This window comes from Pseudomonas sp. JL3 (genome assembly GCF_031570575.1).
In the GTDB taxonomy this organism is placed as follows: Bacteria; Pseudomonadota; Gammaproteobacteria; order Pseudomonadales; family Pseudomonadaceae; genus Aquipseudomonas; species Aquipseudomonas cucumis.
In genome coordinates this window covers 1-42,269 of record NZ_JAKWJK010000027.1, presented here as the reverse complement: position 1 = coordinate 42,269, position 42,269 = coordinate 1, and the positions used below count along the sequence as shown (strand labels likewise).

44 protein-coding genes, 2 tRNA genes and 5 pseudogenes are annotated in these 42,269 nt (G+C 57.7%); 20 read left to right on the top strand and 31 right to left on the bottom strand.

Going from position 1 to position 42,269, the window contains the following annotated elements:
- Window positions 1–145: 145 nt before the first annotated feature.
- The 7 genes and pseudogenes from MMG91_RS27535 to MMG91_RS27500 form a co-directional block, all read right to left on the bottom strand.
- Window positions 146–1,072, bottom strand: a complete 927-nt coding sequence (locus MMG91_RS27535) for a bifunctional methylenetetrahydrofolate dehydrogenase/methenyltetrahydrofolate cyclohydrolase FolD (RefSeq protein ID WP_310661310.1) — start codon at window positions 1,070–1,072, stop codon at window positions 146–148.
- Window positions 1,073–1,216: 144 nt separating this feature from the next.
- Window positions 1,217–2,188, bottom strand: a complete 972-nt coding sequence (locus MMG91_RS27530; protein WP_310661309.1) for a TerC family protein — start codon at window positions 2,186–2,188, stop codon at window positions 1,217–1,219.
- Between the two features lie 175 nt (window positions 2,189–2,363).
- Complete coding sequence (locus MMG91_RS27525; RefSeq protein ID WP_310661308.1) at window positions 2,364–2,837, bottom strand: copper chaperone PCu(A)C; 474 nt, start codon at window positions 2,835–2,837, stop codon at window positions 2,364–2,366.
- Complete coding sequence (locus tag MMG91_RS27520; RefSeq protein ID WP_305445619.1) at window positions 2,837–3,442, bottom strand: SCO family protein; 606 nt, start codon at window positions 3,440–3,442, stop codon at window positions 2,837–2,839. Before MMG91_RS27520 ends, MMG91_RS27525 begins: the two co-directional genes overlap by 1 nt.
- A 670-nt stretch (window positions 3,443–4,112) precedes the next feature.
- Complete coding sequence (locus MMG91_RS27515) at window positions 4,113–4,592, bottom strand: hypothetical protein (protein ID WP_310661307.1); 480 nt, start codon at window positions 4,590–4,592, stop codon at window positions 4,113–4,115.
- A gap of 442 nt (window positions 4,593–5,034) precedes the next feature.
- Window positions 5,035–5,457: pseudogene (locus MMG91_RS27505) on the bottom strand (TOBE domain-containing protein); the annotation flags it as partial.
- Window positions 5,431–5,738, bottom strand: a pseudogene (locus MMG91_RS27500) (ABC transporter permease); the annotation flags it as partial. The pseudogenes MMG91_RS27500 and MMG91_RS27505, both read right to left, overlap by 27 nt.
- A gap of 402 nt (window positions 5,739–6,140) precedes the next feature.
- On the opposite strand from MMG91_RS27500, the gene nirB reads away from it, so the two are divergent.
- The 4 genes and pseudogenes from nirB to MMG91_RS27480 form a co-directional block, all read left to right on the top strand.
- Entirely contained in the window at window positions 6,141–8,702 is a 2,562-nt protein-coding gene (gene nirB / locus MMG91_RS27495; protein ID WP_310661306.1) for a nitrite reductase large subunit NirB, read from the top strand.
- A complete protein-coding gene (gene nirD, locus MMG91_RS27490) occupies window positions 8,702–9,088 on the top strand; it encodes a nitrite reductase small subunit NirD (protein WP_310661305.1) in 387 nt (128 codons plus the stop codon). The genes nirB and nirD overlap by 1 nt, the downstream gene beginning before the upstream one ends.
- A gap of 31 nt (window positions 9,089–9,119) precedes the next feature.
- Window positions 9,120–9,560, top strand: a complete 441-nt coding sequence (locus tag MMG91_RS27485) for a CBS domain-containing protein (RefSeq protein ID WP_305445616.1) — start codon at window positions 9,120–9,122, stop codon at window positions 9,558–9,560.
- Window positions 9,561–9,624: 64 nt separating this feature from the next.
- Window positions 9,625–9,807, top strand: a pseudogene (locus MMG91_RS27480) (methyl-accepting chemotaxis protein); the annotation flags it as partial.
- A 31-nt stretch (window positions 9,808–9,838) separates the two neighbouring features.
- Here the strand turns inward: MMG91_RS27480 and MMG91_RS27475 are convergent.
- The gene (locus MMG91_RS27475) at window positions 9,839–10,612 is read right to left on the bottom strand and encodes an L-iditol 2-dehydrogenase (protein ID WP_310661304.1); all 774 of its coding nucleotides are present in this window, start codon (window positions 10,610–10,612) and stop codon (window positions 9,839–9,841) included.
- Window positions 10,613–10,699: 87 nt separating this feature from the next.
- Complete coding sequence (locus MMG91_RS27470) at window positions 10,700–12,010, bottom strand: sugar ABC transporter substrate-binding protein (protein ID WP_310661303.1); 1,311 nt, start codon at window positions 12,008–12,010, stop codon at window positions 10,700–10,702.
- Window positions 12,011–12,333: 323 nt separating this feature from the next.
- Here MMG91_RS27470 and MMG91_RS27465 point away from each other — a divergent pair, with 323 nt between their 5' ends.
- From MMG91_RS27465 to MMG91_RS27455, 3 genes are all read left to right on the top strand, one after another.
- Window positions 12,334–13,239, top strand: a complete 906-nt coding sequence (locus MMG91_RS27465; protein WP_310661302.1) for an AraC family transcriptional regulator — start codon at window positions 12,334–12,336, stop codon at window positions 13,237–13,239.
- A 293-nt stretch (window positions 13,240–13,532) separates the two neighbouring features.
- Window positions 13,533–13,606, top strand: a tRNA-Cys gene (locus tag MMG91_RS27460).
- Between the two features lie 196 nt (window positions 13,607–13,802).
- Window positions 13,803–13,889 (top strand) — tRNA-Leu (locus tag MMG91_RS27455).
- Window positions 13,890–14,030: 141 nt separating this feature from the next.
- Here MMG91_RS27455 and MMG91_RS27450 read toward each other — a convergent pair.
- From MMG91_RS27450 to MMG91_RS27410, 9 genes are all read right to left on the bottom strand, one after another.
- Complete coding sequence (locus MMG91_RS27450; protein WP_305445540.1) at window positions 14,031–14,456, bottom strand: hypothetical protein; 426 nt, start codon at window positions 14,454–14,456, stop codon at window positions 14,031–14,033.
- A gap of 46 nt (window positions 14,457–14,502) precedes the next feature.
- Window positions 14,503–14,787, bottom strand: coding sequence for a hypothetical protein (locus MMG91_RS27445; protein ID WP_310661301.1), 285 nt, complete (start codon window positions 14,785–14,787; stop codon window positions 14,503–14,505).
- 302 nt (window positions 14,788–15,089) lie between these two features.
- Entirely contained in the window at window positions 15,090–15,320 is a 231-nt protein-coding gene (locus MMG91_RS27440; protein ID WP_008012835.1) for a hypothetical protein, read from the bottom strand.
- Between the two features lie 129 nt (window positions 15,321–15,449).
- Window positions 15,450–15,707 carry a hypothetical protein gene (locus tag MMG91_RS27435; RefSeq protein ID WP_305445536.1) on the bottom strand — a complete coding sequence of 86 codons (258 nt, stop codon included), beginning with the start codon at window positions 15,705–15,707 and terminating at the stop codon, window positions 15,450–15,452.
- A gap of 69 nt (window positions 15,708–15,776) precedes the next feature.
- Window positions 15,777–16,814: a DNA topoisomerase IB gene (locus MMG91_RS27430; RefSeq protein WP_310661300.1), complete on the bottom strand. Its 1,038-nt coding sequence runs from the start codon at window positions 16,812–16,814 to the stop codon at window positions 15,777–15,779.
- A gap of 98 nt (window positions 16,815–16,912) precedes the next feature.
- Entirely contained in the window at window positions 16,913–17,992 is a 1,080-nt protein-coding gene (gene modC / locus MMG91_RS27425) for a molybdenum ABC transporter ATP-binding protein (RefSeq protein WP_310661299.1), read from the bottom strand.
- 3 nt (window positions 17,993–17,995) lie between these two features.
- Window positions 17,996–18,676, bottom strand: coding sequence for a molybdate ABC transporter permease subunit (gene modB, locus MMG91_RS27420; RefSeq protein ID WP_305501858.1), 681 nt, complete (start codon window positions 18,674–18,676; stop codon window positions 17,996–17,998).
- Window positions 18,677–19,444: a molybdate ABC transporter substrate-binding protein gene (gene modA / locus MMG91_RS27415; protein WP_310661298.1), complete on the bottom strand. Its 768-nt coding sequence runs from the start codon at window positions 19,442–19,444 to the stop codon at window positions 18,677–18,679.
- A gap of 145 nt (window positions 19,445–19,589) precedes the next feature.
- Window positions 19,590–20,654: a nitronate monooxygenase gene (locus MMG91_RS27410; protein WP_310661297.1), complete on the bottom strand. Its 1,065-nt coding sequence runs from the start codon at window positions 20,652–20,654 to the stop codon at window positions 19,590–19,592.
- Window positions 20,655–20,814: 160 nt separating this feature from the next.
- On the opposite strand from MMG91_RS27410, the gene MMG91_RS27405 reads away from it, so the two are divergent.
- A complete protein-coding gene (locus MMG91_RS27405; protein WP_310661296.1) occupies window positions 20,815–21,798 on the top strand; it encodes an MDR family oxidoreductase in 984 nt (327 codons plus the stop codon).
- A gap of 53 nt (window positions 21,799–21,851) precedes the next feature.
- Complete coding sequence (locus MMG91_RS27400; RefSeq protein WP_310661295.1) at window positions 21,852–22,340, top strand: GyrI-like domain-containing protein; 489 nt, start codon at window positions 21,852–21,854, stop codon at window positions 22,338–22,340.
- Here the strand turns inward: MMG91_RS27400 and ada are convergent.
- From ada to MMG91_RS27375, 5 genes are all read right to left on the bottom strand, one after another.
- Window positions 22,304–23,377 (bottom strand): bifunctional DNA-binding transcriptional regulator/O6-methylguanine-DNA methyltransferase Ada, encoded by a 1,074-nt coding sequence (gene ada, locus MMG91_RS27395; protein ID WP_063343970.1) that lies wholly within the window; start codon window positions 23,375–23,377, stop codon window positions 22,304–22,306. The genes MMG91_RS27400 and ada overlap by 37 nt on opposite strands.
- 88 nt (window positions 23,378–23,465) lie before the next feature.
- Window positions 23,466–24,146: a DNA oxidative demethylase AlkB gene (gene alkB, locus MMG91_RS27390; protein ID WP_305445522.1), complete on the bottom strand. Its 681-nt coding sequence runs from the start codon at window positions 24,144–24,146 to the stop codon at window positions 23,466–23,468.
- Entirely contained in the window at window positions 24,136–24,846 is a 711-nt protein-coding gene (locus tag MMG91_RS27385; protein WP_310661294.1) for a 2OG-Fe(II) oxygenase, read from the bottom strand. The genes alkB and MMG91_RS27385 overlap by 11 nt, the downstream gene beginning before the upstream one ends.
- 127 nt (window positions 24,847–24,973) lie before the next feature.
- Complete coding sequence (locus MMG91_RS27380) at window positions 24,974–25,144, bottom strand: hypothetical protein (protein ID WP_086945763.1); 171 nt, start codon at window positions 25,142–25,144, stop codon at window positions 24,974–24,976.
- 28 nt (window positions 25,145–25,172) lie between these two features.
- Complete coding sequence (locus tag MMG91_RS27375; protein WP_007900033.1) at window positions 25,173–25,475, bottom strand: DUF1883 domain-containing protein; 303 nt, start codon at window positions 25,473–25,475, stop codon at window positions 25,173–25,175.
- Between the two features lie 212 nt (window positions 25,476–25,687).
- Between MMG91_RS27375 and MMG91_RS27370 the strand changes: the two genes are divergently transcribed.
- Together MMG91_RS27370 and MMG91_RS27365 are read left to right on the top strand one after the other, a co-directional pair.
- Window positions 25,688–26,044, top strand: coding sequence for a hypothetical protein (locus MMG91_RS27370; RefSeq protein ID WP_305445518.1), 357 nt, complete (start codon window positions 25,688–25,690; stop codon window positions 26,042–26,044).
- Window positions 26,045–26,116: 72 nt separating this feature from the next.
- Entirely contained in the window at window positions 26,117–26,347 is a 231-nt protein-coding gene (locus tag MMG91_RS27365) for a hypothetical protein (RefSeq protein ID WP_007935641.1), read from the top strand.
- Here MMG91_RS27365 and MMG91_RS27360 read toward each other — a convergent pair whose 3' ends face one another.
- Complete coding sequence (locus tag MMG91_RS27360; RefSeq protein WP_305445517.1) at window positions 26,348–26,629, bottom strand: hypothetical protein; 282 nt, start codon at window positions 26,627–26,629, stop codon at window positions 26,348–26,350. It abuts the gene before it with no gap.
- A gap of 139 nt (window positions 26,630–26,768) precedes the next feature.
- Window positions 26,769–26,957 (bottom strand): hypothetical protein, encoded by a 189-nt coding sequence (locus tag MMG91_RS27355; protein WP_008012859.1) that lies wholly within the window; start codon window positions 26,955–26,957, stop codon window positions 26,769–26,771.
- Window positions 26,958–27,237: 280 nt separating this feature from the next.
- Between MMG91_RS27355 and galU the strand changes: the two genes are divergently transcribed.
- The 3 genes and pseudogenes from galU to MMG91_RS27340 all read left to right on the top strand — a co-directional run.
- Entirely contained in the window at window positions 27,238–28,077 is an 840-nt protein-coding gene (gene galU, locus MMG91_RS27350) for a UTP--glucose-1-phosphate uridylyltransferase GalU (RefSeq protein ID WP_054050566.1), read from the top strand.
- A gap of 129 nt (window positions 28,078–28,206) precedes the next feature.
- Window positions 28,207–28,740, top strand: a pseudogene (locus tag MMG91_RS27345) (FAD-dependent oxidoreductase); the annotation flags it as partial.
- A gap of 25 nt (window positions 28,741–28,765) precedes the next feature.
- Window positions 28,766–29,683: pseudogene (locus tag MMG91_RS27340) on the top strand (FAD-dependent oxidoreductase); the annotation flags it as partial.
- On the opposite strand, the gene MMG91_RS27335 reads toward MMG91_RS27340, so the two are convergent.
- Window positions 29,680–30,699: a DNA-binding protein gene (locus MMG91_RS27335; RefSeq protein WP_310661293.1), complete on the bottom strand. Its 1,020-nt coding sequence runs from the start codon at window positions 30,697–30,699 to the stop codon at window positions 29,680–29,682. The pseudogene MMG91_RS27340 and the gene MMG91_RS27335 overlap by 4 nt on opposite strands.
- A gap of 177 nt (window positions 30,700–30,876) precedes the next feature.
- On the opposite strand from MMG91_RS27335, the gene MMG91_RS27330 reads away from it, so the two are divergent.
- The 3 genes from MMG91_RS27330 (at window position 30,877) to ahpF (ending at window position 34,218) form a co-directional block, all read left to right on the top strand.
- Window positions 30,877–31,815, top strand: a complete 939-nt coding sequence (locus tag MMG91_RS27330; RefSeq protein ID WP_305501845.1) for a site-specific integrase — start codon at window positions 30,877–30,879, stop codon at window positions 31,813–31,815.
- Window positions 31,816–31,953: 138 nt separating this feature from the next.
- Window positions 31,954–32,517: an alkyl hydroperoxide reductase subunit C gene (gene ahpC, locus MMG91_RS27325; protein WP_038983195.1), complete on the top strand. Its 564-nt coding sequence runs from the start codon at window positions 31,954–31,956 to the stop codon at window positions 32,515–32,517.
- A gap of 138 nt (window positions 32,518–32,655) precedes the next feature.
- The gene (ahpF, locus tag MMG91_RS27320) at window positions 32,656–34,218 is read left to right on the top strand and encodes an alkyl hydroperoxide reductase subunit F (RefSeq protein WP_310661292.1); all 1,563 of its coding nucleotides are present in this window, start codon (window positions 32,656–32,658) and stop codon (window positions 34,216–34,218) included.
- Window positions 34,219–34,394: 176 nt separating this feature from the next.
- Here ahpF and gloA read toward each other — a convergent pair whose 3' ends face one another.
- A complete protein-coding gene (gloA, locus tag MMG91_RS27315) occupies window positions 34,395–34,916 on the bottom strand; it encodes a lactoylglutathione lyase (protein WP_305501841.1) in 522 nt (173 codons plus the stop codon).
- 155 nt (window positions 34,917–35,071) lie between these two features.
- Between gloA and MMG91_RS27310 the strand changes: the two genes are divergently transcribed.
- Window positions 35,072–35,575, top strand: a complete 504-nt coding sequence (locus MMG91_RS27310) for a DUF4946 domain-containing protein (RefSeq protein WP_405046566.1) — start codon at window positions 35,072–35,074, stop codon at window positions 35,573–35,575.
- A gap of 175 nt (window positions 35,576–35,750) precedes the next feature.
- Here the strand turns inward: MMG91_RS27310 and MMG91_RS27305 are convergent, their stop codons facing one another.
- From MMG91_RS27305 to MMG91_RS27295, 3 genes are all read right to left on the bottom strand, one after another.
- The gene (locus tag MMG91_RS27305; protein ID WP_007900052.1) at window positions 35,751–36,116 is read right to left on the bottom strand and encodes a histone-like nucleoid-structuring protein, MvaT/MvaU family; all 366 of its coding nucleotides are present in this window, start codon (window positions 36,114–36,116) and stop codon (window positions 35,751–35,753) included.
- Window positions 36,117–36,349: 233 nt separating this feature from the next.
- Window positions 36,350–37,885, bottom strand: coding sequence for an EAL domain-containing protein (locus tag MMG91_RS27300; RefSeq protein ID WP_310661290.1), 1,536 nt, complete (start codon window positions 37,883–37,885; stop codon window positions 36,350–36,352).
- A 103-nt stretch (window positions 37,886–37,988) separates the two neighbouring features.
- Window positions 37,989–38,855: a LysR family transcriptional regulator gene (locus MMG91_RS27295; RefSeq protein WP_310661289.1), complete on the bottom strand. Its 867-nt coding sequence runs from the start codon at window positions 38,853–38,855 to the stop codon at window positions 37,989–37,991.
- A 78-nt stretch (window positions 38,856–38,933) separates the two neighbouring features.
- On the opposite strand from MMG91_RS27295, the gene MMG91_RS27290 reads away from it, so the two are divergent.
- Window positions 38,934–39,881, top strand: coding sequence for an EamA family transporter (locus MMG91_RS27290; RefSeq protein WP_310661288.1), 948 nt, complete (start codon window positions 38,934–38,936; stop codon window positions 39,879–39,881).
- 246 nt (window positions 39,882–40,127) lie between these two features.
- A complete protein-coding gene (gene hppD, locus MMG91_RS27285) occupies window positions 40,128–41,204 on the top strand; it encodes a 4-hydroxyphenylpyruvate dioxygenase (RefSeq protein WP_310661287.1) in 1,077 nt (358 codons plus the stop codon).
- Window positions 41,205–41,270: 66 nt separating this feature from the next.
- Here the strand turns inward: hppD and rarD are convergent, their stop codons facing one another.
- Window positions 41,271–42,158, bottom strand: a complete 888-nt coding sequence (gene rarD, locus MMG91_RS27280) for an EamA family transporter RarD (protein ID WP_310661286.1) — start codon at window positions 42,156–42,158, stop codon at window positions 41,271–41,273.
- Window positions 42,159–42,269: the final 111 nt, after the last annotated feature.

The following is a 42,269-nucleotide window of genomic DNA, read 5'->3' as shown; positions in this document are numbered from 1 at the left end:
AGGGGCGAGTCCATACATAGGAGCGAGGCTTGCCCGCGAAGGCGTTCTCAAGTACGCCAAAAACTTCGCGGGCAAGCCTCGCTCCAGGTTGATCTGCCCCCCAAAAAGTTGTACACCAATCCTGATTTTGGGATCAGATCAATGCTCAGTTCAACGCGAGGTCGTCCACAGACTGCTGCCCGCGGGCCAGCGCCGCGCGTTGCAACTGGCTGGCGATCAGGGTGTTTTTCAGCAGATAGGCAATGGTCATCGGCCCGACGCCGCCGGGCACCGGGGTGATCGCACGGGCGACGGTGCGGGCACTGGCGTAGTCGACATCGCCCACCAGACGGTTGCCGGACTCGCTGGCGATGCGGTTGATGCCGACATCGATCACCACCGCGCCGGGCTTCAGCCAACTGGCATCGATCAATTCTGGCCGTCCCACCGCCGCGACAACGATATCCGCCAACCGACACAACGCCGGTGCATCGACGCTGCGCGAATGCACCACGCTGACCGAACAGTTGGCCTGCAACAGCAAGGTCGCCATCGGTTTACCGACAATGTTCGAACGACCGATGACCACCGCGTGCAAGCCGCTCAAGTCATCACCGCAGGTCTCGCGCAGCAGGCGCATGCAGCCGCTGGGGGTGCACGGGGTCAAAACCTCGAAGCCTTGCACCAGCCCGCCGACGTTTTCCCGATGAAATCCGTCCACGTCCTTGATCGGGTCGATGGCATGAATCACTGCCGCCTCGTCGATAGCATCCGGCAAGGGCAGTTGCACAAGGATGCCGTTCACCGCGGGATCGGCATTGAGTTGTGCAATCAGTTCCAGTACCTGAGCCTGGCTGGCGGTTTCCGGAAGACGGTATTCAAGCGAGCGGATGCCGACTTCCTTGGCGCGCAGCAGTTTATTGCGCACATAAACGTGGCTGGCCGGGTCGTTGCCGACCAACAGGACCGCCAGGGCGGGATAGATCTGCTGGCTGGCCAGGGCCAGAACCTCTTCCCGGACCTCGTCGAGAACCTGGGCAGAAATGGCTTTGCCGTCGATATCGCGGGCAAATGCAGGGGTGCTGCTGGTCAAAAGAGTCACCGTTGTCTTGATTGAGTGGGGGGTGAAGTGATCATCGCGGCGTCTTTGCGCGCCGATGATCCATCAGAGACATGCAGGCAAGGGGGCTCAGATTATCAGGTGAGGGCAAGTACGACAAAAGATCGCATTCGACAGCTACAGGGATCGCATCTGATCCTCCTTGCGGGTCAAGATCAGACTCAACAGCACCGAAGTCAGAATGATCCCGCCAACAACGGCCAGCGACCATTCAACCGGCATGTGAAGCCACGGCATCAGCGTCATCTTGGCGCCAATGAACACCAGCACGATCGCCAAACCGTATTTGAGCAAGTGGAAGCGGTCAGCCATGTTGGCCAGCAGGAAGTACAGGGCACGCAGGCCCATGATCGCGAAGATGTTCGACGTGAACACAATGAACGGATCGGTGGTGATGGCGAAGATCGCCGGGATGCTGTCGACCGCAAACATCAGGTCGCTGGCCTCGATCAGCACCAGCACCAGAAACATCGGCGTCGCCCAGTACCGACTGTTTTGCATTACAAAAAAACGCTCGCCATGAAACCCGTTGGTGACGCGCAGATGGCTGTGTATCCAGCGCAATAAGGGGTTCTTATCGAGGTCAGGCTGCTGATGGGCGAATACCAGCATCTTGATCCCGGTGATGATCAGGAACACACCGAACACATACAGCAGCCATGCGAACTGCGACACCAGCCACACGCCGGCGAAGATCATCGCCCCACGCATCACGATTGCCCCGAGCACACCGTACAGCAACACTCGGCGCTGCAACTCTGGCGGCACGGCGAAGTAGCCGAAAATCATCACGAAGATGAACATGTTGTCGATCGACAGCGACTGCTCGATCAGATAGCCCGTGAGGAATTCCAGGGTTTTACGTTGGGCGATCTCGGGCCCAAACTCACCATTCAAATACCACCAGAGTAATCCCGCGAAAGCCAGCGCCAGCGCGAACCAGGTAATCACCCAGCACGACGCCTCGCGCACCGATACCCGATGCGCCTTGCGCCCGCCGAAGACAAACAGATCCACGGCCAGCATGGCAAGAACGAAGACGATGAAGGCGAACCACATCCAGAGTTCACCGATGTTCAAGGGTTGCATGTCGTTCTCCCTGTCTAGATTTGCTCTGGAGCCGACAGAGTCATGCTAGCGGGGAGATTGCAGCGAAGAAAAATCGAATATTCTTTACCAATAATTCGTTATTTACGAAGTGTCGCTGATGGTTCTCCGAACACCACCGCAACACCGGCGATCAGACAGGCCGGGATGGAGCCTTTCAATGCATCTTGCTGTGATCCCGCATGCCGAGCGCCCGAGTCTCGGCGTCAACCTTGATCGTCTCCTTTTCGCCCTTGGCGTTTTCCACGGTCAGGTTCAGGGGTACTTTGTCGCCTTCCTTAACCTGAGTCGTCAGGTCCATCAGCATGATGTGATAGCCATGGGGATCAAAGCTCACCGGTTTGCCGGCCGGCAGCGCGACGGACTCGACCTGGCTCATGCTCATCACATCGTCTTTCATGCTGGATTGGTGAATTTGCACGGTGTTCGCGACCGGCGACTGCACGCTGAGCAGTTTGCTGTCGCTGTCGGCCTGCAGGGTCATGAAGGCGCCGGTCGAATGCTGGCCGGCCACCGTCGCACGAACCCAGGCGTCATTCACCTGGGTTTGAGCAGACACCTGCGAGGCCATGCCGATCAGGAAAAGGCCCAGGGTCAGCTGTTTAATACGTGGTGCGTAGATCGAAGTCATCAGCAGACCTCCATGACGGTGAGCAGGTCTTCTGCACACTCTTGAGCGGTAAGGGACGCGGACAGCCCCAGGCGCAAATTGCCTCGGGAGTCGAAAACGAAGCTGGTCGCGGTGTGGGAGAGGGTATAGGTCGAACCGCTCGGGATCTTTTCAAAGAACACACCGAACTCTTTGGCGGTGGCGGCGGTTTCTTCCAGCGTACCGTGCAGCGCCTCGAAACTCGGGTCGAAGGCCTTGACGTATTTGTCGAGCATTTCCGGTGTGTCGCGCTCGGGGTCCAGGGTGATGAAGATCACTTGCAGGCGTTCGCCATCGCGGCCCATCAGTTTTTTCGCCTGTGCCGCACGGGCCAGCGTCGTCGGGCAGACCGCCGGACATTGGGTGAAGCCGAAGAAGATCATCGGCATCAGGCCCCGATAGTTGCCCAGCATCCGGTACTCGCCCTGGGCGTCCTTGAGTTTGAAGGTACGCCCCATGATCTTGTCGCTGAGGTCCTTGCCGTACTTGAACGACAGCTTGCTGCTGTCATCGCAGCCGGCGAGCAGGCCAAGGCTCAACAGGCTCATGCCTTGCAGGACCGTGCGACGGGTATACAACGTACTCATGGAAAAAAGCATCCTGTGTAGCGACCGGGAATCTACAGTGGCTGATCAATCAGACGAAAAAAAGCGCACGGATGTTAACAAACTGTTGCCCTGTGGCGCTCAATCGATGGCCTGCCGGTATGCGCCAAAAGGTCGCGGCCTCGGCCGTGGCAAATGCAATACGCGGTGCTGCTGAAGGCAACACTTGCCCGAATGGCACCGAGGAACCTGTGGCGAGTGAGCTTGCCCCCGTTGGGCTGCGCAGCGGCCCCAAAAAAGGATCACTCACAACCCTGCGTCAGTAACTCACTCACCACAACAGCCCATACCTACTCAGGCGTATTAATGTGATCCAGAACCAGCCTGTAAGACGATGGTCTCACGGATTGGCAGGCAAACTATTTCTAAAACAGCACACTAGCGGGAGGATTGCGGTAAAAGAAAAATAGATTATTCTTTATCAATAACTCGTTATTTGCGCAGTGTTGCTGATGACTTTTCGGCGAGTCTTGTGTTTGTATCGCTGGTGGTATTTAAATAACATTTTCGTTGTCATTTTGAGGTGAAGAATAGTTATGTGGGGCTTTGATAGGGAAGACTGCGCCAAGCGCAGCGGATCCAGATTTTTGCCTCGCTTGGCAACTTTAATGTGTTGAGGTTGTGCTTTTTTTATATTGTCTGGTAGTGGTGCTTAAAGTGGGCCGGTAGCTATTAGGCGAAGCTCTCCATTTTGTACGTTATATAGAACTCCATTTTGTGTTGCTTTGAATTGGAATCTTGCTGTAATCGTTTGGTTAGAGTTGTCTCGTTCGAAAGTGACTTCGCCCTCAGTTGCGTAGGATACTTCCCCATCCGCAGCGATAGCCGCAAATATTTCACCATTTTCCTCGGGGAGTATAAAGTGTGTGCCATCCTTGAAAGTTCGGGGAATAACAATTGCAATTTGCCGAATCCACGGGTCGGATCCGGATAAGTTTTGCCCAATGAGACTCACGTTTTTTGAAGTTAAAGATTGGTAGTAGCAATTGGTTGATTCATGTTTTTCTCCGATGGATGGATGTTTTGGTGAAAAGGTCGCTTTGTAATATGTGTTCTCTGGATTTTTTTGTGCAGGTAGAAGAAAATTAAAATTTTTATCAATGCCGAGCTCGATATGGTCGGTGCTTTTCATGATGCGAGACCCTTGGATAATCAATATGAGTTTGTTGCGAGTTAGATGGCCTTGGTTCAGGCCATCTAATCATGACGGTAATCGTTATTTTTGGGCGGAACAACTGACAGAGTTGTCAGTTGCGCAACATTAAAAAGTGTGCAGGAAACTTTTCTCTTGGATAACGCACGGGTGCTGCGCAAACATTTCGCGGCACCCTTCCTCTCGCGGGAATCGGTTCCAGCCGGTCGACCATAGGCGAATAATGTCCAAGGGACAGCGGCAGGGTACGAGACGGGACCAACCACTTTGACCCAATCGCTTCAGACGCCGACACCAGTCGCAATAAGTGTCGAATCGTCATAGGAGCGCCCGGGGAGAGCTATCCCGACCGGCATGCCGATGTTGGTGATGCCCGTCGGTACAGTCACTCGGCACGTCGAGGTGGCGGATGGCTTTCGCATCAATGCACGCCAGCGGCCTTGTTCAGATCGCTTTCAGCCCATTCGGTATAAACGCAAGTATCCGCAGTTGCCCAGCGCACGCGCACCGGATCACTGACCTTGAGCGGCATGCCCGCAGCGGATAGCGCCTTGACTGTCATGGACGTGCCGCCCAAGGTCACTACGCTGCAAGTCTAGCTTTCACCAAGGAAAAGTACTTCAGTGACTGTGGCTGCGACTTCGTTCCAGCCCGCCATCAGTGGTTCCTGACGGGCCTGGTCGACATTCAGGGCCAGAGCTTTTTCCGGGCGCACAATCAGCAATACATCCTGATCGGTTTGCAACCCTGCGGTCAGACGAATCGACAGCGACCAGCCTTCAAACATAGCCACTGCGTTGCCTTGGGCCTTGTGCTTGAGAAAGTTGGAGTTGCCAAGGAGCGAAGGCATTAGGTCCTGGCGCAGGGTGGTCCACATTTTTACCGGAAGGGTTTGCAGGCCCGGGCTGGCCATCATCACGCTCAGCACCACTTCATCCCAGGAAACCAGGAAACCAGGAAACCAGGAAACCAGGAAACCAGGAAGGCGAACAGAGCACCGGCGACCATGCCCGGACGAATCGCCGGAAAGGTCACTTTGAACACCGCTTGCAGGCGCGGGGCACCGCAGATCACCGCGACATCCTCGATCGACTGATCGAACAGCTTCAGCGAGTTGATGAGGTTCTGCAATTGGCACATCTATTCATTAAGGTGTATGCACTTTTATGAAGCTCACTGCAGTCGGCCTGCACTATGCCAAGGCAAAAACCGAATAGTCCCGGGCCTCGGTGATTCGCAGGGAAATCATGTCAGGCCCCTATAAATCCTCACTGAAAAGGCGTTCCAGGACGCTCGATGCGCAACTGGCACAAACGCTGCATTAGATCGATCAAGGTCCACGCAGTGGGCCGCCCCGTCGATCAACGAAGATCGACCGGCCGAGCAGGTCGTGGGCAACATCGGTGGATCAGGCGAAGGCGCCAGGTCGAACACCGCGAAGAACAGGCAAAGACGCCTGGAACCGAAAGGTTTCAGGCGTTTTTTTTTGCTTTTTTAACCGTGATTGGCTTTGGCTGGGTGCTTACTATGAATTCCAATGTTGCCGCGTTGAACAAACTGCAAACACTGATCGTGATCGGCAATGGCATGGTCGGACATCATTGTGTCGAGCAGCTCATCGAGCGCGGCGCCCTCGACCATTACCGCCTGCATGTCTTCAGCGAAGAGCCGATGCGTGCCTACGACCGGGTGCATCTGTCCGAGTATTTCGGCGGTCGCGATGCCGAGTCGCTGGCCTTGGGCGAAGCCTCTCTGTACCAGACGCCGGGCGTCACCCTGCATCTGGGCGTGCCGGTGCTGGAAATCGACCGCGCCCGGCGCCAGGTGATCACCGCACAAGGTTGCATCGCTTACGACAAACTGGTTCTGGCCACCGGTTCTTATCCTTTCGTTCCGCCTATTGAAGGTGCAGAAGGCGACTCGCGCCTGGTCTATCGCACCCTTGAGGACCTCGACGCGATTCGTGCCGCGGCAGCCAATGCCCAGCGTGGCGTAGTAGTCGGTGGTGGCCTGCTCGGTCTGGAAGCCGCCAACGCCCTGAAAAGCCTGGGCCTGGAAGCGCATGTGGTGGAATTTGCCCCGCGCCTGATGCCGGTGCAACTGGACGAGCAGGGTGGCCTGGCATTGAAGGCGCAAATCGAACGGCTCGGCGTCAGTGTGCACCTGTCCCGGGGCACGCAGTCGATCAGTGCCGGCGAGCAGTACCGCTACCGGATGAATTTTGCCAATGACGAATTTCTCGAAGCCGACCTGATCGTGTTCTCCGCCGGCATCCGCGCGCAAGACGCGCTGGCCCGCCAATGTGCGCTGGACATCGGGCCGCGTGGCGGCGTGGTAATTGACGATCAGTGCCTGACCAGCGATCCGAACATCTACGCCATCGGCGAGTGTGCCGCCTGGAATGGCAGCCTCTTCGGTCTGGTCGCCCCCGGCTATCAAATGGCCCGTGGCGTCGCGACGCTGCTGTGCAATCAAGTGGCGGAGCCGTTCCAGGGCGCCGACATGTCGACCAAGCTCAAACTGCTCGGCGTCGATGTCGGCTCCATCGGCGATGCTCACGCCCAGACGCCGGGTGCGCGCAGCTATCAATTCATCGATGAAGCCACGGCCAGCTACCGCCGCCTGGTGGTGGATGTTGACAGCAAGCGCGTGCTCGGCGCGGTGCTGGTCGGCGACAACAGCTATTACGACACCCTGCTGCAATACATGCAGAACGGCATTGCCTTGCCGTCGGAACCGGCCAGCCTGATTCTGCCGTCGTCCACCGGCGCGCCAACCCTGGGCCCGGGCGCGTTGCCTGAATCGGCGACAGTGTGCTCGTGCCATAACGTCACCAAGGGTTCGATCTGCTCGGCCATCGACGGTGGCTGCACCGACCTCGGCCTGCTCAAGTCTCAGACCAAGGCTTGCACCGGTTGCGGCGGTTGCGCGGGGCTGCTCAAGCAAGTGTTCGAGCATGAACTGATTGCTCGCGGCGTCAGCGTCGACAAGAGCCTGTGCGAACACTTTGCCTACACTCGTCAGGAGCTTTATGCGCTGGTGCGGGTAGAAGGGGTGATCACTTTCGAAGAACTGCTGGCCAAGCACGGTCGCGGCCACACCGGTTGCGACGTGTGCAAACCGGCGGTGGGCTCGATCCTCGCCTCGTGCTGGAACCAGCCGATCATGGACGCCTCGCTGGTGCCGTTGCAGGACACCAACGACACGTTCATGGCCAACATGCAGAAAAACGGTACCTATTCGGTAGTGCCGCGCATCGCCGGGGGCGAGATCACCGCCGACAAGCTGATTGCGATTGGCGTGGTGGCGAAGAAATACGACCTCTACACCAAAATCACCGGCGGCCAGCGGATCGACTTGTTCGGCGCGCAGTTGCATCAGTTGCCGGACATCTGGTCCGAGCTGATTGAGGCCGGTTTCGAAACCGGGCACGCCTATGGCAAATCGACCCGCACAGTGAAGTCTTGCGTGGGCAGCACCTGGTGCCGTTACGGCGTACAGGACAGCGTGAAAATGGCCCTGACCCTCGAGGATCGCTACAAAGGCCTGCGCTCGCCGCACAAGCTCAAGTTCGCTGTTTCTGGCTGCACCCGTGAATGCGCCGAGGCGCAGAGCAAAGACGTGGGTGTGATTGCCACCGAAAACGGCTGGAACCTCTACGTGGCCGGTAACGGCGGCATGCGCCCGCGCCACGCCGAGCTGTTCGCCACCGACCTGGACGATGAAACCCTGATCCGTTACATCGACCGGTTCCTGATGTTCTACATCCGCACCGCCGACAAATTGCAGCGCACCTCGGTCTGGCGCGAAAGCCTGGAGGGCGGCCTGGATTACCTCAAGGACGTGATCATCAACGACAGCCTGGGGCTTGGCGCGGAACTCGAATCGCAGATGCAACTGGTGGTCAACCGCTACGAATGCGAATGGGCCAATGCCCTCAAGGACCCGGAAAAACTCAAGCGCTTCCGCACCTTCGTCAACGATCAACGCCCGGACCCGGACATTCATTTTGTTCAGGAACGCGGTCAACGTCGGCCGATCATGGCCGCCGAACTCAACCTTATCCCTGTCACCGAGGAGAATGCCTGATGAGTCAGTCCAATACCCAGCGTGTCAACGCCCATGCCACGGCCGCCAATGTTCACGCCTGGCAGGCGGTGTGCAGTCAGCAGGATCTGGTCAGCAACTCCGGCGTCGTCGTCTGGCTCGACGGCGCGCAGGTGGCGCTGTTCTACCTGCCGCAGGCCGAGGGTCGCACCCTTTACGCCATCGACAACCATGATCCGCAATCCGGCGCGAACGTCATCGGCCGCGGACTGATCGGCAGCCTCAAGGGTGATCTGGTGGTGGCGTCACCAATCTACAAACAGCATTTTCGTCTTGAAGACGGCAGTTGCCTGGAGTACCCGGAGCAGCGCCTGCGCGTATGGCCGGTGCGCCTGAACGCCGGCGTCGTGGAAGTCGCGGCGGCTTGATTGCGGCCCTGAACCGTATCGGAGAACGTTGATGAAGACAGCCGCACAGTTGCTCAAACTGAAAGTCGTGCAAAACCAGCAGGTGCACAGCATCGCACCGGACCAGATGGTCCTCGATGCCCTGAAAATGATGGCCGAGAAAAACGTCGGCGCGTTGCCCGTCATCGAAGGCGGGCAGGTGGTCGGCGTCATCAGTGAGCGCGACTATGCGCGCAAGGTCGTGCTCCAGGGGCGTTCTTCGGTCGGCACGCCGGTGCGTGAGATCATGAGCGCGCCGGTGGTGACCGCCGACAGCCTGCAGAGCATCGAGCGTTGCATGGAGGTCATGACCGACAGTCATTTGCGCCATCTGCCCGTGCTGGAGAGCGGCGAACTGATCGGGCTGTTGTCGATTGGCGATCTGGTCAAGGAAGCCATCGTCGAGCAGGCCGATTTGATTCGGCAACTGGAGCACTACATTCGCGGCCACTGAGAACTCTGCGTTGCCGACTCACAAGATCAAAACGCCAACTCGGCACGTTCAATACCGCGTTCAGCTCAACACCACTGAACTGGTCAATGACATCAGCCGCACGATCGGTGAGCAGAGCCTGGCCAGCAATGAAATCGTCCATCAGGTGGAAATGATTGCCGGCATGTCCGAAGGCAACAGCAAGGTCATCAACCAGACCGCCTCGACCACCGATGATTCGCAGTCGGTGGATCGGTTTCGCCTTTGAGGCATTGGCTGGCCCTGTTCCTCGGGGCCAGTCAGCTCATCCAGTTGCCGCCATCGACGTTATAAGTCTGCGCCACGATGTAATCGCTCTCGTTTGATGCCAGGAAGATCGCCATACCGACAAGATCATCTGCCGTGCCCATGCGTCCGTAGGGTACTTCCTGACCCGCCAGCCTTTTCTTTTCCCCGAGCGGCCGGTTCTCATATTGGGCGAACAGTGCATCGACACCATCCCAATGCTCACCATCCACCACGCCCGGCGCGATGGCGTTCACGTTGATGTTATGGGAAATGAGATTGAGACCGGCCGATTGCGTGAGGCTGATCACTGCTGCTTTGGTCGCGCAATACACCGCGACAAGCGCTTCACCGCGTCGACCGGCCTGACTGGCCATGTTGATGATTTTGCCGCCGTGGCCCTGGCGGATCATCTGTTTGGCTGCGGCCTGTAGCGTGAACAGAGTCCCGGACACATTGATCGAGAACAGCCGTTCGTAGCTGTCGCGAGAAATCTCCGTAATCGGCGCGAGATCAAACAGGGCCGCGTTGTTGATCAGGATATCGAGCTTGCCTGCGGTGGCGATGACCGCCGCGATGGCACCGTCGATCGATTGCTGGTCGGTCACGTCCATCTCGACTGCATAGGCATTTGGCCCCAACTCGGTTGCGCTGGCTTGCGCCCGTTCCAGGTTGATGTCTGCGATCGCAACCGTAGCACCTTCACGGATATAGGCTTGCGCGAACGTTCTCCCGATGCCTCTGGCAGAACCGGTGATAAGGGTGCTTTTTCCTTCTAGACGTTTCATTTTTTCCATCCATTCGTAAGAGCTATAGAGACGCCCCGTTGAGGGCGTTAAATGCGGTCGTCAGTCTGCGAAGCCCCCCTGCCGTTACTACTTGGGATAACCAGCGCGCTTCATCTCGCGTTCGGTGGCCTGCTGGGCCGATGCCAGAGCCTGTTCCACCGGCATCTGCCCGGTGAGCGCCGCAGACAGCAGCTTGCCGACCGACGTGCCGATGGCCTGGAACTCAGGAATGGTCACGTACTGGATACCGACGTAGGGCACGGGTTGGACTGACGGGTGCGCTGGGTCGGCGTTCTGCATCATTTTCAGCGTGACACCGGCGAAGGGTGCCGCCTGCAAATAAGCGTCGCTGTAGGTGGACATGCGGGTGCCCGGCGGTACGTTGGTGATGCCATCCTTCTCGGCGACCAGTTGGATGTATTCCTTGGAGGTCGCCCAAGTCACAAAGGCTTTGGCGGCTTCCTTGTGTTTGGACGTCGCCGGGATGGCCAGCGACCAGGCATAGAGCCAGGACGAACCTTTGTCGGTGACTTGCGTGGGCGCCGCGACGAAGCCGACCTTATTGGCCACCTTGCTTTGAGTGGTGTCGGTGATGAAGGAGCCCGCGACGCTGGCATCGACCCAGATCGCGCATTTTCCGCTGTTGAACAGCGCCAGCGTCTCGTTGAAGCCATTGCTCGAAACACCCGGCGGGCCGTACTGCTTGAGGGTGTTGACGTAGAAGTTGGCGGCGGCGGTCCATTCCGGCTCGTTGAGTTGCGGCTGCCACTGCTCGTTGAACCAGCGCGCACCAAAAGCGTTGGACATGGTCGTCAGCAGGGCCATGTTTTCACCCCAACCGGCCTTGCCGCGCAGGCACATTCCATACTGCTCTTTATCCGGCTGATGCAGCTTGCCGGCGAACTCGCCAAGCTGCGTCCAGGTCGGGTGCTCGGGCATGGTCAGGCCGGCGTCCTTGAACAGGTCGGTACGGAAATAGGTGATGGTGCTTTCGCCATAAAACGGCAGGGCGTAGAGGGTGTCGTTGACCGACAGTCCCTGACGAACCGAGGGGAAAATATCCGCGAGGTCATAGCTGGTGGGCAGGTCTTTTATCGGTTCCAGCCAATGCTTGGCGCCCCACAGTGGTGTTTCGTAAGTGCCGATGGTGAGCACGTCGAATTGACCGCCCTGGGTGGCAATGTCGGTGGTCAGGCGCTGACGCAACACGTTCTCTTCGAGTACCACCCAGTTGAGCTTCACGTCCGGGTGCAACTGTTCGAACGTTTTGGACAGCCGCTGCATGCGGATCATGTCGCTGTTGTTCACAGTGGCGATGGTCACCGTTTCGGCAGCCTGGCAGAGCAGGGCAGAGGACAGGCCGGCGGACAGAAAAAACGCGCTTGGAATGATCTTCATCGTGTTCTCCGCTCTGCGCCTTGGCGGCAGAGGCTCTTATTGTTGTTGTAATCCACGGTGCGGGTCATCGCCGCAACGGGATGACCACAGGATTACAGCAACCCAAGCGGTGAACAAATGAACGGCATACGTGCCACTGATACTTTTTTAACCACGCAGGAGCATGGAAAAAAAGTATCAGTGGTCGCCATACAGCGCGCTAGGCTTGCCGTCTGTTTAGGGTGAATCTGATAACAGCGCCTTGGCGTTTCGAATCAGCTTCGACTCGTCCCGGGCTTCGCGGTAGCCTTGATAAAACCAACAAAAATGGAATCGCCAGGGTGATGAACCATCACGTAACCGCAGACAAGCCGCCAGCGCTTGAAGTCATTCTGAACGAGCCCCAGCACAGCTTTCGTTGGTATGAGCATGACTATCCCTTCGACCTTGCTCGCTGGAACCATCATCCGGAATTCGAGATCCACCTGATCCGCGAAGGCAGCGGACGACTGTTGGCCGGTGACTACATCGGTCTGTTCGAAGCCGGCCATGTCGCCCTGATCGGCCCCGGCCTGCCACACGACTGGATCAGTGACCTGGGCAAAGGGGAGGTGATTGCCGGGCGCGACGTCGTGTTGCAATTCGATGGTCAGATGTTGATGCAACTGCGCGACAAGATCCCTGAACTCAGCGAATTGCAAAACCTGTTTCGCCAGGCGGCCCAAGGCATCCAGTTTCATGGCGCTACCCGCAAGAAAGCGGCCCGACTGCTGGAAGACATGGGCCAGTGCCAAGGATTGCAGCGGTTATGCCTGTTCCTGTCGTTGTTGCAGTTGCTGGCATCGGCGCCCGAAAGTGAAAAACAGACACTTGCCAGCCTGCAATATGCGCCGATGCTCGACGCATTGACGGCCCAGCGCATGAGCATTGTCTTCGACTACATCCTCAACGATCTCGCGGATGAGCTGCGGATGTCCGTCATCGCCCAGCGCCTGGACATGAACGAACCGGCCTTCTCCAAATTCTTCAAACGCGCCACTGGCCACACCTTCGTCGACCTGACGCGCAAACTGCGCGTCCAGCGTGCCTGCCGTTTACTGGCGCAAAGCAGCTTCAGTGTTGCGGATATCTGCTTTGAAGTGGGGTATGCCAACCTGTCGAATTTCAATCGACACTTCCGCCATGAAATGCAAGAGACGCCCAGTCAATATCGGCAGCGGTTGCAACGGGTGGTGGCGGTCAGTCATTGAAAGGCTGCGATCTTTTCGGGCACAAAAGCCGACACTTATCTTGCGACAGGTAGCGTTTTTTGTGGCGCTGAAGTGTTAGGCTCGAAAGCGATCGGCTATTGGCGATCGCGCATCTCGAATTTTTTTCCTCGAGTTCTTGACATGCCTTTCGAACCAGTCCAGAATTGCGTCCATTCCTGCTTAGGGAACACGAAAACCCCTTAGATTTCAAAGGGTTGGAAGCTAGATTAGAATCTTGTTTCCAGATACGAGTTTACACGTTTGATGTTGTGCTACTGACATCAGATGTTTGAGGCCGAATAGCAAAATGGTTATGCAGTGGATTGCAAATCCACCTACGCCGGTTCGATTCCGACTTCGGCCTCCACTTTAAACGAGCTCCGTAGATCCATGATCTACGGAGCTTTTTTATTTTCGCAGCCCTGCAAGATTTAGTCTTGAAAAGGATCTTTGCGAACTTGCTTCACCGGGGCGGGATGTATATATTTCCCCCTCTGTTGCACAAGGGTCAGAACTGCCAGCCTCGTTATTGGTTAGTTTTAAGACCGCTTTACCGCGCTACCGCCCGAATGGCGAAACTGGTAGACGCATGGGACTTAAAATCCCCCGCTCGTAAGGGCGTGCCGGTTCGATTCCGGCTTCGGGCACCATATTTATCAAAGGCCTGCATGAGGTTTCTCATGCAGGCCTTTGTCGTTTCTGCCCCCTCGGTGCCAGTCGGTTAAGCATTTCATCCGCGACACCCGCGTTGTAGCAGCCTTCGGCAGCTGCTACAGATCCACATCAAACTGCTACTTCTCCGTCCATTTCCCACCACCGGTTTCGCAATCGATCTTGGCCTGCGGCAGGTTCTCGATGCTGTAGTAATACGTGATGACTTGGGCATTGTCGGGAATGTTCAGCGGTTTGCTGTTCTTGTCTTTGCTGATGGACTGAGGGTTGGCCAGCGCCTCTGGAGTCAATGTGCCCAGGCAGGTGGCCCGATAGCGATCGCCGCACTGTGCGACTTTTTTCTTGGTGCTGGTCAGCATTTCCTTGCTCTCGTTGCTGCAGGACCAATCAATAGAGTCCACGGGCATGCCTTCGTACTCATAGCAGGAATGTGTTTCGATCACGGGAACTGAAGGGCTTTGGGATCGGGTCTTGACGTCGCACCCTTGGGCCATCACCCACATGGGGCACAGGCAGACGATCAGAAGCAGAAGAAGTCTGTTCATCGGTATTTCCTCTCCTTAGCGCCCCATGCGGGGATCTGGGAGTCAGCTACACGAATGGCTGGCCGGTGAAACCACGCGGCAATCTTTGCAGTCCGGGCATTTCTATCAGCCGCTGGGTCCAGGCTGCGCGCCAGTCAGTGACGGTGTGGACGACTTTGGCCTTGCGTGCGGCCCGACGTGCAGCGTTGCGTTCGGCTTTGCGCGCTTCTTTGAACGCATCGGTGTTGCGGCAGCTTCTGCATTTGACGCGGGTCAGTATGCTGCTTGAAGTCAGGTTGCTGCCTTTGTGTCCGCAAGCCAGGTGCCCGCCGACTTTGAAGTGAGTGACCATGAGGTATCTCCTTCTTGATATGTAATCGTTCGACAGATGGGCGAGGGCGTTCGTTCGTTATATAGCAGGCAAAAAAAGGCCCGCATGCGGGCGGGCCAGGGGATTTCTTGAAAGGAGTGGGTGCACTGTAGAGGGGGAATTGTGAAGACGGTGTGAAATGAGCAAGGGCGCAAACAAAAAAAGCCCGGCAAACTTGACCGGGTTGGTGTGTAGCGCAGACAGGGATAAGCCTGGTGACGATGATGTCACCGATCAGGCGTCCTGACTCGGGCTCTGTCCTTGGCTTGAGTACCTTGGTCGACTCATCTGAAACGAGGCAGCGGCGGCTCGACAGGTTTGAGTGAAGACAGCGCGCTGCGAATCTGCGGCGTGTCTTTTTCGATGTCGTTCAGACGATCGCGAATCCTGAGGGCTGTCGGATGCCCCCCTTGATTATCAACCCAATCGGCGATTTCCTTGCACGCAGCGGCAAGGCGCGCCTGACGGGAGTCAAGCAGGGTGAGCAGGGTGGTGATGGACTCTTTCTCGGACATGACATACACCTCCGTTCAAAGAAATCGGGTAAAGGGCAACAAAAAGCCCGCGGGGAGCGAGCTTTCTGCCGATGGGTCGCTGATCCTTCAGCTCCTTTGAGTATAGACCCGGAAATAAAAGAGGTCAGCTCAGGCCAGCGGGGACGATACCTGCGATCTCGCGTTAAGCCGCCGACATTCGCGTGCGGCGTCCTCTTCAAGATCGAAGCCGTCACCGATGAAACCGCGAGTGCGGGTATCGGTGATGCGATACCAGACGGCAGCGTCGGGTGGCGGGTGATCGGGTTCTCCGGCCCGGCGACCATGAATGATGATCTTGTTGCACCGTTTCACAACGAAAATGTCTTCCATGGCGTCACCGAAGCTATTCGTATTCAGATCAAGCATAGAAGCCCTTTGCGATCATGCAAAAAACGGACAGGTCAGTTCGTCGGTTTAGTCCAACTCAAAGAGATCTCACGGTGTTTCGGCCGTCTCGATAAGCTTCTCCAGAAGCACTGCCAACGCGACTTCTTCGGCCCTGAGCCTTTTGCGCCCCCTCGATCGCGGCAGTTCGGATAAGGCGCCCCGCATGAAACCATCGACGACTGCCGGGTGGATGTAGCACTTGCGGCAAACCGCTGGGGTATTGCCCAGCTGCCGGGCGACGTTCTTGACCATTTCCACCACATGCCGCTTCGCGTCGGCTTCCGATTCCCACTGCAACTCGCGCAGCACCGCCAACGCCAGCGCACTGCCGGCCCAGGTGCGGTAGTCCTTGGCGGTGAAATCGGCGCCGGTCAGCGTCTGCAAGTAGGCGTTGACGTCGGAGGAACTGATGGTGTGCCGCTCGCCGTTTTCGTCCAGATACTGAAAGAGGTTTTGCCCGGGGATCTCCAGGCAACGCTTGATGATCCGCGCCAGTCGCCGGTCTTTGACGGTGATCTGGTGCTCGATGCCGCTCTTGCCACGAAACTGGAACAGAATCGCACTGCCGTTGACCTCGACATGACGGTTGCGCAGGGTCGTCAGGCCATAGGAGCGATTGTCCCGGGCGTATTGCGTGTTGCCGACCCGGATCAGCGTCGCATCGAGCAAGGTAATCACCGTGGCCATGACTTTGTCGCGGCTGAAGCCGGGCGCCGCCAACAGAGTTTCAAGCTGTTTGCGCAGTTTCGGCAGGGCCAGGCCGAAGTCCCGCAAGCGCGAGTATTTGTCGGCATCGCGCACTTCCCGCCAGCGCGGGTGATAACGGTATTGCTTGCGGCCGCGAGCGTCGCGGCCGGTGGCTTGCAGATGGCCGCGCGGGTCAGGGCAAATCCATACATCGATGTAGGCGGGCGGCACCGCGAGTGCGTTGATGCGTTTGATTTCATCCGGATCGGTAATGCGCTGACCCGCCGGGTCGAAGTAGCAAAACTTGCCACGCAGGAGCTTGCGGGTAATGCCGGGATGGCTGTCATCGACGTAATGCAGGTCGGACGGCAGAACATCGGGCAACGCGGTATCGGGCATGGCGGGCAATCCTGGGCGACGAATCATGGGTCGTTATGCCATTGACCGCGCACCGCTGGCAGGGTGCCTAGAGAATGCCTAGAGAGTGCCGACAGATTTTATGCCAGCACCGCCACCGCTTTGATCTGCGCCCAGAGTTGCTGTCCGGGGTGCACGCCCAATTGATCCCGGGAATAGCGGGTAATCCGCGCCAACAGCGGTGTGCCGGCCGCGTTCAGGCGAATCAGTACGTGAGCGGCGTTATCGGCGCCGATTTCACTGATCACCGTGACCGGCAGGCGATTGAGGATGCTGCTGTGCTCTACGCCTTGCAGGCTGAGGCTGACATCCCGTGCCTGGACCTTGCAGCGCAGTGCCTGGCCTTCAGCCATTGGTGAATGAGCGACTCGAATGCTCAGGTCCGTGTTGGGCAGTTCCAAGGTCAACAACTGATAGTCGGCGTCATAGGCACTGACGTGTCCCTCGATCACCACACCGGCGGTGTCGCCCAGCGCCAGCGGCAGATCGAGCCGGGCCAGGGTTTCACCGATGGGGCCGCTGGCCAAAGCCTTGCCGTTACTGAGCAGGACAAGGTGGTCGGCGAGCCGCGCGACTTCATCCTGGGAATGACTGACGTACAGCACGGGGATGTCCAGTTCATCGTGCAGCCGTTGCAGATACGGCAGGATTTCGTTTTTACGCTGGGTATCGAGCGCCGCCAGCGGTTCGTCCATCAGCAGAAGCTTCGGGCTGGTGAGCAGGGCACGAGCGATGCCGATCCGCTGGCGTTCGCCGCCAGAAAGGTTCTGCGGATCACGGCCCAGCAAATGGCCGATCCCCAGTAACTCAGTGGCATGGGCCATGTCGACCCGGCGCTGTTGACGAGGGATGCGCCTGAGGCCGAACTCCAGATTGGCCCGCACCGATAAATGTGGGAACAGGCTGGCTTCCTGGAAAACGTAACCCAAGGCGCGTTTATGTGGCGGGACGAAAATCCCCTTGTCACTGTCCTGCCAGACTTCATCGTTGACCTGAATAAAACCCTGCTCGGCCTGTTCCAGACCGGCGATGCAACGCAGGCAGGTGGTTTTGCCCGAGCCGGAATGGCCGTAAAGCGCCGTCACTCCGCGGCCGGGCAGTTGCAGGTCCACATCCAGGGCGAATCCCGAATAATTCAGTTTCAAGCGCGTGTGAATCATCGATCAGCTCCAGACCGCTTTGGTTTTACGGCTGGAGTAGAGCGCCAGCAATACTGCAAAGGAGAACACCAACATTGCCCCGGCCAGCCAATGAGCCTGGGCGTATTCCATGGCTTCGACGTGATCGTAGATCTGCACCGAGACCACACGGGTCTTGTCGGGAATGTTGCCGCCGATCATCAGCACCACACCAAACTCGCCGACAGTATGGGCAAAACCGAGAATGGCCGCGGTGATGAAACCGGGGCGGGCCAGCGGCACAATCACGCTGAAGAACGTGTCCCAAGGATTGGCGCGCAAGGTTGCAGCCACTTCCAGTGGGCGAGTGCCGATGGCAGAAAAGGCATTCTGCAGCGGCTGGACCACGAACGGCATCGAATACAGCACCGAGCCGATCACCAACCCCGCAAAACTGAAGGTCAGGGTGCCAAGGCCCAGCGATTGGGTGAACTGACCGATCCAGCCGTTCGGGCCGAGCGCCAGCAACAAATAAAAGCCAATCACCGTGGGCGGCAGCACCAGGGGCAGGGCGACGATCGCCCCGATCGGGCCGCGCAGCCAGGACTGCGTGCGCGACAGCCATAACGCGATCGGAGTGCCGATGACCAACAGGATCACGGTCGTCAGGGACGCCAGTTTGAGAGTCAGCCAGATGGCGGAATAATCGGCACTCGATAGCGTCATTTAGAGTTGGTAACCGTAGGATTTGATGACAGCGGCGGCTTTCGGACCTTTGAGGTAGTCAACCAGCGCCTTGGCGGCCGGGTTGTCCTTGCCCTTGTTGAGTATTACCGCGTCTTGTTTGATCGGGTCATGCAGATCGGCCGGGACGATCCAGGCCGAACCGCTGGTGACTTTGCCGTCTTTGTAGATCTGCGACAAGGCGACGAAACCCAACTCTGCATTCCCGGTAGAGACGAATTGGTAGGCTTGAGTGATGTTCTGGCCTTCGACGAGTTTGCCTTTGACCTTGTCAGTCAGGCCCTGCCTGGCCAGCACTTGAGTGGCGGCCAGGCCATACGGGGCGGCTTTCGGGTTGGCGATGGACAGATGCTGATACTGATTGTCGCTCAGCACCTTGCCCTTGGCGTCGACGTAACCGTCCTTGGCCGACCACAGCGCCAGGGTGCCGATCGCGTAGGTGAAGCGCGAGTCTTTGACCGTGTCGCCTTCGGCCTCGAGTTTTTGCGCGGTGGTGTCGTCTGCCGAGAGGAACACTTCGAACGGCGCGCCGTTCTTGATCTGGGTGTAGAACTGGCCGGTTGCACCAAAGGAAGTGACCAGTTTGTGCCCGGTATCTTTCTCGAAATCGGCCGCGATGGCATGGATTGGCGCGGTGAAGTTAGCGGCAACGGCGACCTGGACTTCATCCGCCTGGGCGGAGCCGAAAGCGAACACAGTGAACACAGTGAACAAGCACGTGGGGGCAAAACGTGAGGCACGAATGGTCATGAAACGGCTCCGTGGCAGGCGAGTGAAACGCTATATAGCGGAATATATAGCGAATTGCCTGTAAACGGAACAAATGGGAATGCCCCCCGTTGAATGATGCGCCCCCTATAGCAGCTGGCGTAGCCTGCTGTTACAGGGCTGCGTCCTACTGACGAACCAACTTCGCCAGTCCTTCCTCAGCTAACCGTCGGGTCAACTCTGCCGACGTCATTTCAACGCCCAGCGTAAACGCCTGCCCCGCCCAAAGGTTGCTGAAATCCGCTTCCCCATTGGTCCGCAACGGCATCAACGCACCGCCCGCCAAGGGAAAGGCCGGCGCTTTGTCACACATCGGCCCCAGCTCACGCATTACCCGATTAAGAATCCCGCGTGCCGGGCGCCCGGTGAAAATGTTGGTGACCGCCGTCTCGCTTTCCTTGGCCGTGCGCAACGCCTTCTGGTGAGACGCGCTGACCTTGGCCTCCGGCGTGAACAAATAAGCCGTACCCACCTGGACCGCCGAAGCGCCCAGCAGAAACGCCGCCGCGACACCCCGCGCATCTCCAATCCCGCCCGCCGCAATCACGGGCACGTTCACCGCATCGACGATCTGTGGCACCAGGGCAAAGGTCCCCACCTGGCTGCTCAGGTCATTACTGAGGAACATTCCCCGGTGGCCACCGGCCTCGTAACCCATGGCGATGATCGCGTCGCAACCATGCTGCTCCAGCCAGACGGCTTCTTCGACCGTAGTCGCCGAAGAGAGAATTTTCGCCCCGGTCGCTTTTACCTGATCCAGCAGCGACTTTTCCGGCAGGCCGAAGTGAAAACTCACCACTTCAGGACGAAACTCTTCGAGCACTTCGCAGGCCGCATTATCGAACGGTGCGCGATTGGACACCGGCGTCGGTGCGTCGAAATCGACCCCCAATTCCCGATAGTACGGCTCCAGCAGATTCTTCCAGTCCCTGGCACGTTGCTCATCGGGCGGTGGAGGTTGATGGCAGAAAAAATTGACGTTGAACGGGCGCTGGGTGTGTTGGCGAATCGTCTTCAGCTCCTCACGCAATTGCTCGATGCTCAGCATCGCGGCAGGCATTGAGCCCAGGCCGCCAGCGTTGCTTGCCGCAATCACCATGGCCGACGTCGTCGCGCCAGCCAGAGGGGCCTGAATGATCGGCAGCTCGATCCCGAACAGGTCAAGAATGCGGGTGTCTGGCCATTGACTCATGTGCAGTGTTCTCCGACGTCGGTAGAAGGGAATTTGTATCAGTAATGACTGACACAAGGCCAGTCGAGTTTGAGGATTGGCTTAAAGTCGGCTACGGCGATGTGTTTTCATGTGTTATTTCAACAGCACGACAACTGAGCGATTCCATCGGGAGGCAGTGATGTTCAAAGGCATTTTGATCGACAAGGACGACAGCGGTTACCGGGCCACCCTGCAAGAGATCAATGACGATCAATTGCCTGAAGGCGATGTGACCGTGCGTGTGGCGTACAGCACGCTGAACTTCAAGGATGGCCTGGCGATCACCGGCAGCAGCCCGGTGGTGCGCAAATTCCCGATGGTGCCGGGGATCGATCTGGCGGGCACTGTCGAAGGCAGCGGTCATCCGGACTACAAGCCCGGTGATCAGGTCCTGCTCAACGGCTGGGGTGTGGGCGAAGGACACTGGGGCGGGTTGGCGCAGAAAGCCCGCCTGAATGGCGACTGGCTGATCCCGCTGCCCAAAGCATTCACCGCTGCGCAAGCAATGGCCATCGGCACGGCCGGTTACACGGCGATGCTGAGCATCCTGGCGCTGGAGCACAACGGCGTGAACCCCGATCAAGGCGAAGTGCTGGTGACGGGCGCCAACGGTGGCGTCGGCAGTTTCGCCATCGCCCTGCTGAGCAAGCTCGGCTATCGCGTGGTGGCGTCCACCGGCCGCACTTCTGAGCACGAATATCTCAAACAATTGGGCGCCAGCGAAATCATCGATCGCGCCACGTTGTCGGAGCCGGGCAAACCGCTGGCCAAGGAACGTTGGGCGGCGGTGATCGATTCGGTCGGCAGCCACACGCTGGCCAACGCTTGCGCGAGCACCCGGGCCAACGGCACCGTCGCCGCCTGCGGTCTGGCACAAGGCATGGACTTCCCGGCCTCTGTCGCGCCGTTCATTTTGCGCGGTGTGACCCTGGCCGGCATCAACAGCGTGACCCAACCCAAAGCTAAGCGGATACTGGCCTGGAATCGCCTGGCCAAGGATCTGGACTTCGCCTTGCTGCCGCTGATCAGTCATGAAATCGGCTTGAGCGAAGCCATCGACGCCGCGCGGCGTTTGCTCGCCGGCCAGTTGCGCGGCCGGGTAGTGGTCGACGTCAATCGTTGATCGTCTTGGCACTCATCAAACAGACAAACTGTAGAAACAAGGAAATAGCGACAATGGATGTAAAGCTGCGTGAAGTGCTGCCCTTTAGCGTCTCGGGGTTGCAGGTGCGAACCCTCAATGCAGCAGAACAGCAGCCAGATACCGCACGTATCGGGCCTATGTGGGAACGATTTTTCGTCGAGGACATTTTCGACAAGATCGCCCACAAACAGCCGGAATCGTTTATGTACGGCGTCTATTCCAACTACGAGTCCGACGCTTCGGGTCACTTCGATGTGACCGCGGGTGCGGCGGTCGCCGCACCCTCCGAGGGCTTTGCGCAGATTCAGGTTGAGGGCGGCGATTACCTGGTGTTCAGCGCCAAAGGGCCGATGCCCGACAGCGTCATTCAGACGTGGGGCCTGGTCTGGGCTTACTTCGAGGACAACCCGCAGGTTCGCCGCAAGTTCGCCACGGACTTCGAGGTCTACACCGGTCCGGAGTCCGTGGCGGTTTATATCGGCATTCAGGATTCAGCCGCGTTTTCGCGTTCCAGCAACTGACGCTTGCGCTCTACGCCCCAGCGATAGCCCGACAGGTTGCCGTCGCTGCGCACCACGCGATGGCAAGGGATCGCCACCGCCAGGCTGTTCGCGCCACAGGCCTGGGCCACGGCGCGCACGGCTTTCGGTGCGCCGATACGCTGAGCGATATCGGCATAACTGGCGGTGCTGCCGGCGGGAATCTCCCGCAGGGCTTGCCACACCCGTTCCTGAAATGCCGTGCCGCGTACGTCCAGCGGCAAGTCCAGGCCAAGCGCCGGGGCTTCGATAAAACCCACCACTTTGGCGATCAACTGCTCGAACTCATGATCGGCACCAATCAGGTTGGCGCGGCGAAACTTGTCCTGCAGATCACAGACCAATTGATGCGGGTCGTCCCCCAATAGAATCGCGCAGACGCCGCGCTCACTTTGCGCCACCAGAATCGCTCCCAAAGAGCACTGGCCGACGGCAAAACGAATGTCATTGTTCTGCCCGGCCGCGCGGTAGTCGCCGGGCTTCATGCCCAGCACTTGATCCGCTGCCTCATAGAAACGACTGTTGGAGTTGAATCCAGCGTCATACAGCGCGTCGGTGACCGTGCCGCCGTCCGCCAGGCGCTCGCGAACCTTGCGTGAACGATGGGCTGTGGCGTAGCCCTTGGGCGTCAGGCCGGTGATGGCCTTGAATACACGATGGAAGTGGAAACTGCTCAGGCCGGCAGCGTCCGCCAATTCATTCAACGCCGGCAACGTCTCGGCGGATTCGATGTGACGGCATGCGGCGGCCACGGTCGTGGCGTGCTGTGCGGCGACGTCGCTTTGATCCTTCGCGGCTCGTTTGCTGGGGCGATAACCCGCCGCCTGAGCTTGCTCGGCGGTGTCGAAAAACTCGACATTCTGTGGCTTCGGCAAACGCGCCAGGCTGCTGGGGCGGCAGTAAATGCCGGTGGTTTTCACCGCATATACAAACTGCCCGTCGGCGCGGGGATCGCGCGCGACCACGGCGGCCCAGCGAGGATCGTTTTCGGTGGCGATATTTTTCGAATGAGTTGTCATGGCTTCATGTCCGTTGACCCGTTTCATGCAGATTAACCAGCCGCCAGAGACGCCACACTCCGGGTCTTGCGGTCGAATTCAACGGGTTTCATCCCGCGGTACGAAAGGTGAAGTTGATCCGTTGTTCGCCCAACTGAGGGTGATAACCCTCCTTGATCGGCAATACGCCGTGATAACGCAAACGGTCCACGCCGCCCCAGACCACGATATCGCCGTGCAACAGCGGCACGCGCTGGCTTTTGGCGCTGCGTTCGAAGCCACCGAACAGGAACGTCGCGGGCAATCCCAAGGACACCGACACGATAGGGGCTGCGTAGGAACCTTCATTCTTGTCCTGATGCAATGACATCCTGGCACCGGGAATATAGCGGTTGATCAGGCAGGAATCCGGTACGAAATCCGTAAACCCTGCCTCTCGCGCCGCCGCTTGCGCCAGCTCGAAAAACACCTCAGGCATTTCAGGCCAGGGCAGGCCGGTCTGCGGATCGTTGCGGGTGTACTTGTAGCCGCTGCGGTCGGTGGTCCAGCCCCAGGTGCCACAACTGCTCAAGGCCACCGACATGGTAAAGCCGCCGGGTGTGACCATCTGCCGAAAAGGGGCTGCAGCCAGAACCGACTCCAGCGCCGGTAGCAATCGGTCGAGCCAGGGCAGGGCAAAGCCTCTAAGCACGTAGGATTGTTCGCCGATTTGCTCGCGCCTGGGCTGTTGCTCGGGTTCGGCATCGGCAAACAAATCGAGGGTGATCGGGCTCATAGGGTCATAACGCATCGTGAAAGATGATTCCAAGGGTATGCCGTTTTCCGCTGTGCAGGCGACTCACCCCGTGACGCATGGTCACTCGGTAATAGCCGCGAATGCCTTTCACCGGACGCTGATTGACGGCAAAAATCAACGCATCACCTTTCTTCAGGTCAATCACTTGCGGGCGCGACTGCATTCGCGGGCGTTGTTCGGTCAACACAAATTCACCGCCGGTGAAATCCTCGTTCGGTTCTGACAGAAGAATCGCCACTTGCAGCGGGAACACGTGCTCGCCGTACAGGTCCTGATGCAAGCAGTTGTAGTCCTGCGGGCCGTATTGCAGCAATAAAGGTGTCGGCCGTTCCTGACCGGCGGCATGGCAGCGTTGCAGAAACGCTTCATGGGATTCGGGGAAACGGGTCGGCAGGTCCATGCATTCGTACCAGCGATTGGCGATGGGAACCAGTCGAGGGTAGAGCGCGCTACGCAACCGGGCCACCGGATCCGGCAGCGGGTACTTGAAGTACTTGTACTCACCACGGCCAAAACCGTGGCGAGCCATCATCACCTTCGAGCGAAAGGGCTCGGGCCGGTCGTACAGGGCGCTTATTTCATCGCAGGTCTCAGGGCTTAAAAACGACCTGATGACTGCGCAGCCATCCTGATCGAGTTGTTGCTCGAGTGCGCCCCAGTCGAGGGCATCATGGTGAGTGGGATCGGTAAGCAAGGGTTCTGACTCCTTGACCAAAAGGTCGAGGCGGCCAGTTTATTGCGCGTTGCAAGAGTGGGCACTCCGGCGCTTGCGGTCGAATTCGCGAGGGGAGCAGACGTCCATGTTGTCGCTCCAGATCGCGTTACAGCGCTTTGCTGACGCTGATCTCGCTGATGACGTCTTCGCTCTGGCCATGCAGCTTGTCCAGTGCAGCCTTGGCTTCTTCTGCGGTGCCGTTTTCAAGCTGGGCGAATTCGAACCGACGCTCGCCGTTTAGTTTGTATTTGATGACGTATTTGGTCGTCTGGGCCACGGTCATACCTGCCTGTTCTGGTGTGGGTTCAGCTCAGCTTCGAGCTGGAGCGGCGGATGATCTTGATCGAGTGCGTCAGGGTCGGCTTGCGGGTCACGCTGATCGGCCGGCGGTTGACCGTGTCGATGGTGATGTTCCAGAAACCGGTGCTCGGCGCAGTGATCCGGGCCGGGAAGGTGTCGAATGCGCCACCGTGATAAGTGTGACGGCCGCCATTCTTGAAGCTGCGAAAGTTGGCGTCGTTCATCAAGCGGATGTTGCACATTTGGGAGCATTGGATGACGACGATGTCGTCTTCGTTGAGGTGCTCGCGCTGGTGGATAAATTTCATGAGGCGCCTCCAGAAGGGCTTTTTCTACAAAATCAAAACGATAGCATGGGCGATTGGCGCAGTTTATCAGCCCGAACAGGTTATTATCCGGCTGTCGGGGTCCGCTTTGACAATTAAAAACAGTTATTCGGAATTCTATGAGCGATAAAAGCAATGAGCCTCGGAGAAAAACAGTATTTGTGCTGTCGGAGGGTCTTTATCGGAGGTTTTGTATGAAGTGGGGTGTTCTGGTCGTGCCGTTGGCATTGGCAGTGGGTGGATGTGCGAGTGTCTCGGACATCAATGAGACACTGCCCACCATGAGTGTGATTTCAGGCAAGAAACCCCATGAGTACGCGCAGTGCCTGGTCGAGAAACTGGCCGAAAGCCGTGGAGCCCTGCAGGTCGAGCCGCAGAAGGAAGGCGTGCGGGTTATCGTGCCGCAGAAGTTCTCGTCGGGGCCGGCAGCGGTGTTTGACATTGAAGACCGCTCCGGCGGCAGCAGCATCAAGCTGCATGAACGCATCTCCAATGTGCCTTTGCGCCCATGGGATGTGCGTAATGCCGCCACCGCGTGCATATCAGGCTGATAAACTACCCCCAGTCAGCATCGATGCCGTCAAAGTCGCGCTTTGACGGCATTGTCATTTCTGGAGTCAAGCATGAAGCGAGAGCAGGTGCGGGAGCGCCATGCAGAGGGTCATATCTCTGCCACCCACGTGATTCAGAACCCGGCGAATCCGGGGGAATGGATCGTGTTTTTCAAGAAAAGCGCCGGGCGCAGTTTTTTCCTGGTGGATGACAACGATGAAGTCGAGTCCTTCAGTCGCCTCGACGATTTGATCGAGACCGTGCGCGGGCTTGGGATCAAATTCGCCGAAATTCATATGTAGCTACTTGCAGACCACCACCACGCTGCGGTTTTTGTAGTTGCCGACGTCGACGCCCAGGGTCTTGTCGCTTTCCTGGGGCGAAGGTGTGCCGTCGGTACCGACAATCCGATAGCCGGTGCCGGCACACGAGGCATCGGCTTTTTCGTAGCAACTGGCCCAGGCGTTGGCTTCCCCGGAGCAGTCGATGCTCAGGCCTTGCTCGCCGTTTTTCAGGTACGTCGTTTCGGACGTGGCGCAGCCGCTCAAGGCCAGGACTGCAATCAGTGGCAAAAATTTATTCATGTCGTGAGGGTCGTCAGTGATGGTGGCTAAATGCTGTGACCGCGGCCGCATCGAAAGGTTGTAGCGAATGGCCACTTCGTTGCAGATAATCACAAAAAAGCCCTGCGCAAAGGCAGGGCTGCGTCATGTCAGGTTCAGCTCAAGGCTTGTCCTTGCCACGCCGCTTGGGGGCTGCGGGTTGATCTTGCAATACTGATGCTACTTCAATCGCCAGCGCTTCTGTCGGGAACGGCCCGGCAATATTCTCGCCGCCGACGCTGTCTACCCACCATTGACCGTCTTTTGCCTGATTGATCAGGTACCCGTTAACGCTTTTTGCTGCCGACATCTATCTGCCTCGTTGGCTGGTTCAATCGCACAATGATAGCGCCAAATGCCCTCAACGGGTGCCGATGGTGTAGGGTGGGGTAGATTGCCTTTCGGCCGATGGTCATGCAGATCTGCCGATCTCTGCTATCTATAAGAGGTTGTGCAATGTATCTGCGGAACTATCCATCAGAATATTTCTCTATGATGGCATCGGTTAGCCAGTGCGGGGCATTGTAAGGTGCCCGCCGCCTGATTAGACTGCGCCGAAACTCGAACACACAGCCCTTTCAAGGACTTATATGATCAAGAAATGCTTGTTCCCAGCAGCCGGTTACGGTACTCGCTTCCTGCCAGCGACTAAAGCCATGCCCAAAGAAATGCTGCCGGTGGTAAACAAGCCACTGATCCAGTACGGCGTCGAAGAAGCACTGGATGCCGGGTTGACCGAAATCTCCATCGTCACCGGTCGCGGCAAACGCGCTCTGGAAGACCACTTCGACATCAGCTACGAGCTGGAAAACCAGATCAAGGGCACCGACAAGGAAAAGTACCTGGTCGGTATCCGTAAACTGCTCGACGAGTGCTCGTTCTCCTACACTCGCCAGACCGAAATGAAAGGCTTGGGTCACGCGATTCTGACCGGCCGCCCGCTGATCGGCGACGAACCGTTCGCCGTGGTGCTGGCGGATGACTTGTGCGTCAACCTTGACGGCGACGGCGTCCTGACTCAAATGGTCAAGCTGTACAAACAGTACCGTTGCTCGATCATCGCGATCCAGGAAGTTGACCCGCTGGAAACCAACAAGTACGGCGTTATCGCTGGCGACTTGATCGGTGATGACCTGTACCGCGTGCGCAACATGGTTGAAAAACCAGCACCGGAAGATGCACCGTCGAACCTGGCGATCATCGGCCGTTACATCCTGACGCCGGACATCTTCGACCTGATCAAGCAAACCGAGCCAGGCAAGGGCGGCGAGATCCAGATCACCGACGCCCTGATGAAGCAGGCGCAAAATGGTTGCGTGATTGCCTACAAGTTCAAAGGCAAGCGTTTCGACTGCGGCGGCGCTGAAGGTTACATCGAAGCAACCAACTTCTGCTTCGAGAACTTCTACAAGACTGGCAAGGCTTACTGATAGCGCCTGAGCTGCTTGTACTGAAAAGCCACCTTCGGGTGGCTTTTTCATTTTCCGGCCCCAAATAGTTTGCAACGCTTGCCCAAAGGTCGCCCGCAGGTATGCTGGTGGCCTGCCGAGGAGATAGAAATGGCCTACGATTTTGACCTTTATGTGATTGGTGCCGGTTCCGGCGGTGTACGGGCTGCGCGGTTTGCGGCCGGTTTTGGCGCGAAAGTCGCCGTGGCCGAGAGCCGTTACCTGGGCGGTACGTGTGTGAACGTCGGCTGCGTGCCGAAAAAACTGCTGGTTTACGGCGCGCACTTCGCCGAAGACTTCGAGCAGTCGCAAGGTTTTGGCTGGACCCCGGGTGAGGCGAAGTTCGACTGGGCGACGCTGATCGCCAACAAGGATCGCGAGATCAATCGCCTGAACGGCATTTATCGCAATCTGCTGGTCAACAGCGGCGTGACCTTGCATGAAGGTCACGCGAAAATCGTCGATCCGCATACTGTCGAATTCGATGGCAAACGCTACACCGCCAAAAACATCCTGATTGCCACCGGTGGCTGGCCGCAGATCCCGGAGATTCCGGGACACGAGCACGCGATCAGTTCCAACCAGGCGTTCTTCCTTAAAGAGCTGCCAAAGCGCGTTCTGGTGGTCGGTGGTGGTTACATTGCAGTGGAGTTTGCCGGGATTTTCCACNCCGGGACACGAGCACGCGATCAGTTCCAACCAGGCGTTCTTCCTTAAAGAGCTGCCAAAGCGCGTTCTGGTGGTCGGTGGTGGTTACATTGCAGTGGAGTTTGCCGGGATTTTCCACGGGCTGGGTGCCGAGACCACGCTGCTGTATCGCGGTGATCTGTTCCTGCGTGGCTTCGACGGTGCGGTGCGCAAACATCTGCAGGAAGAGCTGACCAAACGCGGGATGGACTTGCAATTCAATGCCGACATCGAGCGCATCGACAAGCAAGCCGATGGCAGCCTGACTGCCACGCTCAAGGACGGTCGTAAGCTGGAGGCGGATTGCGTGTTCTACGCCACTGGTCGGCGTCCGATGCTCGATAACCTGGGGCTGGAAAACACCGGCGTCAAACTCGACAAGAAAGGTTTTGTCGAGGTCGATGAGCAGTATCAAACCGCAGAGCCATCGATCCTGGCTCTGGGCGATGTGATCGGTCGGGTACAGCTCACGCCGGTCGCGCTGGCCGAAGGCATGGCCGTGGCGCGGCGCTTGTTCAAGCCCGAGCAATATCGCCCGGTGGATTACAAGATGATCCCGACCGCCGTCTTCAGTCTGCCGAACATTGGCACTGTCGGCCTGACCGAAGAAGAGGCGCGAGAGGCCGGGCACGATGTGGTGATCTTCGAAAGCCGTTTCCGGCCGATGAAGCTGACCCTGACCGAGTGCCAGGAACGCACCTTGATGAAACTGGTGGTGGACGCCAAGACTGACAAGGTCTTGGGCTGCCATATGGTCGGCCCGGAGGCCGGCGAGATCGTGCAAGGATTGGCAATTGCCCTGAAGGCGGGCGCGACCAAGCGTGATTTCGACGAAACCATCGGCGTGCATCCGACGGCCGCCGAAGAGTTCGTCACCATGCGTACGCCGGTCGCGGGTTAATCGTCTTTACGCGGCGCTGATGCGTCTGGTCCTGTCGCAACGACAGCGGCCAGGCGTGTGCTTTCATCCAGGCTTGCCTGCAACTTGATCAGTTCAACTTCCAGCGCTTTGTTGATGTGCGACTGTTCGTCGATGTTCTGCTTGAGTGACTGGTTTTCCAGCATGGCAATGCGCAAGCGTTCCTGGAGGAGGGTGCGTTCGCTGTCGATACGGTTGACCTGTTCCAGCAGCTGATCCTGTCGGCTGTTGGTGTGCTTGAGTTGCTCTTGCGACAGGCTCAGCTCCCGCAGCGTTCCGCGGTTTTCCGTCAGTAAGCGCTCATTGTCGCGATGCAATTGAGTGATTTCATCCTGGCGTACCAGTGCGCTTTGCTGCGCTTGGCGCAACTCCATCTGAATCTGCTGCACCTGGCCTTCGTGGCGACGCTGCTCCTGCTCGCGTTGGTCTTTGACGGCGCTGCGGTAGTGTTCCAGTGCCTCGCGGGCGTGCAGGTGCTTTTCTTCCAGTGAGCGGATCTGCTCGTCCTTGTCCTGCAGGCGTAATTCGAAATCTGCCAGTGCCTGATTCAGTCCGGCGTTGCGGGTTTGCTCGGTTTGCAGCATGGAGCGGGTGTCTTGCAGTTCCGCCGATTCCTGGGTCAGTGCCAGGCTTTGAATTTCGTACTGCTGCTGCAATTCAGTATTGGCCTCATGGGCCTCATGCAGTTGGGTTTCCAGCTCTTTTCGTTGTTGCTCGAACTGTGCGCGTGCCTGGTCGATGGGTTCTTGCGCCTGTTCTTTCAGGCGTTGTGCCAGGCGCGACACCAGGCTTGTCAGCTCATCGTCGATAGGCTCGCAAGGTGCTTGCGCGGGTTCAGCGCCGTCGTCGAGCTCTTTCAGATAGCGATGGATCGTGGTTTTCGAACCGGTATTGCCCATCTCGATCCGTACCGCGTCGATGCTGGGGTGTTCGCCCCGGGCGAGGATCGCTGAGCGTGCCGCTTGCACCAGTGCCTTGTTTACGCCGCCACGTGCCATGTGTTCTCCTACGATTTGATACTGTGGTACATACCACTAATATACGCAATGTACCATGATGCCGATAAAGTTAAAAATCTGTTATTCATCATGCGGGATATACTGGTATTACCCCGTGTGATGAGCTGTAATCCGGGTTTCGCCCGCCAGAGCGGTACGTTTTCGAGAAGTGAGCCCATGACTGAGCTGGACCGCTATCTGCAAGCCGCCACGCGCGACAACACCCGTCGCAGCTATCGCGCGGCCATCGAGCATTTTGAAGTCAGTTGGGGCGGGTTCCTGCCGGCGACCGGCGATAGCGTGGCGCGCTATCTCGTGGCCCACGCAGGTGTGCTGTCGATCAATACCTTGAAATTGCGCTTGTCCGCGTTGGCGCAATGGCACAACAGTCAGGGGTTCGCCGATCCCACCAAGGCGCCCGTGGTGCGCAAAGTGTTCAAGGGCATTCGCGCGCTGCACCCGGCGCAGGAGAAACAGGCCGAGCCGTTGCAGCTTCAGCATCTGGAGCAAGTGGTGGCCTGGCTGGAGCAGGAAGCGCAAACCGCCAAGGCGCAGGGCGATCAACCGGGACTGCTGCGGGCCCGGCGCGACACGGCGTTGATCCTGTTGGGCTTCTGGCGCGGTTTCCGTAGCGATGAGTTGTGCCGCGTGCAGATTGAACATGTGCGGGCCAGCGCCGGCTCAGGCATCACCCTCTACCTGCCTCGCAGCAAGAGCGACCGCGAGAACCTCGGCCAGACATACCAGACGCCGGCCTTGCAGCGCCTGTGTCCGGTGCAGGCCTATATCCAATGGATCACTGAAGCGGCGTTGGTCCGCGGGCCGGTGTTCCGGGGTATCGACCGCTGGGGCCATTTGAGCGAGGAGGGCCTGCATGCCAATAGCGTGATCCCGTTGTTGCGCCAGGCATTGGAGCGCGCCGGTATTCCGGCCGAGCACTACACCAGCCACTCCTTGCGGCGTGGCTTTGCGACCTGGGCTCATCAGAGCGGTTGGGATTTGAAGTCGTTGATGAATTACGTGGGCTGGAAGGATATGAAGTCCGCCATGCGCTATGTTGAAGCCAGCCCGTTTATCGGGATGACCCGAATCGCTGAAAAACCGTTGGCGCCTTAGATCACGTTTTCTTCTATTAATACGCTCGGCTAATAGCGAAAACCAATCAGCAGCATCAGGTTTGCCAATGAGCCAACCGGCGATCGGGTGGGTAGGATTCACTTCATCAACTTCTTAACCCCTGACGGAGAGTCATCGATGCCTATCATCAACAGCCAAGTTAAACCGTTCAAAGCTGACGCCTTTAAAAATGGCGACTTCGTAAAAGTGTCGGACGCTGACCTGAAAGGCAAATGGTCTGTCGTTTTCTTCTACCCGGCTGACTTCACCTTCGTTTGCCCGACCGAACTGGAAGACCTGGCTGACAACTACGCCGAGTTCCAGAAACTGGGCGTCGAAATCTACAGCGTTTCCACCGATACCCACTTTGCCCACGCTGCCTGGCACAACACTTCGCCAGCCATCGGCAAAATCCAGTACACCATGATCGGCGACCCGACTCACGCTATCTCCCGCAACTTCGATGTGCTGATCGAAGAAGCGGGTCTGGCTGACCGTGGCACCTTCGTGATCAACCCTGAAGGCCAGATCAAAATCGTTGAACTCAACGACGGCGGTGTAGGCCGTGACGCTTCCGAGCTGCTGCGCAAAATCAAGGCTGCTCAGTACGTTGCTGCTCACCCAGGCCAGGTTTGCCCAGCCAAGTGGAAAGAAGGCGAGGCCACACTGGCTCCGTCCCTGGACCTGGTCGGCAAGATCTAAGTCTGTGGATCGCATCATCACGGCGGGTTTCCGCACCTAAGTAAGCTGCAACCGCCCAATAAAAACGCCCGGGCGAGATTCGCTCGGGCGTTTTTTTATGTTTTTGTCTCTTCACCAAACAGCATGGAAATCGCCCGTATGTTGGACGCCAATCTTAAAGCCCAGTTGAAATCGTACCTGGAACGGGTCACCCAGCCGATCGAGATCGTTGCCTCCCTCGACGACGGTGCGAAATCCCAGGAAATGCTCGCGCTACTCAAAGACGTTGCCAGTCTTTCCACCCAGATTACTTTGCTCGACAACGGTGACGATGCGCGTAAACCATCGTTCTCGATCAATCGCCCAGGGGCCGATATCAGCCTGCGTTTTGCCGGTATCCCTATGGGCCACGAATTCACTTCGCTGGTGCTGGCCCTGCTGCAAGTCGGTGGCCACCCCTCTAAGGCCAGTATCGAAGTGATCGAACAGATCCGCTCGCTCAAAGGCGAGTTCAACTTCGAGACTTACTTCTCGCTGTCCTGTCAGAACTGCCCGGATGTGGTTCAGGCGCTGAACCTGATGGCCGTGCTGAACCCGAACATCCGCCACGTCGCCATCGACGGCGCGTTATTCCAGGCCGAAGTCGATGAGCGCCAGATCATGGCCGTGCCAAGCATTTACCTGAATGGCGTCAACTTTGGCCAAGGCCGCATGGGCCTCGAAGAGATCCTCGCCAAGATCGACACCAGCGGCATCGAGCGCCAGGCCGAGAAAATCAGCGCCAAAGAAGCCTTTGACGTGCTGGTTGTCGGCGGTGGCCCAGCCGGTGCTTCGGCGGCGATCTACGCTGGTCGTAAAGGCATTCGTACCGGTGTGGCGGCGGAACGTTTTGGTGGGCAGGTGCTCGACACCATGGCCATCGAGAACTTTATCTCCGTGCAGGAAACCGAAGGGCCGAAACTGGCCGTGGCGCTGGAAGAGCACGTCAAGCAGTACGACGTGGACATCATGAACCTGCAGCGCGCCGACAAGCTGGTGCCGGGCAAAAATGGCGAACTACACGAAATCCATTTCGCCAGCGGTGCGTCCTTGAAAGCCAAGAGCGTGATTTTGGCGACTGGCGCCCGGTGGCGTGAAATGAACGTTCCCGGTGAGCAGCAATACCGCAACAAGGGCGTGGCTTACTGCCCGCACTGCGATGGTCCGCTTTTCAAAGGCAAGCGTGTGGCGGTGATCGGTGGTGGTAACTCCGGCGTCGAAGCGGCTATCGACCTGGCCGGTATCGTGTCCCACGTGACCCTGCTGGAGTTCGACGTACAACTGCGCGCCGACGCGGTGTTGCAGCGCAAGTTGCACAGCCTGCCGAACGTTACGGTGATCACCAGTGCGCAAACCACTGAAGTGACTGGCGACGGCCAGAAGGTCAACGGCCTGCGCTACAAGGATCGTCAGTCGGACGAGTTGCGCACGGTCGAGCTGGAAGGAATCTTCGTGCAGATCGGTCTGTTGCCTAACACCGATTGGCTCAAAGGCACCATCGAGTTGTCGCCGCGCGGCGAGATCATCGTCGATGCCCGCGGTGAAACGTCGATGCCCGGCGTGTTCGCGGCCGGTGACGTGACTACCGTGCCGTACAAGCAGATCGTGATTGCGGTGGGTGAGGGCGCCAAGGCTTCCCTGAGTGCGTTCGATCATTTGATCCGCACCTCGGCGCCTGCATAAACGCCGACGCTGAAAACACAAAACCCCATGAGCGATCATGGGGTTTTTTGTGTCTTGCTCTGATCGTTCCCACGCTCTGCGTGGGAATGCAGCCCGGGACGCTCCGCGTCCCAAAAGCGTGACGCAGAGCGTCACAGGAGGCATTACCACGCAGAGCGTGGGAACGATCATTTCGTTTACATCGGTGCAGGCTGAATAATTTCGACCCAGTAACCATCCGGGTCCTTGATGAACGCCAGGCTCTTCATGCGACCGTCGTTCAGGCGTTTCTGGAAATCGCAGCCCAGCGCTTCGAAGCGTTCGCACGCCGCGCGAATATCTGGCACCGAAATGCAGATATGGCCGAAACCGCGCGGGTCGGTGTTGCCGTTGTGGTAGGCGAAATCCGCGTCGTTCTCGGTGCCGTGGTTGTGGGTCAGTTCGAGAATGCCGGGGATCGATTTCATCCACTCGGTGCGGGCAGCGGCATCGGCCGGGATCTGGTTTTTATCGACCAGCGCCAGGAAATACAGACTGAACTCGGCTTCCGGGAAATCGCGTTTTTCCACCAGCGAGAAACCCAGGACGCGGGTGTAGAAATCCAGTGACCGGGTGATGTCCTTGACCCGCAGCATGGTGTGGTTGAAGACGAACTTCTGAGTGGCGGTGTCAGGTTGGGCGGTCACACCAGGAAATGTATTGAGTTCGTGCAGGCTCATGGGCCCTCCGGAAATTCCAAGAATGCTCACAATGATACGCAAGGGCCCTGGCATCGCCAAACCAAAACCGCAGGCTTGCCTGTCGGGCGGGTGAAGCTCAGACTTCGCGGCTCAATCCGTGAGTGTTCATTACAATGGTCCGATCCTGTCAATTGATGTTCGTCCTGATGTGTTTGCTTTCAGCTGTTACCCGTGCTCATGCAGAAGCTCCGGTCGTGACCTGGCCCAATGGATGGACTGTCGAGACCGTTCCGCAAGACGAGGCCAAGCCCCAGGTTTCCCGGCAACGCGCGGTAAAGAACGACCAGGACGGTACACCGGTGATGGTGATGGAGTTGACCATGACTCAAGTGGAAAGTGGTCACCAGGTGAATCTGGAAGGCGTGCTACTGGAAATGCGCAAGTCGGTGCAAAAGGACTTTTTTCAGGGTGGGTATCAGAGCGTTTGCACTAAAATTCACCCGACTACCTTGAGCCGACTATCGGCACTGGAAACTACTTGCACGATTACGCAGAACGGTCGACATGTGCTGTCTCAAACATTGGTCGCTGCGGTAGACGCCGATAAGGCTTATGTTCTTTCCTATGCAGGGCAGGCCGAGGTTTATAAGGCAAGTCAGGACGACATAGCGGCGGCTCGAAACAGCTTGAAACTTTAGTTTAAGGTTTGCGTATCAGTAGATTTCAGCGTGTTCGGCATTTTTTAGATAGCCAAAGGGATTAAGCATAAAGTTGGTCGGTATATAACGAGTTGATCGGCGACTATCGTTGCATTTAGACACCATCCATGAAAAAGCCCTGCATTGGCAGGGCTTTTTTTATGATCGCGAGTGCTTAGCCACGCAGCCAGGAATCAACGGTGGCAGCACCGTATTGTTCCTTCCAGGCTTTCAGGCCGCGGTGGTTGCCACCCTTGGTTTCAATCAGTTCACCGGTGTGCGGGTTCTGATAAACCTTGACCACGCGAGCGCGGCGGGTTTTAGGCGCTGTTGCCTGCTGCAGGCCGGATTTCGCCGGGTTCGGATCGAGGATGGCGATGATGTCGCGCAAGCTCTTGCCGTAGGTTTTCATCAGCCCCTGGAGCTTTTCTTCGAATTCGATTTCTTTTTTGAGCCCGGCATCGTTCTTCAGCGATTCCAACTGCTTGAGCTGTTCTTGAAGGGCCTTTTCAGCTGCACGGAATTCAGCGAGTCTGGACAATATCTTTACTCCAATAGTGTGTTTGGCTGATACCAACCGCAAACAAAGCTATAAGCCAAGAGCCTTGAAGCGACTCGGTGATAATGGCTCACCTGCCAGTTCTGCACAGGTATGAAAAATTGTAGTAGTTAATTGGCCAAGAGTAAATCCTGACTTTTTCTTCATGTAACGAGAGTAGTCTTTTGATTCAATTTGGTGCGTATCATCATGATCTTCGTGCTTAAAGTGGTTAGTTAATGATCACTTAATGCACTAATGAAATCTGCACCGGGCATCGGTCGGCCGAACAGATAACCTTGCAGGAAGTTCACGCCGTGGGCGGTCAGATAGTCACTTTGCTCCTCGGTTTCCACGCCTTCGGCGACGATACCCAGATCGAGTTTGGCCGAGAGCTCGATGATGCTGTCCAGAATGTGCCGGGAGAGGGCGTCGACACCGATCATCGCGATAAAACTCTGGTCGATTTTCAGGAAGTCCACATTGAACTGACGCAAATAACCCAGGCTTGAATGGCCGGTGCCGAAGTCATCGATCGCGATCATCACGCCCAACCCGTGAAGCTGCTTGAACAATTGCAGGGTGATGGCTGTCGGCTCGATGAGTTCGCGTTCGGTCAGCTCCAGCACCAGGTTGATGCTGCCCGGCGCGAAAGCGCTGAGGAACTCACGACAGTCCTCGACCAGTTCCAGATCCCGGCAGTGACTGGCGGTGATGTTGATGCCAATGTGAAATGGCCCGTCGAACGACGCCGACAAGGGAGCCAGCAATGCGGCGGCCTGTCGCATCAAGGAGCGAGTCATCGGCACGATCAACCCGGAATGTTCGGCAAACGGGATGAACAGATCAGGGCGCACCAGGCCTTCCTTGGGATGTTGCCAGCGCATCAATACTTCGGCGCCGGACCACTGCTTATTGTCGCCATGCACCACGGGCTGAAAGTAAGGAATGAACTCTGCTGCCTCCAGCGCCCGCTGCATTTCTCGACTAGGCGAGGTCGAGCGCTTCTGCAGGACATGCCCGATCGAACCGGACACCACACCGAAAAACATCAACAGACTGAACAGCGGTGGGTACTCACTGCGCATGTAACGCCAGGTTTCTCCTTCGGGAAAACCTGCGGCCACGGTAAAGGCATAACGCGAGGACGTCAGCGTATTTTGCGCCACCGGCAAGATGGGCAGGGCGTCGTCATGGACCTTGCCGTCGGCTGACAACCAGTGGGGGCCGACTTGCAGCATCAATAATGTTTTGCGCCCGATCAGGTGCAGCACGTTACTCAGGTGATAACCGTCCAGCGTGGTCAATGCGCCCTGGTTTCCTTCGCTCAGCCGATACACCAGCAACGCGGTATTGGGCGTGACCGGATTGCCGTTCATGAGCCGTAACTTGCCTTGGGTGTAATCGCCGTGATTGATCTTTTCCTGATACTCACCGAACAACGAACTGCAATAGAGGTTGGTGTTCCATACAAGGTTGGTCGAGCGCACGAACGGCCGGCGGGTGACTTGTTCACGCAGGGCCAGTTTGACGTCGTTGCAATTCTGGCCGGCCAGCGGCAATAACTCTTGTGCGGCTTGCGCGGTGTTGTCGAGCATCAGCTCGAATTGGCGAACGGCTTCTTCGCCAGTCAGTTCGGTACTTTGCTTGAGTGTACGTTCAGCCTGCAGATAGAGAATGGCCACCCCCAGCAACACCGGAAGCAATCCGCTCAAAACAGTCACAACGATCCGGGTGCCACGCTTGCGGCGACTTTTAACGTTCAGTGGCATTCGCAAATCCATCGCGATAAAAGAGGGCTCTCAAAGGCTGGCAGGGCGACACGCCTCCCAGAAGAGTTGAGCCATGATAGTTGGCCGGCAGCACTTATGCCGTTCAATTGAGGCTCGAAGCCAGTTTGATAAAGGCCAATGTTGCAGGTGATGACTGACGCTGATCGAGCACCGCCAGCCCGACCTGGCGGCTGACCGGTGGCGACAGTGTCTTTTTCACGTAGCGGTTGTCGTTGTCGTCAGGCAATGAGCCTTCGGCAACAACGGTCAGAGCATCGCCACGGCCTACGGTGTCCAGCGTGCTGAGCAGCTGCGAGCAACGATAGCGAATGTTCGGCGTCAACCGAGCCGCATTGAATAGGCGTGACACCAATTGCGAAGAGCCGGCTTCGGTCAGCACAAACGGGTCGTGGCACAAATCGCTCAGGCTCAAGCTGTCACGGCCAGCCAGCGCATGGTCGGCAGGCAGCAGCGCGACCATCTGGTCCTCGATCAGCCTGAAAGTGTCGAAGCGTTCCTGGGGCAACACCACGAAGCCGACATCGATACGCCGTTCTTCCAGCCACTGGATCACCTGACGGTCCGGACCTTCGTCGATGTGAACCTCGATACCCGGGTGGGCGGCGCGGTAATGCTGCAGGATCCTCGGCAGCAGTTTGATCGATGAGGTCGGGCCGAACGAGCCGATGCGCAAGGTGCCGCGTTTCATTCCGCGAGCATCGGCCGCCTCCTGGCGCAACGTGTTCGCCAGCCCGAGCATCGCCCGAGCGCGCAGCAATAGCTGTTGGCCGATGTCGCTCAGCTCGACCTGGGACTGATGCCGATGCAGCAGTTCGACGCCCAATTCCTGTTCCAGCGACTTGAGCGCGTGAGAGACCGCAGATTGAGAAATCTCCAAACGATTGGCCGCCGCCGTGAAGCCGCGCAGTTCGGCCACCAGCGAGAAAATCTCGAGTTGAGTCAGGGTCATGAGTATTTACTCATTTTACGATGATCGGTCATTAGTCGAATGATACGCCCTGTGCCCGATTTCTGATGGTGGAGACTTATGACTACGTGTGAACAGACCTTGGCGAATTCCTCGGATGTACCGGTTTATCTGAAACTGGCAGCGGTCACCATGATCTGGGGCGGGACGTTTGTCGCCGGGCGGTTTCTGGCTGACAGCCTCAGTCCGTTATTGGCCGCGAGCCTGCGGTTCTTGCTGGCGAGCGTGGCGTTGCTGCTGTTTCTGTTGCTGGCGCGGGTGCCTTTGGTGCGCGCCAGCCCTCGGCAATGGCTGCAACTGACGCTGCTGGGGTTTTTCGGGATCTTCTTCTACAACCTGTGCTTCTTTTACGGGCTGTATTACATCAACGCATCACGGGCGTCGTTGATCGTGGCATTGAACCCGGCCGTGATCGGCCTGGCGTCGTGGCTGTTGTTCAAGGAGCGACTGAGCGGGGCGAAAGTGGCCGGTATTGCGATCTGCATTGCCGGCGCCAGTCTGGTGATCGTCAGTCGCAATCCGCAATTGCTGGCCGGTGCTACTGATGCCTGGATCGGTGATCTGTTGATCTTCGGCTGCGTGCTCGGCTGGGGCATTTATTCGCTGTTCTCCAAAGGCCTGAATCAGACGCTGGGCCCGGTGCAGACGGTGACGTACTCGATTCTATTGGGCACGCTGATGCTCTGGGTGACCAGTGCCGTGCGTGGCGAGCTGAGTGTCGCGGCGCTGGCCGAACTGGGCACGCGACAATGGTTGAGCCTGATGTACCTGGGCGTGCTGGGTTCGGCATTGGCCTATATTGGTTATTACGACGGTATCCGCAAAATTGGTGCGACGCGTTCGGGTGTGTTCATCGCCTTGAACCCGCTGACCGCCGTTCTTTTTGGCGCGTTGTTGCTGGGCGAGCAATTGACCCTGGTGATGTGTCTGGGCGGCGGGCTGATCCTGGCCGGGATTTTTCTGTGCAACAAACCGCTTGCACAGGCTGCGAAAAGGGGGATTTTATAAGAAGGCGGACAAACTGATTTACGCTGTGTAGAATCGGGTTACGCATATAAGAATAATCGTCTTCTGGCAGCAGAAGCCTCGCCCACAAGAGCCTTGGGTCGACAATGAAGATATTTGGGTTTCAATTGATCTACGGTGACTTCCTCGCCCGCAGCGTACGGGGCATCTCCTGCGCGCCACCCGCCGGTCTCAGCATTGCTAGCAACTAACGATCCGTTAATTGATAAGAAATGATGAGGCGCCAAAATGGCAGATTTATACGAAAACCCAATGGGCCTGATGGGCTTTGAGTTCATCGAATTCGCATCGCCGACCCCTAACACCCTGGAGCCGATCTTCGAGATCATGGGCTTCAGCAAGGTTGCGACCCACCGTTCCAAAGACGTGCACCTGTATCGCCAGGGCGCGATCAACCTGATCCTCAACAATGAACCCAACAGCGTGGCGTCGTATTTCGCGGCCGAGCACGGTCCATCGGTGTGCGGCATGGCGTTCCGCGTCAAGGATTCGCAAAAGGCCTACAAGCGTGCCTTGGAACTCGGCGCCCAACCGATCCATATCGAAACCGGTCCGATGGAACTGCACCTGCCGGCGATCAAAGGCATTGGCGGCGCGCCGCTGTACCTGATCGACCGTTTTGGCGAAGGCAGTTCGATCTACGACATCGACTTCGTGTTCATCGAAGGCGTTGACCGCAACCCGGTCGGGGCCGGCCTGAAGATCATTGATCACCTGACCCACAACGTGTATCGCGGTCGCATGGCTTATTGGGCCAACTTCTATGAGAAGCTGTTCAACTTCCGTGAAATCCGCTACTTCGATATCAAAGGCGAATACACCGGCCTGACGTCCAAGGCCATGACCGCGCCGGACGGCATGATCCGTATCCCGCTGAACGAAGAGTCGTCGAAGGGCGCCGGGCAGATCGAAGAGTTCCTGATGCAGTTCAACGGTGAGGGCATTCAGCACGTGGCCTTCCTCAGCGATGACCTGATCAAGACCTGGGATCATTTGAAAAGCATCGGCATGCGCTTCATGACGCCGCCGCCAGACACCTACTACGAAATGCTCGAAGGCCGTTTGCCGAACCACGGCGAGCCGGTCAACGAATTGCAAGCGCGGGGCATTTTGCTGGACGGTTCGTCCGAGCCGGGCGACAAGCGTCTGCTGTTGCAGATCTTCTCGGAAACCCTGATGGGGCCGGTATTCTTCGAGTTCATCCAGCGTAAAGGCGACGATGGTTTCGGCGAAGGCAACTTCAAGGCGCTGTTCGAATCCATCGAGCGTGATCAGGTTCGTCGGGGTGTGCTCTCCACCGATTAATCCGGTCAAGGCGTGAAAAAGCCCGGTCAGCAGCAATGCTGGCCGGGCTTTTTTTGGATCATGCAATTACATCGGCAGGCGTCGTTGCCGGACCAAATGCTTGAACCCTTCAAACACCAACACCAACACCGCCAACCAGATCGGAATATAAGTCAGCCATTCGCCGGCCTTGATGCTTTCCCCCAGCAGTAACGCAACGCCGAGCAACAGCACCGGCTCGACGTAACTCAACAACCCGAACAGGCTGAACGGCAGCAGCCGGCTGGCAATGATGTAGACCACCAGCGCCGAGGCGCTGATCACGCCGAGCAGCGGAATCAGCAGCGACAGCCACGGATACTGGTCGAAGACGCCAAAGCCTTGTTCACCGCCCTGCACGAACCAGAACGCCACCGGCAGCATCAACGCCATGTCCAGCCAGAGCCCGCCGAGGTTGTCCGTGGCCAGGCGTTTGCGCAGGATGAAATAGATCGGATAGCCAACCACCACCAGCAACGTCGCCCAGGAAAAACCGCCGACCTGATACAGCTCGTTGAGCACGCCGAGGCTGGCGAAGAACACGGCTATTTTCTGCAGATAGGAAAGGCGCTCGCCATAGACGATTCGCCCGGTCAGGACCATCGACAGCGGCAACAGGAAATACCCCAGCGACACGTCGAGGCTATAACCGTTGAGCGGTGCCCACATGAACAACCAGAGTTGCAGGCCCAGCAGCACTGCCGAGCCAATCAGCCCGACAATCAGCTTCGGCTTGCCGGCCAGCCGCCGAACAATCTCGACCACGCGCGTCCATTCACCGGACACCACCATGAACACAGTCATGCACGGCGCGGTCAGCAGCATCCGCCAACCGAAAATCTCCACGCCGCTCAAGGGTGAGAGCAGCGAGGTGTAGTAATACATGACGGCAAACAGCACCGAGGCTGTGACCGATAGAGCGATACCTTTAGACAAACTGTCCTCGCGTGACATTGATTGAGCATGAAGCGGGCGCAGAGGATACGTGGTTGATCAACACAAACCTAATGTGGGAGCAACTGTCTTGATGGTCTTTATTTTGAAGGC

Excerpts from the sequence above, each read along its gene's own strand:
- MMG91_RS27295 (WP_310661289.1), bottom strand. The coding sequence starts at position 38,855 with ATGACCCTGACTCAACTCGAGATTTTCTCGCTGGTGGCCGAACTGCGC.
- MMG91_RS27450 (WP_305445540.1), bottom strand. The coding sequence starts at position 14,456 with ATGAACAGACTTCTTCTGCTTCTGATCGTCTGCCTGTGCCCCATGTGG.
- MMG91_RS27515 (WP_310661307.1), bottom strand. The coding sequence starts at position 4,592 with ATGAAAAGCACCGACCATATCGAGCTCGGCATTGATAAAAATTTTAAT.
- nirD (WP_310661305.1), top strand. The coding sequence starts at position 8,702 with ATGAGTCAGTCCAATACCCAGCGTGTCAACGCCCATGCCACGGCCGCC.
- MMG91_RS27520 (WP_305445619.1), bottom strand. The coding sequence starts at position 3,442 with ATGAGTACGTTGTATACCCGTCGCACGGTCCTGCAAGGCATGAGCCTG.
- MMG91_RS27530 (WP_310661309.1), bottom strand. The coding sequence starts at position 2,188 with ATGCAACCCTTGAACATCGGTGAACTCTGGATGTGGTTCGCCTTCATC.
- MMG91_RS27525 (WP_310661308.1), bottom strand. The coding sequence starts at position 2,837 with ATGACTTCGATCTACGCACCACGTATTAAACAGCTGACCCTGGGCCTT.
- hppD (WP_310661287.1), top strand. The coding sequence starts at position 40,128 with ATGGCAGATTTATACGAAAACCCAATGGGCCTGATGGGCTTTGAGTTC.
- modC (WP_310661299.1), bottom strand. The coding sequence starts at position 17,992 with ATGATTCACACGCGCTTGAAACTGAATTATTCGGGATTCGCCCTGGAT.
- ahpF (WP_310661292.1), top strand. The coding sequence starts at position 32,656 with ATGTTGGACGCCAATCTTAAAGCCCAGTTGAAATCGTACCTGGAACGG.
- ada (WP_063343970.1), bottom strand. The coding sequence starts at position 23,377 with ATGACAACTCATTCGAAAAATATCGCCACCGAAAACGATCCTCGCTGG.
- MMG91_RS27375 (WP_007900033.1), bottom strand. The coding sequence starts at position 25,475 with ATGAAATTTATCCACCAGCGCGAGCACCTCAACGAAGACGACATCGTC.
- MMG91_RS27290 (WP_310661288.1), top strand. The coding sequence starts at position 38,934 with ATGACTACGTGTGAACAGACCTTGGCGAATTCCTCGGATGTACCGGTT.
- MMG91_RS27300 (WP_310661290.1), bottom strand. The coding sequence starts at position 37,885 with ATGCCACTGAACGTTAAAAGTCGCCGCAAGCGTGGCACCCGGATCGTT.
- MMG91_RS27355 (WP_008012859.1), bottom strand. The coding sequence starts at position 26,957 with ATGTCGGCAGCAAAAAGCGTTAACGGGTACCTGATCAATCAGGCAAAA.
- ahpC (WP_038983195.1), top strand. The coding sequence starts at position 31,954 with ATGCCTATCATCAACAGCCAAGTTAAACCGTTCAAAGCTGACGCCTTT.
- MMG91_RS27310 (WP_405046566.1), top strand. The coding sequence starts at position 35,072 with ATGTTCGTCCTGATGTGTTTGCTTTCAGCTGTTACCCGTGCTCATGCA.
- MMG91_RS27400 (WP_310661295.1), top strand. The coding sequence starts at position 21,852 with ATGGATGTAAAGCTGCGTGAAGTGCTGCCCTTTAGCGTCTCGGGGTTG.
- gloA (WP_305501841.1), bottom strand. The coding sequence starts at position 34,916 with ATGAGCCTGCACGAACTCAATACATTTCCTGGTGTGACCGCCCAACCT.
- MMG91_RS27465 (WP_310661302.1), top strand. The coding sequence starts at position 12,334 with ATGAACCATCACGTAACCGCAGACAAGCCGCCAGCGCTTGAAGTCATT.
- modA (WP_310661298.1), bottom strand. The coding sequence starts at position 19,444 with ATGACCATTCGTGCCTCACGTTTTGCCCCCACGTGCTTGTTCACTGTG.
- alkB (WP_305445522.1), bottom strand. The coding sequence starts at position 24,146 with ATGCGTTATGACCCTATGAGCCCGATCACCCTCGATTTGTTTGCCGAT.
- MMG91_RS27360 (WP_305445517.1), bottom strand. The coding sequence starts at position 26,629 with ATGAATAAATTTTTGCCACTGATTGCAGTCCTGGCCTTGAGCGGCTGC.
- MMG91_RS27410 (WP_310661297.1), bottom strand. The coding sequence starts at position 20,654 with ATGAGTCAATGGCCAGACACCCGCATTCTTGACCTGTTCGGGATCGAG.
- MMG91_RS27365 (WP_007935641.1), top strand. The coding sequence starts at position 26,117 with ATGAAGCGAGAGCAGGTGCGGGAGCGCCATGCAGAGGGTCATATCTCT.
- nirB (WP_310661306.1), top strand. The coding sequence starts at position 6,141 with ATGAATTCCAATGTTGCCGCGTTGAACAAACTGCAAACACTGATCGTG.
- MMG91_RS27440 (WP_008012835.1), bottom strand. The coding sequence starts at position 15,320 with ATGTCCGAGAAAGAGTCCATCACCACCCTGCTCACCCTGCTTGACTCC.
- MMG91_RS27445 (WP_310661301.1), bottom strand. The coding sequence starts at position 14,787 with ATGGTCACTCACTTCAAAGTCGGCGGGCACCTGGCTTGCGGACACAAA.
- MMG91_RS27435 (WP_305445536.1), bottom strand. The coding sequence starts at position 15,707 with ATGCTTGATCTGAATACGAATAGCTTCGGTGACGCCATGGAAGACATT.
- MMG91_RS27470 (WP_310661303.1), bottom strand. The coding sequence starts at position 12,010 with ATGAAGATCATTCCAAGCGCGTTTTTTCTGTCCGCCGGCCTGTCCTCT.
- modB (WP_305501858.1), bottom strand. The coding sequence starts at position 18,676 with ATGACGCTATCGAGTGCCGATTATTCCGCCATCTGGCTGACTCTCAAA.
- MMG91_RS27430 (WP_310661300.1), bottom strand. The coding sequence starts at position 16,814 with ATGCCCGATACCGCGTTGCCCGATGTTCTGCCGTCCGACCTGCATTAC.
- galU (WP_054050566.1), top strand. The coding sequence starts at position 27,238 with ATGATCAAGAAATGCTTGTTCCCAGCAGCCGGTTACGGTACTCGCTTC.
- MMG91_RS27405 (WP_310661296.1), top strand. The coding sequence starts at position 20,815 with ATGTTCAAAGGCATTTTGATCGACAAGGACGACAGCGGTTACCGGGCC.
- MMG91_RS27485 (WP_305445616.1), top strand. The coding sequence starts at position 9,120 with ATGAAGACAGCCGCACAGTTGCTCAAACTGAAAGTCGTGCAAAACCAG.
- MMG91_RS27335 (WP_310661293.1), bottom strand. The coding sequence starts at position 30,699 with ATGGCACGTGGCGGCGTAAACAAGGCACTGGTGCAAGCGGCACGCTCA.
- MMG91_RS27330 (WP_305501845.1), top strand. The coding sequence starts at position 30,877 with ATGACTGAGCTGGACCGCTATCTGCAAGCCGCCACGCGCGACAACACC.
- MMG91_RS27475 (WP_310661304.1), bottom strand. The coding sequence starts at position 10,612 with ATGAAACGTCTAGAAGGAAAAAGCACCCTTATCACCGGTTCTGCCAGA.
- MMG91_RS27370 (WP_305445518.1), top strand. The coding sequence starts at position 25,688 with ATGAAGTGGGGTGTTCTGGTCGTGCCGTTGGCATTGGCAGTGGGTGGA.